Genomic DNA, 57,671 nt, shown 5'->3' on the forward strand with positions numbered 1-57,671 from the left:
GGCGCTCTGCCATTGTTTTAGCGTCTCCAATTCCATGAATAACCATACTAGAATTTTTAATGAGGGAAATTACTTCTTTTATAGAAGGTTCCTCAATCATCGATTGGTAGGATTCATGACTCAGCGAATCAGGAATATGCAAGAGCCTGTAGTCGCCTGATGCCTTTTCTGCCATGGTGGCACAAATGGTGTTCGACTGGTTTTGCACCTTCTCGCCAAGACCGCCTCGAGCAGGGACAAACAACAGATTACGGTTTTTAGTGTCGGGTGTCATCATTTCTGCTACGGAAGAAACAGTTGTTCCACCAGCTACAGCAATGACATTTTCGTGATGGAATCGTTCTCGCATTGCGGATACACATGCACGACCGAGTTCTTTTTTCACCCAAGGGGATTGGTCACTGTCACCCGGAACCACGACAACTTTTGTAATCCCTAACTTTTCTTCTATTCCCGCTTCTAGTTGCTTTAAACCGGAAACTTCTTTCATAACCTCTTCCAGATCTTTAATGAGGTATTCCCCTTCTTTTGTCAATGTCATGCCGGCAACACTAACATGAATCAGGTTCTGCGCTTTTAGGAAATCAACTTCCCCTCTCAGCACCCGCTCACTTAAACCTAGACTGCCTGACAAACTTCTTCTTCCAATCGGCTGCATCAACCTTATGTATCTCAAGATCTCGTATCGTTTCTGCATAATAGAAAGAAGATCAGGCAACAATTTCTTTTGTACTTCAATGATTTGATTCATTATAGCTTCCCCTTCAGAGTGTGTATTTTACCTGATGGACAATCGCCTGTCTTTTGCTGGACCTTAAATGTCCCACTGTGACATATTATGTCCCAGTAGCGGTAAAAAAAATCACCCTTGCTACAAGTTGATTGTAACAAAGGTGAAACCCTTATGCAACTAGGGTTTAGCGGATTTTTTCAAGTAAACGCTTTCTTACTTCTTCTTTGTTCACTTGACCATAAGCAAGCATTTCTCCCTCATGCTCCACTACCGGAATCATTAACTGATATTTTTCTAGCAAGGTGTCATCTTTATAAATATCGAATTCTTCTATTGTAAAATCAAGATCGGATTGCAGTTCTTTTAGTTTTGTTTTTGCCTTATCACAAAGCGGGCAATCCACTTTTGTGTAAAATTGTACATTCATTTTGCATCTGCCTTTCTAATCATACCTTTTTCTCATGGAAGATCCCGGGATGCTCAATAAATCTCGATATTTTGCAACGGTTCTTCTGGAGATGGTTATATGATACTGCTTTTGCAGGATGTTTGTCAGCTGTTGATCTGACAAAGGCTTCTGTTTGTCTTCATTCTTAATGAGTTCTTCGACCAATTGTTGCACCTGCTTGGTTGACTTCTCTTCATCATGTCTGCCAGAGAGACTTTGACTGAAGAAGTATTTTAATTCAAACAAGCCATATGGTGTCTGAACATATTTTTCCTTTGTCGCCCGGCTAACCGTAGACTCATGGATTTCAAGCCTGGTGGCGATATCCTTCAATGTTAACGGTTTCAAAGAGGATGGTCCGTTAAGAAAGAAAGATTGTTGGACACGGAGTATCTCTTCCATCACTTTGACAAGTGTGTGTTTGCGATGCTCCATTGATTTAACAATCCACTGACATTGCTGGAGCTTTTCCTGCAAGTAGGATTCAAGTTCATTTTTACTTTTAAGCGCCGACTCATACTGCTTATCTATCTTAATTTGCGGGATGATCTCTTCGTTTAATGACACGACAAAATGATTTTGGTGTCTTTGAACGATTAAGTCCGGGGTGATATATTTTGGTTTTTCAACTGTTTCATATCTGTTTCCCGGTCGCGGGTTGAGTTTGACGATTTCGTCGTGGATCGTCTGAATCTCTTTTATGTTAATCTCATACTTCTTTGCGAGTGTCTTCCACGCTTTTTCTGCAAAGAGGGTGAAATCATTTTCTAATATAGCTTCTGCAAGTTCGTTTCTGGGTGATATTCTTTTTAGTTGAAGCAAGAGGCACTCCTGGAGGTTTTGTGCTCCTATCCCTGCCGGTTCCAACTGTTTTATGGTATTTAAGGCTTTTATGATGATTTCTGGTTTGGTTTTAAGCTGTTCAGCAATCGCAACTGGCTCCTCTTTTATATAGCCATTCTCGTCCATGTGTTGGATAATGCGCTTTGCAAGTTTTTTTTCTTCCGTTGTCATGTCCGTGTCGAGCAATTGTTGTTCAATATATTGATGTAGCGTTTCTCCATGTTTACTGAAATTTTCAATGGAAAAGGTCTGTGTGGTGGTCGTTCCGATCTTCTTAGGTTTCAAGCGTTGCACACGAGAAGAAGATAGTTCCCTATGGATGGACGGTTCCTTCAAATCCATAAGCGGGTTCTCGAGCGATTGCTCCTTCAGGAAATCTACAAGCTCCAATGTCGAATACTGCAACAACGTAATCGCCTGCTTCAACTCCTGCGTCATCGCAAGCCTCAACGACTGCTCCTGATACAAACCAACTGACTGCTTCATACATCCAACCCTCCTCCGGCTACTTTAATATCCGGTCTCTACCTATATTCTACATGACTTTTAGGGACTTGTAAGCTTTTAAAATCTTCCTGAAATTCTTTGCTTAAGGGGGTCAGACCCCGGCAGGATTTTCTCCCCTCATGTCGAAGGTACCGCTTTCTGCTGACGGTGCTAGTTGTTTATTCTATTTTATTATGGGGTTTGGTTGGTCATACTTAGTTTCGGGTGAAGTTTTGTTGTGAGGATTTATTTGTACAGAGGGTTGGAGGAGGTTTATTTTCCGTTAACCCAAATATATTTTCCGTTCGCCTTAACTTCAAAATAAAAAGAATAAAAGGCATCCCATCATTACGCTGAGATACCTTTTTGACAAAATAAAAACCCAGTGTGCCGACACTGGGTGAGTAGATAATATGAGATAACGGCGCTTGTCCGTTACAAGTAATACTATAGCATGGTTGCTGACTATGTATCAAACGTAAGTTTTTCCAATTGATAATGGCGCGCTCGGAGGGATTCGAACCCCCGCATGACGCGGTACCGGAAACCACCGCTCTATCCCCTGAGCTACGAGCGCACGCTGCAAATGGAACTTTACTAATATACCAAATTATACACTAATTGTCGAGAGTCCGGCAATAACAAGTCGTGCCGGTAGAGAAATTAACTCCCCTTAAATTTGTTCTATAAGCCGCCCGGTACCCCCTTTCGAAGTTTAATCCCACCCCATACTGGATATGATTATTACATGGGGAAAAATGGGGGTATTTGCGATGGTTTTTATTTGACCATTCTTGACCTTGTATGTATGATAAAAGTACATAAAGATTTAGTAATACTTACTAATTGGTATAGGTTCGCTGAAGGTTTTCCCATTTTTACATAGGAGCCTATATCGATTGAAATTTAAATTTTAAGGAGGAAAAGTGAGATGAACTTAATTCCTACAGTTATTGAACAAACAAGCCGTGGGGAGCGCGCGTACGATATATACTCCCGTCTATTAAAAGACCGTATCATCATGCTTGGAAGTGCAATTGATGACAATGTGGCTAACTCCATTGTTTCTCAGCTTTTATTCTTGGCAGCGGAAGATCCTGATAAGGATATCTCCCTTTATATCAACAGCCCGGGTGGATCCATTACAGCTGGTATGGCCATCTACGATACAATGAACTTCATTAAACCAAATGTCAGCACAATATGTGTGGGTATGGCCGCTTCCATGGGAGCATTCTTACTTGCAGCTGGTGAAAAAGGCAAGCGTTTCGCGCTTCCAAATAGTGAAGTCATGATTCACCAACCACTTGGTGGAGCACAAGGTCAAGCAACGGAAATCGAGATCGCTGCAAAACGCATCTTGTTCCTACGCGAAAAGCTTAACACCATCCTATCCGAGCAAACTGGCCAACCAATCGAAGTGATTTCCCGCGACACAGACCGCGACAACTTCATGACTGCCGAACGTGCATTGGAATATGGATTGATTGATAAAGTTATGAATAAAAACAACCTATAACAAAAAACCGGGCTTCCCATCAAGGGGAGACCCGGTTTTTTAGTTCTCTTGTTGTACATATGCCGTTAAGGCAGCGATCGCCTCTTGTTCATCGTGACCATCAGCAATTAATGTAATCGTCGCACCAGTGCTAATAGCTAAGCTCATCAAGCCCATAATACTTTTCGCATTTACCTTTTTCCCGTCCTTTTCTAAGAAAACCTCGCTTGAGAAGCGGTTAGCTTCCTGTACGAAAAGTGCTGCCGGGCGAGCTTGCAAGCCAGTTTTTAAACGAACATCCACTTGTTTTTGTACCATTTCTATTCCTCCTCTATTTCATGTATGTTTGCTGGCTGAGTCAGCTCAAATTAAGGTGACTTTCTCCAGTTTTATTTAACAGATTCCCCTGCACGTAGTTTATCGGCAATTTCATCTATTTTTCGTAGTCGGTGATTGATACCGGATTTGCTGATCGTCCCGCTCGACACCATTTCACCAAGTTCTTTTAACGTGACATCTTGATAGGTGACGCGCAGTTCCGCGATTTCACGAAGCTTGTCAGGCAATATACCAAGGCCGACCGTGCTATCGATAAAGCGAATGTTTTCCACCTGGCGAATCGCAGCACCAATCGTTTTATTGAGGTTGGCAGTTTCACAGTTCACGAGGCGATTAACCGAGTTCCGCATATCACGAACAATCCGGATGTCCTCGAACTTCAGCAATGCCTGATGGGCACCGATGATGCTTAAGAATTCCGCGATCTTTTCGGCCTCTTTCAGGTATGTGATATAGCCCTTTTTCCGCTCCAATGTTTTACTGTTTAAGTGAAACCTATTCATCAGTTCACATAATGATTCGTTGTGTTCGTGGTAGAGCGAAAATATTTCAAGATGATAGGAAGACGTTTCTGGGTTATTAACCGAACCTCCAGCCAAGAATGCTCCTCGCAAATATGATCGTTTGCAGCATTTTTTGTTAATCAGGTCCTCGGAAATGTCACGAACGAACGTGAATCCATCCTTTAAAATCTTCAATTCATCCAAAATATAATGCGCCTGCTCGGCATAACGAACGATATAGACATTATTCTTTTTTAGTCTCATCTTCTTTCGTACAAGCAATTCGACGCGCACATCATAAATCCTTTTTGTTAACGTGTAAATTCTGCGGGCAATCGCGGCGTTTTCGGTTTGTATATCCAAGATCAATTTGCGATTGGAAAAGGATAGAGAACCGTTCATTCGGATCAGCGCCGCAAGTTCCGCCTTAACGCAACAGTCTTTTGTTTCGATGGTGGTTAATTCTTTTTTTGTTTCAGAAGCGTAGGACATTGTTTTCACCTCCATTGTGAAAGTACTTGGTGTCTGCGAGGTGTTCAAACAGTAGATTATCCTCTTACCACCAGCAATGCATCCGTTTGCATCCTATTTTTCGTCCGATTTTATCATGGAGTACAAGAGTGCCGCTACTTTTTGAGTATCATGACGAATCACTCCATCTTCGTATCGGATGATTTTATCATGTACAATTTCAAGCCCCAAATTAGACAAGGCGGCAATATCATATATTACTGGTGTTGCAGATTCTTTTTTATAGCGAAGGGCTATTTCATCTGGAATTCCCTCATCATTCACAAGAATGGTATCCATGAAACGGCAGCCCAAATGGTCATAGAGTGCTTTAACATGATCGCTTGCCGTGTATTCAAGCGTTTCACCGGCTTGCGTCATGACATTACATATATACACTTTTTTGGCGTGTGCGTTACACACAGCCTCTCCTATTTTCGGAACAAGAAGATTTGGCAGTATGCTAGTATAGAGACTTCCAGGTCCGACGATAATTAAATCTGCCTTTTCTATCTCATCGACTGATTCCTGTAGTGGCTCCACTTTATCAGGGGTAAGGAACACTCGCTTTATTTTCTGACCGTTGTCAGGGATCTTGGATTCACCAGTAACAATCGAGCCGTCTTCCATTTCCGCATGTAAAATAACACTTTGGTTTGCTGCAGGCAGAACCTTTCCACGAACGTTCAACACCTTGCTCATTTCACGGATGGCATGGACAAAGTCACCTGTAATGGTAGTCATCGCCGCTAACAGCAAGTTACCGAGTGAATGTCCTGAAAGTCCATTGCCTGTTGCAAAACGGTGCTGGAAAAGATCCTCGATTAACGGCTCCACATCTGATAAGGCGGCAAGCACGTTCCGGACATCTCCAGGAGGCGGGATATGCAGTTCATCGCGCAATCTGCCTGAGCTCCCACCGTCGTCGGCAACTGTCACCACCGCGGTTATATCCACATCATAATGCTTGAGACCCCGGAGTAAAACTGGCAGCCCGGTTCCCCCTCCTATGATGACGATTTTAGGTACTTTTTGACGTCTCATCAGTGTTTACCCTTTCGTTTCTCAATATCTCGGTGTGTTAGGAGTGTATCATATTCATCCTTGAAATGCTTGGCAAAATACTCTGCCAAGGTTACAGAACGGTGCTGCCCTCCTGTACATCCGATCGCAAGGACCAGCTGGCTCTTTCCTTCTCGCTTGTAGTACGGAAGCATGAAAGTCAGCAGGTCCGTAAGCTTTTCTATAAATTTCTGCGTTTCCGTCCACTTCAACACATAGGAAGAAACCTCTTCATCAAGCCCCGTCATCGGTCTCATATGGTCAATATAATGGGGATTTGGTAAGAAGCGTACATCAAACACAAGATCTGCATCTATAGGAAGTCCATATTTAAAACCGAAGGAAACGACATTCAATTTAAAAGTCTGTTTGGAGTGTGTGGCAAATTGTTTGAGGATTTTCTCTCTAAGTTCACGTGGCTTTAGGTTGGAAGTGTCCAAAATCAGTTGGGCACGTCCCTTTAACTCTTCTAACAACTCGCGCTCATGTTCAATTCCTTCAAGCGGAAGTCCTGATTTTGCCAATGGATGCGATCTTCTTGTTTCCTTATATCGCGTCACCAAAACGGAATCTTTAGCATCAAGGAATAAAATTTGCGGTGTCACCCATGACAATTCCGAAATATCATCCAGCGCTTCAAACAGGCTGTCAAAAAACTCACGGCCGCGTAAATCCATTACCAAAGCCACTTTATTCATTTTACTGCCTGACTCCTCCATCAGCTCCAAAAACTTTGGAAGCAAAGTCGGCGGCAGATTATCGACACAGAAAAATCCGAGATCCTCTAAACTCTGAATGGCCACTGTTTTCCCAGCTCCACTCATCCCAGTGATAATGACTAATTTGACATCACTGCTCGTACCTGTACTCATGTATCTTCCACTCCCTTTTTTGTCTAATCAATTCGGATCAAGACGGTAGGACAACAGTTCAAAGTCCGGCGTATAAGTAAATGTCCCAAAAATCATGCCAGATCCTTTAATGAGGTAATCAAGAATATGAAAATCACCAGGTGCCATTGGAAGCTTTGCAATCTCTTCCTGCTTATGCCACTCAATTTTTCCTTCCTCTGATTCCTTCACATTCTGTCCGTCATACTCCGTTGCAAGGAAGGTGAACATCATCCATTCGGATACGATATCCTTGCCTTCTTTTATTACAAATGTAAAAACACCCTTTAGGGCAGGATTTTTTAAGTAAATGCCAGTTTCTTCACGATATTCGCGCACAACCGTATCTTTTACGGATTCTCCGTGCTCCATTTTTCCACCAGGTGCAACCCACCATCCACGACGTGGCTTTTGCAATAGTAGCACTTGGTCATCTTTTACTAGCACACAATTTGTTACTCTTTGCATGGTTACAACCCCTTTTGAGCTTGGCTGACTGAATTTTATATCTATAATGCTGTTTGCAGAAAGCAACAGCGGCATAAAAATTAAAACTAGCCAAGTGTATCATTTTTTATTTTACAGCAAAAGTATTGATTAAGACACAGTAAAGTTCTACAAATTAGCAAACTGTGTGTCAGGATTTCTTACAGGTATCGATTCCAGATCGGGAGTAGTTTCGTGTAAACGCTTTACTTTTTAAGTATATCATAGCTTTGTGGGATAGAGTAAACAAGGAGGTATGAGGTAAGGTTTGGTTGAACGGTTTTATTTTACCGTTCTGCTTGAAAACCACTTGCTTCGGGCTTATAGAACGCTTCTATTTGACCGATCTGCTTAAAAACCGCTTGCTTCGGGCTTATCGAACGCTTCTATTTGACCAATCTGCTTAAAAAACGCTTGCTTCGGGCGTATAGAACGCTCCTATTTGACCCGTCTGCTTAAAAACCGCTTGCTTCGGGCTTATAGAGGGCTTCTATTTGACCGATCTGCTTAAAAACCACTTGCTTCGGGCGTATAGAGGGCTCCTATTTAACCGTTCTGCTTGTAAACCGCCGGCTTCGGGCGTATAGACAAAAACGCACGGCATGCCACACAAAAAAAGACATAAAAAAAGGACACGGGAAAAAGGGAACCCGTGTCATCCACTATATTTATAAAAGGGGGTCAATTACTATTTATATAATAACCGATTATTGTTTCAAAGCTGTTACAGATGCGTTAAGGCGCAGTTACGTTTTGGTTAAAGGGATATTTCGACAAAGCCTTTTATAGTTCGACATACCTAGCGTCCCTATCCTTTAGCCTATTATTTTGCTGCGTTTGCTTTTAACTCCTCAGCTAGCTCTTCTACAAAATGCTGGGCACTTTGAGCTGCGATACTTCCGTCACCAGTTGCCGTAACAATTTGGCGTAGAGTTTTCTCACGGATATCACCCGCTGCAAAGATTCCAGGGACTTTTGTTTCCATGCGCTCATTTGTTTCAATATAACCCATGTCATTTGTGATACCAAGATTCAAGAACGGTTTTGTCAGAGGAAGCATTCCCACATAGATGAAGACACCGTCTGTCTGGAATTCTTGTTCTTCGCCATCTTTTGTGCTGACAAGTGTCACACTTCCAACTTTGCCATCTTTTTCGTTGATTTCTTTAATCGTGTTGCTCCAAATAAAGTCAATTTTGTCATTGTCGAAAGCACGTTGCTGAAGGATTTTTTGCGCTCTAAGCTCGTCGCGGCGGTGAACAATCGTCACTTTGGAAGCAAAGCGAGTCAGGTATACTCCTTCTTCAACAGCAGAATCTCCTCCACCAACAACTACTAATTCTTTATTTTTGAAAAACGCGCCGTCACATACCGCACAGTAGGAAACCCCACGTCCGCCAAGCTCCTTTTCACCAGGCACGCCGATTTTTTTGTATTCAGCTCCACTTGAAATGATAACAGTACGGCCTTTGTAAGACTTGCTTCCAGCGTTTACTGTTTTATATTCTTTTCCATCGATAACCTCTTTGACGTCACCATAAGCATACTCCGCACCAAATTTCTTCGCATGCTCGAACATTTTAGTGGAAAGCTCAGGTCCTAAAATATGGTCAAATCCAGGGTAGTTTTCTACTTCCTCTGTGTTCGCCATCTGTCCGCCAGGCATTCCGCGCTCAATCATTAATGTGCTAAGATTCGCACGAGATGTGTAAACGGCAGATGTCATTCCCGCGGGTCCAGCCCCAATAATAATCACGTCATAAATTTTTTCTTCTGTCATGTTGCCCACTCCTTTAACTCTTTACTGCATATTATGAAAACCCTATTTTCATCCAATTTTATATTTATATTTACAGAATACCTTTAAAAGTATTCCCAGTTACTATCCTATATAACAGGTGTGTTGTCCGTCCAATTTTTTGCTCATGGAAAGTTTGGTAAGGCTTTACTGTCTCTTCGCATGGTATGAAGACAATGTTTCCTCTTTTTCATCGGCTCAGGGCTTCATTGACATCCTACGAGGACAATGTTTACTCTTTTTCACCACTTCAGGGTTTCATTGACACCCTACGAGGACAATGTTTGCTCTTTTTCATCGGCTCAGGGTTTCATTGACACCCTATGAGGACAATGTTTACTCTTTTCAACCGGCTCAGGGCTTTATTGCGTGCCATTTTTCCCCTTATTATCCTTTACGAACATCATTATGCTCAGAGCTAAAAAAGCGATACCACTTAAAACCATCGAAATAACCAAAAACCAAGGAGTTGGGACAGGACCATTTCCGATTGGACCAACTCGTGGTTTATTTTCAAGATATATTGCGTAAAACGAAGAGCAATCATGATTAATGAAAGCACCACTAATATGTATTTTCTCATTGCTATCACCTCAACACCATTTTACCATTTCTTCCATAATTAAGGTCACCAACCACGCAAAAAAACCGAGCATCATCGCAGCTCGGTTTTTAAGTAAGTAGATCTTCTACTTTTTTAATATATTTTCTTAAAGTGCTTGCGGAAATTTCATATGTTTCCACCAGCTCTTTCTGCGTTACAGCATAGCCGTTTCCTTTGCTCCAGACGTAGGAAAATGCGGCTGCCCATGCTGGTGCGTTCGTGAAAGTGACAGCTTGTTTTAATGCTCGAGCATATAAATCAAACCATTCTTTTACAATCATATCAGCTTGTTTTGTATTTAATAATGACGCAATCTCATACCCATTCACGACATTTACTGGCACATCTTTACGATTCAATAAGGCAAACATGGCAAATTCACGGACAGTCGAGGTGACAAAGGATTGTTCCAGTACGTTTTTGACTGTTGTTTTGTTAGAAGTACTTGATTGGAAAATATGAAAAAGCTGTTCTGCTTCTTCTTCCTCAACCGTCTTATCCTCCATATGATTCCATGGCTCCGTTCCGGACTTTTCAGGATTCATCTCAACAACTTTGGACCACGCCTGTTCTGCAACGGTAAAACGCTCTGTTTGGTAGGCTGCATTTGCCAACCAAAAATAAAACGTACCGTCCCCTTGGAAACCGTTTTTCTGCAAGGAACGTAACCATTTGAAAGACAATTCATGTCTGCCAATCAACCCGAAAGTCGCTCCGAGCTTATAACGGTGTTCCACCAAAATAGGTGTAACCTTCTCAAGGCGGTTTGCCAGTTTGTTCATTTCCTTCACATTATTTTCATAATGGAAGAAAACGAGCAAGTTACAAAGCGCATGCAGGTTTCCTGGATTCTTTTCCAGAACTTCCTCCAGGACTTCTCTAGCCTCCGTTAAATTCCCTTTGTAGAAATAGGCTAGTGCCAGATTATTATATGCCGACCAGAATTGTGGATACTCCTCGATAATCTGTTCGAGCAGCGCCAATGCTTCTTCTAGTTCCCCCTTTTCAAGCAGACCTCTTGCATTTTCCTGCATGACAATAAGGTGGTCCTGGCCATCCACATAATCTTCCGCTTCATCTGCCTCAATTTCCAAAAGATCAATCAAATCCTCTGTGTCCTCGACAAATTCTCCGTCCGGCTCCATCGTCAAATATTCCTCAGCATGCTTTCTTGCCTCTTGAAATAATCCCAAATAGGCATAGTTGTTCGCCAAGAAATAGTGACAATCATGCATGTCCGGTGCCAAATCTTCTATAATATCTTCTAAAAGTTCATTAGAACGCTGATAGTCACCAAGCTCGGTGAGGACAATCGCCAGCTGACACATAATCGATGCATCGCTAGGTTTCATCGCCTCCGCTCGTTGGAGCCATTTTCTTGCCTTATATAAATCCCGCTTCCGATAAGCGCGGATCCCTTTTTGAAAAAAATAATCGCCATTCTGCGCAAATGGGATGATCTTCGCAACTTGTTTCACATTCGGATTTTTTCCCATTATAGCCTCCATACAAACTTACTTACCGTTCGTAGTATAACATAAGAGAGGTTGGAAAGAATAGGTGGGAAATTTTGAGGTGTGCTTTATTTGCAAATAAAAAACACTTTCCCAGTTTTTAACCAGAAAAGTGCTAAAACTAAGTTATCCACCTTATTTATCAGATGGCTTTTTGGCATGCCGTTCTTCAAGCACCGATAACACTTCATCCAAGCTCACGTCCTGCTCACGCAACAACACCATCACATGGAAAAGGAGATCGGCAACCTCCCAAGTAAGCTCTCCGCGGTCACGGTTTTTCGCCGCAATGATTACTTCTGCCGCTTCCTCGCCAACCTTCTTCAGAATCTTATCCACACCTTCTTCAAAAAGATAAGTAATATAAGAGCCTGCTGGTTTATCCACAGCACGGGATGCAATGACAGATTCTAAGCGTGATAAAATAGCAGTTGTCCCTGAAGCCGAAGCACCGAATTCCCCCGCCACATCAGAATCGGCACCAAGCACCACCTCATGAAAACAAGTTTCCGCACCGGTATGACACGCCGGTCCATTCGGTTCCACCAGCACAAGCACCGCGTCCTGATCACAGTCATATCGCATTTCTACCACACGCTGCGTGTTACCGGAAGTTGCGCCTTTATGCCAAAGTTCCCCACGAGAGCGACTCCAAAACCATGTCTCCCGAGTCTCGACCGTTTTTACCAATGACTCCCCGTTCATATATGCTAACGTCAACACCTCTTTAGTAGAAGCATCTTGCACAATTGCCGGGACAAGCCCTTTTTCATCAAACCTTACCGCTTCTAAGTTGATCATCGAACCTGCACCCCTTTCTCCTTAAGATAGCTTTTTACTTCTTTAACACTCGTTTCTTTATAGTGGAAAATAGAAGCTGCAAGTGCTGCATCTGCTGCTCCTTCTTCAAACGCCGAAAGAAAATGAGACGCTTCACCTGCCCCACCAGAGGCAATTACCGGTACAGAAACAGCCGAACTTACCGCTTTGGTCAAAGCTAGGTTAAAGCCTTTTTTCTCCCCGTCACTGTCCATGCTAGTTAATAAAATCTCCCCTGCGCCTAACTTAACCGATTCTTGTGCCCATTTCACCACTTCCCAGTCCGTTTCCCTGCGCCCGCCATGCGTATACACTCTCCACGAACCGAGGCTCTCGTCATACTTAGCGTCAATCGCTACAACAATGCATTGCGAGCCAAAGTAATCCGCTCCGGCTTGGATCAAATAAGGATTCAACAAGGCAGCCGTGTTTAGAGAAACCTTATCCGCACCTGCACGCAACAACCGCTTCATGTCATCAATAGAGTTGATGCCGCCCCCGACTGTGAACGGAATCGCCAATTTTGCAGCCACCTGCTCGACCACATCCACCATCGTTTCACGCCCTTCATGGGAGGCAGAAATATCAAGGAACACCAGTTCATCTGCACCTTCTTCATCATAAAAGGCAGCAAGCTCAACCGGATCACCCGCATCTCGGAGCTCGACAAACTGAACTCCCTTTACCACCCGTCCTTCTTTTACATCCAGACAAGGGATAATCCGTTTCGTAAGCATCTATTTCACCTCTTCCAATGCACAAGCAAGGTTGATTTTCTCTGTGTAGATTGCTTTACCAACTATGGAACCTGAGACGCCATCGTCGGCAAACTTTCGAAGCGCCAACAGATCATCAACTGAACTTACTCCCCCTGAAGCAATGACAGAAGCACCTGTCACACGAGCAAGTTCCACCGTCGCATCTACATTCGGTCCAGATAACATGCCGTCTGTTGCAATATCTGTGAAAATGAATGTCTCCGCTCCAGCATCTGCTAGCTCTTTTCCAAGGACAGTGGCTTTCACAGTCGACGTTTCCACCCAGCCTTCTGTTGCCACATAGCCATCCTTTGCATCAAGCCCAATCGCAATCTTAGCACCATATTTGGCAAGCATCGACTTCACAAATTCAGGGTCATTTATTGCCGCACTTCCTAAAATGACTCTATCAACACCATTGTCCAAATAACGCTCCACATCCTCCGCCGTGCGGATTCCCCCGCCAATCTGCACTTTCGCAGGTAGCTCTTGTGCCACCTGAAGCACAAAACGGTCATTGACTGGCGAGCCAGCCTTTGCACCGTCAAGATCCACCATATGAATCCACTCTGCACCCTGCTCCACAAATGTTTTTGCCATATCAAACGGCGAATCCCCGTATACTGTTTCCTTATTATAATCTCCCTGCAGCAGACGTACACATTTTCCACCGCGCATATCAATAGCCGGATAAATGGTAAAACTCATATTATCGCTCCTCTTCCTTCACAAGGTTCACAAAGTTTTTCAAAATTCCCAAGCCGACATTGCTGCTTTTTTCCGGGTGAAACTGTGTGCCGAACACATTTCCGCGTCCCACCACAGCCGGCACCTGCACATCATATGTACTGCTTGCCAATAGTTCCGCCTCAGCAAAATCTTTTACATAATAGGAATGAACAAAATAAACAAAGTCCTCTGGCACACCCTCTAAAAGCGGGGATGCCTGTTGGAATTCAAGCTTGTTCCATCCCATATGTGGAACCTTGTATGATGCACCTACCTCTGTAACTCCTGGAAAGCGTTCCACCTTGCCTTTTAAAAGAGACAGTCCCTCTGTAACGCCGTTCTCTTCACTTTCCTCAAACAACAGCTGCATGCCAAGGCAGATCCCAAGCATTTTTTTACCCCGCGCCACTTCCTCTTTTATAAAAGAATCAAGGCCTGTTTCCTGTAAAATGGACATGGCGTCACGGAACGAGCCGACACCTGGGAGGATAAGTCCTTCTGCCTCAAACAGCACATCCCGATCATTAGAGATGACACACTCGACATTCATCCGCTCCAATGCCTTGCTGACGCTATATAAATTCCCCATTCCATAATCAATGATGCCTATCATCCTCTATAACATTCCCTTCGTAGATGGTACCCCTTTAACTCGCGGATCAATCGTGGTTGCTTCGTCCAGTGCACGACCAAGCGCCTTGAATATTGCCTCAATGATGTGATGGGTGTTCGTCCCGTAATGCACAATCACGTGTAGGTTCATTCGGGCCTCTAATGCAAGCTTCCACAAAAATTCGTGTACAAGTTCAGTGTCAAACGTGCCGACCTTTTGGCTTGGGAATTCCGCTCTTATTTCAAGATGTGGACGGTTGCTCAGATCTACGACCACTTGTGCAAGAGCCTCATCCATGGGTACGAACGCGTTTCCGTATCGTTTTATCCCCACTTTATCCCCAAGTGCATCTTTTAACGCCTGACCAAGGCAAATTCCAATATCCTCTGTTGTGTGGTGATCATCGATATCCACATCCCCATTTGCCTGCAAGTCCAAGTTAAACTGGCCATGCTTTGTAAAAAGGTCGAGCATATGTGTCATAAACGGGACAGGCGTCTCAAGCTTTGCCGCTCCTTCTCCATCTATTGTAAAAGCAAGCTGTATTTGCGTTTCTTTCGTATTTCTCTCCAAACTAGCTGTTCGTGTCATCAGAATGTCTCCTCACTTTTCCTTGTTAGTAAATCGGGATTCGACCGCACGGGCATGCGCTTCTAGACCCTCTAGGCGAGCAAAAGCCGCAATTTTATCCACATTCTCTTTTAAAGCCTGTTCACTGTACATAATCACACTGGACTTTTTCACAAATTCGTCCACAGACAATCCACTGGAAAAGCGGGCAGTCCCATTAGTAGGTAACACATGATTCGGCCCGGCAAAATAATCCCCAACAGGTTCTGAACTGTATCTTCCCAGGAAAATAGCTCCAGCATGCTTGATATACGGCAGAAGGTTCATTGCCTCAGCTGTCATGACTTCCAAGTGCTCCGGCGCCAGTTCATTGACCACACGGAGTGCCTCTTTCATCGTGTCTGTTACAAAAATAGTGCCATATGCTTCAATGGAAGCCCGAGCTATTGCTTCACGCGGCAGGCTTGAAAGCTGTTCTTCTACTTCCTTTGCGACCTGTTCCGCAAGTGATGCCGAAGTGGTCACAAGAACACTTGAAGCAAGTTCATCATGTTCTGCTTGGGATAATAAGTCCGCGGCAATCTCGTCAGCGTGTGCCGTTTCATCAGCCAATACGACAATTTCACTAGGTCCGGCAATGCTATCGATATCCACAAGTCCATAGACTTCTTTTTTCGCAAGTGCCACAAAAATGTTACCTGGTCCCACAATTTTATCCACAGCCTGAATGGTTTCCGTTCCATAAGCAAGAGCCGCAACAGCCTGTGCTCCACCAACTTTATAGATCTCATCCACACCTAGAATATCCGCTGCCACGAGCACCCCTGCAGGCAATGTCCCATCTGCAGAAGGAGGACTCACCATCGCAATGCGCTCCACCCCCGCCACTTGTGCCGGAATAACATTCATCAATACAGAAGATGGATAAGCCGCTTTTCCACCGGGTACATAGACACCTACCGCATCAAGTGCTGTCACCTGTTGACCGAGAATGGTCCCGTCTGGTTTTGTGGATAACCACGACTGCTTGACCTGTTTTTGATGAAAATCGCGGATGTTTTCTGCTGCATTGTGGATAATGTTGATAACTTGTGGAGAAAGTTGTTGATAAGCTGCTTGGATTTCTTCTTTTGTTACTTTTAATGTGGATAGCTTCGCACCATCCCATTTTTCAGTGTAGGAAAACAAGGCTTGATCTCCTTGTACCTTGACCGTTTGCAGAATCTGAAGGACAGCAACGCGTTGTTCTTCTGTTCCTTGGTCGATCGAACGACGGAGGGATACCGATTCACTCACTTTTTTTATCTTCATCATTTTTTACACCTCTCCAACTACCTCTGCTAATCTATCCACAAGTTCATCTATCTGCTTGTCTTTTAACCGGTAACTCACAGGATTAACAATCAATCGGGATGTGATATCCACAATTCGCTCAAACTCTACTAATCCGTTCTCTTTAAGCGTTCGTCCTGTGGATACGATATCCACAATCCGGTCGGACAACCCGATCAACGGGGCTAATTCGATCGACCCGTTCAGTTTGACGATTTCTACCTGCTCCCCTTGCTCGCGGTAGTAGCTTGAAGCAATACCCGGATACTTGGTCGCAATTTTTGGTGCCACATCTTTCATTTCCGTTCCGGGTAAGCCCGCCACCGCCAAGTAGCAGTCACTTATCTTGAGATCAAGCACTTCATAGACATCCCGCTCTTCTTCAAGCATCACGTCCTTGCCGGCAATTCCGACATCGGCCACACCATGCTCCACATATGTAGTCACATCCATCGGTTTAGCTAAAATAAAGCGCATGTTTTCATCCGGTACATCAATAATCAGCTTTCTGGAATTCTCCAAATCGGGAGGAATGTTATATCCCGCTTGAACAAGCAATTGAGCCGCCTCTTCAAAAATCCTCCCTTTTGGCATCGCAATTGTCAGTACGCTCATGCTTCGCTCTCCTTTCTAGCTTTTCCAAGAAAAAAGGTTACTTCGCTGAAGGACGCGGTGCATGCATCCACATTTTCCACCCCTGCAATGTCTTGGACGATTACTTTTTCTCCTGCTTCTCTCTTAGAAGTGGCAAATGCAATCGCCTCTTCTCTTCTTTCTTGGCTGAACAGAACTCCATGTATCTTCACTTCTGCCTTTTTCACGCCTTTTGCTTCTAAAAGACGGTCTAAATGAATTCCGAAACCTGTTGCCGACTTCTCACGGTTGAATTTTTGGAACAACTTATCATATCTCCCGCCATTTCCGATTGGAAAGCCGATGTTGCCTGCATACGCTTCAAACACAATCCCTGTGTAATAACTCATATGACTGACAATATTCAAATCAAGTTTCACAAACTCTGCTACACCATATGCTTCAAGCATCGTCCACAGTTGCTCAAGCTCTTTGACCGCTTTTTTTCCTGCATCTCCATCCAGCACTTCTTTTGCAAGCTCAATGTTGGAGGAATCTCCTCTTAGCGTTAATAAGCTTAAAAGGCGTTTTTTATCGATGGAAGATAAGGGCAAATTTTTCACATGCTCCCGGTACCCTACATAATTTTTTTCATATAAGTATCTTCTTAACGTTGCCGCGCGTTCTTCATTACCTACTATGTCGAGGAAAATCTCCTGTAAAAATCCGATATGACCGATCGCGACCGTGAACGTTGATAATCCTGTGTTTTTGAGTAGTGCTACAAGCAAGGCAATCATCTCGGCATCGGCACTGATGGAACGGTCACCAATGCACTCAACACCTATTTGCTCAAACTCTGCCGGTCGACCCGCTTCATTCTGTTGGGCACGGAAAACATTAGCTGAGTAAGCAAGTCGCTGCGGATAGCCTTCATTTAAAAGTCTGGAAGCTGCCACCCTAGCAATCGGTGCTGTCATGTCCGGTCTTAACACTAGCGTATGCCCCTGCTGATCGAGCAGCTTGAACAGTTGCTGGTCCAGAATGGCCGATGCTTCGCCTACGGTTTCGTAGTATTCAAGTGTCGGGGTTTCCATAAACTGATAGCCCCATTGACTGATCTCTGCTGTCATCGTGTTTTTGACGTTCTGTTTTGCTTCATATAAGGAAGGAAGCGTGTCCCGCATTCCTAGTGGTTTTTCGAACATGAATAGTTTTGAGTTTGACATGTGGATACCCACCTTTTAAAATAATCTGAAATCCTTTAGTTCACTAATATGGTAACATACTAACAAAATGAAGCTTTTTGGTCAAGTGTTAACGGTCCGGGTTGTGCCTTACTCTATTTTGGGTAAAAAAAGGCACTTTATCCTTGGAGACAAAGTGCTTGTTATGTAGAAGATTGTGATTGAATTATTGGTGAAGACCTCGCTGGATCAATATTGACGCTTGCCAGGTCTTCATAACGGCTATGAGGACTTCTCTCGCTCAATATTCATGCTAGACATGTCTTCATAATGCCCATGAAGACTTCTCTCGCTCAAAATTTATGCTAGACATGTCTTCATAACGGCTATGAAGACTCCTCTGGCTCAATATTCATGCTAGACATGTCTTCATAACGGCTATGAAGACTTCTCTCGCTCAAAATTTATGCTAGACATGTCTTCATAACGGCTATGAAGACTCCTCTGGCTCAAAATTCATGCTAGACATGTCTTCATAACGGCTATGAAGACTTCCCTCGCTCAATATTCATGCTAGACACGTCTTCATAACGGCTATGAAGACTCCTCTGGCTCAAAAATTGCGCCTGACATGTCTTCATACGCTAGCTGAGCTTCTTCCCAACTCGCCAGCCAACTAAAACCTCATCCGCTCCTGCATTTCCTCTTTGGTATAGATGACGCGCATGGGGTTGCCCCCGACGAAGGCACCTTCTGGGACGTCTTTATGTACGAGTGTTCCGGCGGAGATGATGGCGCCGTCGCCGATCACCACGCCGGGAAGGATGGTGGTGTTGGCGCCAATCATAACTTCGCTGCCGATTTCCACATCGCCAAGGCGGTATTCCTTGACTAGGTATTCGTGGGCAAGGATGGTGGTATTATAGCCAATTACTGTGTTGCGGCCGACGCTTATTTTTTCCGGAAACATGACATCAAGCATGACCATTAAGGCGAAAGAGGTCTGCTCGCCTACTTTCATGCGTAAGAAGGTACGGTAAAGCCAGTTTTTCATTCCGAGAAACGGTGTGTACCTGGCAATCTGAATGACGGCGAAATTTTTCACCACTTTTAAAAAAGGGACGGTTTTGTAGACGTGCCATAGAGAATTTGCGCCCTCCACCGGGTAACGGGTCGTCCGTCTACTCACCCTCTGTCACTCCCACTATTGGCAGCAGGTCTTGCATACGTATCAGGGTGTAATCCGGTTCGAAGGATTGAAGGTATTCCACTCCTTTGATTGTCCAGCTCACTGCAGCCGTTTTCGTTCCGGCATTTTTTCCGGCTAAAATATCATGAAAGTTGTCGCCGACCATGATTGCCTCATCAGGCGTTGAACCAAGCTGTTGCAGGGCAAGATGGATTGGTTCTGGATCTGGTTTGGCATTGGTAACATCATCAAGGCAGACTACCACATCAAAGAACTGGTCAAGACCTGTTAACTTAAGGCCCATCACCACTGTTTGACGCATTTTTGTCGTCACGATGCCAAGCTTTAGACCTTTTTCATGAAGAAGCTTCACTGTTTCTACTACTCCTTCGAACTCTGTTACGTAATCGTCATGTTTGGCCATATTGAAGGCACGGTAATGTGCAACCATTTCGTCCACTTTCGATTCATCCATTTTCACGAACGTATCGTATAAAGGCGGACCGAGGAAAGTCAGTACGTCTTCACGTCCATATTGCTCCGGATAATAATGATCTAAAGTGTGAAGGAACGACTCGATAATCAGGTCGTTCGTATCTATTAACGTTCCATCTAAATCAAAAAGCACGGTATTAATGGTCATAAGAGGCTTCCTTTCTTTTTGCAAGTTCTAGCCGTTTCCAAATGAAAGCGACGGCTATCGTAAGGAGAATGGCTGTTGTAACACGGATGGCAAGCAGCGGCCATACAGGGATGCCGAGCGGAATGAAAATCAATGTATCCTCCACCACCGCATGACAGGCAACGAGAAAAATAAAGGCAAGAGTCAAATCTTTCTTACTTACATTATCCTCTTTTACGGCCTGAATCATAACTCCTGCTCCATAGGCAAGGCCGATCACTAGACCTGCCGCCATTGTTGTCGACGTATTCTCTTTCATTCCGAGCACACGAGTGAATGGCCCCATCCATTTAGAAAATACAGCCAACCAGCCAAGCTCTTTCATGTATTGCACGAGGATCATAAGTGGAATGACGATAATCGCAAGCTGTAAAATTCCCATCAAACCTCGCTGGGTGGCATCGAGAATAATAGGAAAAAAGCCAGTTACAACCTCTTCGGATTTAGCGACCATCCCATACTGGGCAAGCTCGCCTCCACCCTTCCAAACCAGGTTGATGATAATTCCTGCTGAAAAAGCAAGGCCTAGTCGCACCGCTAAAATCACCCATATTTTCAACCCTACTTTTGCCGCGACGGTTGATTCTACTAAAAGATTATGGGAGAAAGAGAGCATCACCGCTAAAATAAAGACCTCTTTTACAGTTAGGTCCAAGGTGAGGATGGCACCGATTCCAGCATAAAGATTTAGGAAATTCCCAATCACAAGCGGAATTGCTGCTTCACCTGACAGGCCGAAAATCCCCATGATCGGCGCAATAGCGTTGATCAGGTACTGCAAGACTGGTGTATGTTGAAGGATGCCGACAAGGAGGGTAACTGGGAAAATGACTTTCCCCAGTGTCCACGTCGTCCCGAGCCCCACCATCAGCCCGCGTTTAAATGTTTGCATCATGAAGCTCCTCCCCCTTTGAAGTAGCCGCTCCATTTTTTATCTGTTGGAGGCTTTGCTTATTTAGTCGCTTCAGGCGTATTTTTCTTTGAATCCATATAACGTTCTTTATTTTCCGGATCTAAATATCGTCTATTGGCCATGCCAAGTACACGACGCACAATGATAAGTGCGATGGCAAGGACAATCAGACCAATGGAGATAACTTGTGCAATTCTTAAAGATTCGGTCAGCATCAAGCTGTCCGTACGCATTCCTTCAATGAAGTAGCGTCCGATGGAATACCAAATCACGTAACTTAAGAAGAGTTCCCCACGTCTTAGGTTTACTTTTCTCAGTAGTAGAAGCAATCCGACTCCAACAAAATTCCAGATGGACTCATAAAGGAACGTTGGGTGATAATAGGTACCGTTAATGTACATTTGGTTGATGATGAAATCCGGCAGGTTAAGTCCTTCCAAGAACGCTCTCGTTACTTCTCCACCATGCGCTTCTTGGTTCATGAAATTTCCCCAGCGTCCAATTGCCTGACCAAGAAGGATACTTGGTGCACCGATATCGGCAAGCTTCCAGAATGAAATGCCTCGTATTCTTGCAAAAATAACCCCAGTGGTAATGGCTCCAATCAGTCCCCCATGGATTGCCAGTCCACCTTCCCATATTTTTAAAATATCACCTGGATTTTGTGAATAATGATCCCACTGAAACGCTACATAATATAGCCTTGCACATAAAATTGCGATCGGAATGGCAAACAAGACAAGATCTACAAATACATCTTTGTTTAGCCCCCGTCTTTCGGACTCCCTTGTGGCCAGCCATAAACCAAGCAGGGCTCCTGTTCCAATGATTGCCCCATACCAGTAAACCGTTATCGGCCAACTGATCATGACTGGATTTAACGGCTCAATGTTTCCTAACAACATATTCCCCACACTCCATTATTTTTTAAATGTCTTCATGCTCGCTTTCATTATTAATGACACCTGACAGACGGTTGGAGAACTGTTCGGCAGCATTCATGCCCATTCTCTTCAAGCGGAAATTCATCGCGGCCACTTCAATGATAACAGCCAAGTTTCGCCCAGGACGAACAGGAACCGTCAAGCGTGTGACTTCAGAATCAATAATTTTCATCTTTTCTTCATCCAACCCAACGCGGTCGTACTGCTTGTTTTTATCCCAGAGCTCAAGGTTAATGACAAGCGTGATACGTTTGTAGCTACGTACAGCTCCTGCTCCGAAAAGGGTCATGACGTTGATGATACCTAGTCCCCTGATTTCAAGCAGATGTTCAATCAGTTCAGGAGAGTTCCCGATAAGTGTATCCGTATCTTCCTGTCTGATTTCAACACAATCATCCGCCACAAGACGGTGTCCTCTTTTTACAAGCTCAAGCGCCGTCTCACTTTTACCAACGCCGCTTTTCCCAGTGATCAGCACGCCAACTCCATAGATGTCGACAAGCACACCATGTACAGCTGTTGTCGGTGCAAGCTTTCCTTCTAAATAGTTGGTCAAATGGGAGGACAATCTCGTCGTTTTCATCGGGGAGCGCATTAGTGGCACACTTTCGTACTCTGCGGCTTCCACAAGCTCAGGCGGAACCTCCATGTCCCTTGAAACAATGATTCCCGGAGTGATGTCCGTACAGAGCTGACTCATACGCTCTCTTTTCTCCTTTGGCGTAAGCCTTTCAAAAAAAGACAGCTCCGTTTTTCCAAGCAACTGGATTCGCTCTGCCGGATAGTAGGTAAAATAACCTGCCATCTCTATACCAGGTCGGGAAATATCACTTGTCGCGATCGGACGGTTCACGCCCTCTTCCCCACCAATCAATTCAAAATTAAACTTCTCAATCAGATCCTTTGTCCGAACCTTTGGCACAGCCAAAACCTCCTTAAGTATGGAAACACCCTGATGCTGTATTTCAAAATGAGTGTCATGCTTCCTATGTAAAAACAACCTTTTCTCATTTTAGCACTATTTGACTTTTTTATTAAGTGTGAGGTTTGGGGGAGGATGATTTACTAGGAGTTTGTACTATCATAGCTGTTGATTGGAGCAAAAGGCGAAGACTCCAGCGGGGGAAGAAGCGACATTGTTGAGACCGCGCAACGAAGTGAGGAGGCTCAAGGTCGCCCCGCGGAAAGCGAAGCCGTTTGCGGAAATCAACAGCGGTTTCAAACGGAATCAAAAAACGCGAACCTTTGAGAAATCAGGTTCGCGTTTCTTGTTAATTCTTTTTTTGCAAAGGCTCGACAATCGCCTTCTGGATTAGCAAATTTAATATAGATATAACAATCGCTGCCAATATGGCCGTTCCAAACCCATCAATATTGAAGGCATCTCCCATCAAGAAAGCAGTCAACATTAGCGTGATGGCATTGATGACAAACAAGAACAACCCAAGACTAAGCAACGTGACAGGCAATGTCAAAATAACCAAAATCGGTTTTACTATCGTATTCAACACTGCCAAAATTAAACTTGCAATGATCGCCGCTCCGACACCACTCAGCTGGAACGAGTCAAAATAGCCTGCGACCACGATTAATATCAATGCATTAACGAGAATACTGATTGCCCATCTCATCAGCGTATCTCTGTTTCTTCATTAGGGAGTAGAAATGTTAAAACAAAGTACGTCACAATCAAAGGCATTACTCCTGTCGGGAATAAAAGGATGACAAAAATAACACGCAACAGATTGGAGTCTACTCCTAAATATTTCCCTAAGCCTCCAAGCACACCCGCAAGCTTGCGGTCGTTCTTGGAACGGATAAGACGTTTCATATTACTTCACCTCATATGGTTTAATTAAAATGGAACCTGTATTAGTTTCCGCAAAGATGTATGTGAGCGGAGCATCTTCTTTTTTCGCCTTAAAATGAAGCGACTTTTGTACCACTTCATTTTTCTCCTCCACAATATCCATCCCCGGAACCTCGCATGTAAAGCTTCCAAGATTCGTTTTTAACTCTGCCTCAACTGCATTAACAGTTGGAATGAACAGGTCCACACTGCCTGTTTTTGTTTTTGCCATAATGGAACGTGCAGCAGATCCAGTCAATTCACCAACCACATTTCCATTAAAGCTTTGAACATCCAGTTTTTCGATATCTCCGCGAACTTTCAACATGCCGTTGATTGTTTCTGCTTCGATTTCTTTCGCGTCGCAATCTGTCAATTGTATATGACCATTTGCCGTTTCCGCTTCAATGTAGTCGCTTTTTAGGTTCTCCCAAGTCAACGAGCCATTCGCCGACTTCATTTTCATCGACTTTACATGTAAACCTTCCCCTGATATCGGTCCATTAAACATGCGGATATTCAAGCTGTCGTATTTTTCTTCTGGAACATAAACCGTAGCATTCACTTTTATATGCTTCTTTTGGACAGAAAAACGTAGTTTCCCAGCTTCAATGGAAAATAGTACTTCACTCAAGAAAGCCTTGCGCGCGTCATCTTGTGAGTTCTCTTCATAAACCTTCGCCTCACACTCTATCTTCACATCATTCTCTTTCCAAGGAACCACCTTAACTGCGCCATTCGCCACATCAAGGTCGATATGCTGCAAATGCACATCTGATTGCTGGAAAATATGTTGAATGGAGATAGAAGGTCCAAAGTTGAAATCCAAATCCAAGTCTTTAATCTTCTGCAGCGCACTACCAACAAAATCTAAGATGTTATTTTTGAAGGAGGACGCCTGTTTGCTGTAAGAATCAAATTTGGATTTATCAAAAGAGCTTGATCCGCTCGACGATGAACCTGCCGAGCCGGAACCATGTATAAAATTGGCATTGGAAAATACCTTTGAAGACAGTGCCTTAAAGATATTGTCTTCTGCTTCCTGAGAACCTTTCGCGTCCTTCGTAAGCTCAGAAACAATTTCATCCTGCCGCAAATTCTTCTCTTCACTATTCTTCTCCAAACTCTCCAATAAAATAATCGCCTCTTCCGCCGTCAGCTTCCCTTCCTCCACCAACTTCAAAATACGCTTACGCTCTTCCATACATAACATCCTCCCTTTATAGCCTATGAATTCATCTATACTACCTCTACGACCGAACACACCCAAAAGTTTCACTTTCCACTTATACTTTTATTGTTGCATAAAAATTTCGAAAAGGGGTCAGACCCCGGCAGGATTTTTTTAAACCATGTCGTACGCCTCAAGTCTTATTTGTTTGTTGTGTTTTGGGATTCAATTTGGTTTCTTTGAGTCTCCTTCTCTCCTAATGGTATAATGGTGCTAGTTTCTGGGTATAGATTGTGTGGAAGGAGTGAAATGAATATGGATTTTATTATGGATCATTTGTTGACTATCATTATTGTGCTGGTCGTTTTATTTGTGGTTATTCCTTTCTTGAAAAGCATTTTATCTAAACTGGTTTTGATTGGACTGATACTTGCCGGTTTGATTTTCTTTGGCGTACTGGGTCCCGATTTCACTGAGTCTTCTTCTAATTATGTGGAAAACACCATTCGTCCTGTTGTAACGAATGAAATAGATAAAGCAGACTTTCACTATGATGAAGCGTCAAAAGAGTACAAGATTCAAAGTGCCTCTTTTCACCTGATAGGAAAACTAAACGAAAACACTGGCGAAATTCGTTTCAAGGATAAAACCTATGAGATGGATGTTCGATTCTTACAAGATATTATTAAAAAGAAAGTTCAAGAACAAGAGACAAACCAATAGAAACACAAAAAAGAAGGATGGTTGCCGAATTGGCGTAACCGTCCTTCTTTTTACTCTATACCTCAAAACTATCCTTTGCTGACCGCTTCAACCTTCTTTACTTTCTGATTCATTCGATCACGGTCACGGAGTAAAACTGGTCGAAGATATTGCCCCGTATAAGAAGCTTCTATTTCAATAACTTCTTCAGGTGTACCAGTCGCAATGATGCTGCCGCCTTTGTCTCCACCTTCAGGACCAAGGTCGACCATGTAATCCACTGCTTTAATAACATCTAAGTTATGTTCAATAACCAGTACGGTATCCCCATTCTCTACTAATCGTTGTAGAACTTTCAACAATCTCGAGATGTCATCCACATGTAAGCCAGTTGTCGGTTCATCCAAGATATAAAGGGAACGACCTGTAGATCTACGATGCAATTCTGATGCAAGTTTGACACGTTGCGCTTCTCCACCAGATAAAGTGGTCGCAGGCTGACCAAGCGTAATATAACCTAAGCCCACATCATATATAGTCTGCAGCTTCCGCTTGATTTTTGGAATGTTTTCAAAGAAGCTCACCGCATCCTCAACGGTCATCTTCAAAATATCATCTATATTCTTTCCTTTATACTGTACTTCAAGCGTTTCACGGTTATAACGTTTCCCATGACACACTTCACATGGCACATACACATCAGGAAGGAAATGCATTTCGATTTTAATAATTCCGTCCCCTCGACACGCCTCACAGCGTCCGCCTTTCACATTGAACGAAAAACGACCTTTCTTATAACCACGAACTTTTGCTTCATTGGTAGATGCAAATACGTCACGGATATCATCAAATACTCCGGTATATGTCGCAGGGTTCGAACGTGGCGTTCTTCCAATCGGGGACTGATCGATATCAATTACTTTATCAAGATGGTCAATCCCTCGGATCTCTTTATGCAGTCCAGGTTTGGTTTTCGCATTATGCAAACGTTGGGCAAGAGCCTTATGCAAAATTTCGTTGATCAACGTACTTTTCCCTGATCCTGACACCCCTGTAACAGCCACAAAACAGCCAAGCGGAATTTTTACATCCACATTACTCAAGTTATTTTCGTTCGCACCGATGACTTCAATGAAACGGTCCTTGACGACTTTTCTTTCTGTCGGGAGTGGAATGAATTTCTTACCTGAGAGATATTGACCTGTCAAGGAGCTCTCATCGTTCATCACTTCCTCAGGTGTACCAGCTGAAATGACCTGACCTCCATGCACACCCGCTCCAGGTCCGATATCAAGCAAGTAGTCCGCTGCCATCATGGTATCTTCATCATGCTCCACGACAATTAACGTGTTGCCGATATCGCGCATGTTTTTGAGCGTCTGAATGAGTCGGTCATTATCGCGCTGATGAAGTCCGATAGATGGCTCATCGAGAATATACAGAACTCCTGTCAATCTGGAGCCGATTTGGGTGGCAAGACGAATCCGTTGCGCCTCTCCACCTGAAAGCGTCCCGGCAGAACGACTCATCGTCAAATAATCAAGCCCGACATTATTCAAGAAACCTAGACGTTCCTCAATCTCACGAAGAATCATATGGGCAATCTTTTTTTCTTTCTCCGTCAGCTCAAGGCTATCAAAGAAGTCCAATGCTTCGACAATGGAAAAGTTAGTCACATTTCCGATATGCCTATTGTTGATAAGCACCGATAAGCTTTCTAACTTCAAACGGTTCCCCTTACAAGCAGGACATGGTTGCTGCGCCATATACTTTTCCATCTGTTCACGGATGTAATCCGAGCTTGTCTCCTTGTAGCGTCTTTCCACATTGGGGATAACTCCTTCAAAGATGATGTAGCTTTCCCGCACTTGTCCAAAGTCGTTTTCATAGCGGAAGTAAATTTCTTCTTTCCCACTGCCATAAAGGACTTTATCCAAAAGATTCTTGGGGATATCTTTCACAGGTACATCCATGTCAATGCCAAAGTGATTACAAACCGCTTGCAGCATTTGTGGATAATATTGTGAACTTGTCGGCTCCCAAGGTGCAAGGGCGTGCTCTTTGAGGCTGAGGTTCTTGTTCGGCATCACCAAATCAATGTCCACTTCCAGTTTCGTACCCAGCCCATCACACTTTTGACAAGCCCCATAAGGACTGTTGAAAGAGAACATTCTTGGTTCTAGTTCACCTATGGAGAATCCACATTGTGGACAAGCATGATGCTCGCTGAAGAGAAGTTCCTCTTCTCCAATTACGTCCACAATTACTTTCCCTTCCCCAAGTCTAAGAGCAGATTCCAATGAATCGGACAGACGGGTTTCCACGCCTTCTTTTACCACAATGCGGTCTATCACTACTTCGATGGAATGCTTTTTGTTCTTTTCTAACTCAATATCGTCGGAGATTTCCATCATTTCACCGTTCACACGCACACGCACATATCCTTGCTTTTTTATATCCTCAAGTGTTTTCACATGCGTTCCTTTGCGGCCTTGGATCACCGGCGCAAGAATTTGAAGTTTGGTCCGTTCCGGGTACTCCATGATCCGGTCTACCATTTGTTCAATGGTTTGAGAGGAAATCTCAATACCATGCTTCGGACATGTCGGTCTGCCTACCCGTGCGAAAAGAAGACGTAGATAATCGTAGATTTCTGTTACCGTTCCAACAGTAGAACGAGGATTTCGGCTTGTCGTCTTCTGGTCGATGGAGATGGCAGGTGAGAGTCCTTCAATCGCATCCACATCCGGTTTGTCCATCTGCCCAAGGAATTGGCGCGCATAGGCAGAAAGGGACTCCACATATCGGCGCTGACCTTCCGCATAGATGGTGTCAAAGGCAAGAGAGGATTTCCCCGATCCTGACAGCCCTGTTAACACCACTAATTTATCGCGGGGAATTGTTACATCTATGTTTTTTAAGTTATGGGCTCTGGCCCCTTTTACCACTATTTTATCCATTGCCATCCTTATGTCATCCTTCCGCTTTGAGCTCCAAGATGAGGTCACGAAGCTCGGCTGCACGTTCGAAATCGAGCGCTTTTGCAGCATCTTTCATTTCCTGCTCCATGCTTTCTATGAGCTTTTCTCTTTCTTTCTTGTTTTTCGGTCTTAGTGACGGTGCTTTGCCATCGTAATTGCCATCTTCCTCAGCTACAAATGTCGCGCGGATAAGTTCCGGAACTTTTTTCTTGATGGTTGTCGGCGTTATGCCATGCTCCAAGTTATATGCCTCTTGTATTTCTCGGCGACGCTTTGTTTCAGATATTGCAATATCCATAGACTTCGTTATTTTATCTGCGTACATAATGACTTTACCATTTGAGTTACGCGCTGCTCGTCCGATGGTCTGAATCAAGGATCGTTCGGAACGGAGAAAACCTTCTTTGTCCGCATCTAAAATGGTGACAAGCGACACTTCCGGAATATCGAGACCTTCCCTCAATAGGTTGATCCCGATCAGAACATCATGTTTTCCCATTCTTAATTCTCTAATGATTTCAATCCGATCAAGCGTCTTGATTTCAGAATGCAAGTACGCAACTTTAATACCTAGCTCTTTTAAGTATGCTGTAAGATCTTCAGACATCTTCTTCGTCAAGGTGGTGACAAGGACCCTTTCATCCTTTTCCACACGTTTATGAATTTCACCAATAAGATCATCAATCTGGCCTTTTATCGGACGAACTTCAATAATCGGATCAAGCAGTCCGGTCGGTCGGATGATTTGTTCGACCATTTTTGGTGTATGCTCAAGCTCGTATGGTCCTGGTGTGGCCGAAACATAGACAAGCTGGGCTGTTTTCTTTTCAAACTCCTCAAACCTTAATGGACGGTTATCCTTTGCTGACGGCAGGCGGAAACCATGGTCTACTAGAACTTGTTTTCGCGCCTGGTCCCCATTGAACATCCCTCTGATTTGCGGAAGCGTAACGTGGGACTCGTCAATGACCAATAGAAAATCTTCCGGAAAGAAGTCCATCAGTGTGTATGGCGTTGAGCCCGCAGGACGAAGTGTCAAGTGACGGGAGTAGTTCTCGATTCCAGAACAAAAGCCCATCTCCGCCATCATTTCCAGGTCATATCGGGTTCGCTGCTCCAGTCGCTGAGCTTCTAGAAGTTTTCCTGCTTCGCGAAGTTCTTCCAGTCTCTCCTCTAGTTCTGCCTGAATATTGACGATGGCCTTTTTCATCTTCTCTTCGCGGGTTACGAAGTGGGATGCAGGGAATATGGAAACATGGTTACGATCTCCAAGAATCTCCCCTGTTAGTGCATCCACTTCTCGTATGCGGTCGATTTCGTCTCCGAAAAATTCCACACGAATACAATGTTCGTCACGGGATGCTGGGAAAATCTCCACTACATCACCACGAACCCGGAATGTTCCGCGCTTGAAGTCAATATCATTCCTGCTGTATTGGATGTCTACTAAGTCGCGTAGCAAGACATTCCGTTCTTTTTCCATTCCCGTTCTTAAGCTGACGACAAGATCACGGTATTCTTCCGGTGACCCCAATCCATAAATACATGACACACTGGCAATGATGATTACGTCGTTCCGCTCGAAAAGCGAAGCCGTTGCCGAGTGGCGAAGCTTATCAATTTCGTCATTAATGCTTGCGTCTTTTTCTATGAAAGTATCGGTGGAAGGTACATACGCTTCCGGTTGATAGTAGTCATAATAACTAACAAAATATTCAACTGCATTGTTAGGGAAGAACTCCTTAAACTCACTATATAATTGCCCTGCCAACGTTTTGTTGTGGGCGATGATTAATGTTGGTTTATTTACTGCCTGAATCACATTGGAGACAGTAAACGTTTTACCGGTACCAGTAGCACCAAGGAGTGTCTGATGCTTTTTCCCGTTTTTAAGGCCTTCCACAATCTCCGCGATCGCGGTCGGCTGATCTCCATCCGGCTTATATCCAGAAACTAACTCAAATTGTTCCATCCACAAAAAGCCTCCATTTCCGTTCATCTAACCTATACCAATATTCTACCACATTACATGCCCAAAACAACAAAAATACGAACTGATATTCGCTTTTTTATATAAATAGCCTTTTTTCTCTATACCCGAGTCTGTTGCGTTTTAAGAGTGTTTTCTATATTCTTATCATTATCATGTATTAGGAATCGGAAACTGGTTTTGAGGAGATTTATGATGAAAAAGTTTTTTATCAGGAAGAATTATAGAAAATTGTTCTGCATAGGTTGGATTATTGTGTTAATAACAGGCTGTTCATTCAACGATATTCCCGAAGAAACGCTAGACTTTCCTTATCTAGATGAACGTGCATTGGAAAATCCCGGGGTAGAACTAACCTACAGTGAAGTGGATGGCGAGTATGTGCATGATTTTATAAAAGATAATAAAGATAAAGCCATTAGGTGGACTGCAACGGTGACACGTGTAGAAAACAACTCAACGTACGAGCTGCAGGAACCGCTTCTACCAGCAATCCTCGTTACTTTTGCAGACGAATTAAATCATACACCAGAAGTTGGGGACGTACTGACATTCGAAGGCGTTCTTACCGGATACGGAGAGACATTTGGCAAAGACCCGCTTTGGGTAGTAAGGCCCGCCAGCCTCAAGTCGACGACCACTGAAGAGCAAGAAGAATTGGCCAACTATCAACAATCCGCACAAAAGGCAAAAGAGGGAGCAGACATTCCGTAATTCGGAAATGCCGCTCCCTCTTTTTCTATTTGAATTTCCCTACCATGCGCTTTGAATACAAAAATCCGAACACTAGAGAAAGGACGTCCACTAAAATAACATACCATTCATTCCCATGTCCTTTAAAAATGGAAACTAAAATGAGGGCTGCCGCCAAACCTGTACCCACGTAAAGGTTATAGGTCACTCTTGTGAAAAGGACTACGAGCAGCGCAGGGATAATCAACGCTAAAACCAGCTTTACTAACAATCTGAAAACCTCTTTTCTATCTCATCCGAAAATCTTCTATTGTTAGTATAACATTCATTCCACTTCCACAGCTATCTCTGTCACGCTTCTCAATTTCTTCTGTTTATTAGCCAACTGAATTTTATTTACAAATGTAACGAGGGACTGCGTGTCTTTATCATTTTCTATTAAAAACTCTACCAAGTATGTATATCTTCTCTTTTTTACATTTGCCTGCACACCAAGGATCTTGGCTTTAAACTCAAGCAATTGGTTAGCCACCTTGAACTTCAAGCCTAATAGCACTTTACTATTTTCCGGAATCTCCACACGACTAATAAAACGCAATTTTTCCATATTAAGCTCTTCCATGTATACTTTCGTACTGCCTGTCGTCACTTCACGGCCATTCACCTGTAAAATCGTCATCCCACCAACTACGTAATGTCTTGTTCTATATAAACCTAGCCACAGTAACTTATCGTCTTGATCCCCCACAAAATTGCCCCCTAATCCCGTGCTTTTGGTTATTATATCGGCAATTTCTATAGAGTTTTTAATCTTTTATCCAATGATTAAAGCTACATGCAAAAAAAACTCAACACCCTATAAGGAATGTTGAGCTGTCTTTTACTTAGTCCTCTTCCGCCATAATATCAATCAGGCCGATTTTCGGATTTTTATCTTGGAACCAGCGTAACGAGAAGTCGTTATCAAACAAGGCAACATACTGGTCGTTGCGGTCTTTCACCAAAATGTTACGCGAATCAAACAACGAAGTATCCACGTCTTGGCTTTCCAACCAACGAGGAATTTTCGAGCCGATCATGTTGTAGACAACTTCCACGTTGTACTCGCCTTTCATGCGGTACTCAAATACGTCCAATTGAAGCTGACCAACCGCTCCAAGAATGTAGGCTTCTGTACCGTATTGACGGAACAACTGGATGGCACCTTCCTGCACAAGCTGGGTGATACCTTTTCCAAACTGCTTCCCTTTCATGACGTTTTTCGCTTCTACTTTTACGAAAAGTTCAGGAGCAAACGTCGGGATCTCATCGAATTCAACTTTTTGATTGCCACCGCTGAACAGAGAGTCACCAATCTGATACACACCCGGATCATAAATACCGATGATGTCACCAGGGTACGCATGATCTACCGTTTCACGGTCAGATGCCAGGAACTGTTGAGACTGCGTCAATTTAATGGATTTACCTGTTCTGCTTACCGTAACCGTCATTCCACGCTCGAATACACCCGAGCAGATACGCAAGAAGGCAAGACGGTCGCGGTGAGCAGGATTCATGTTCGCCTGGATTTTGAAGATAAACCCGGAGAACTCTCCAGATTTAGGCTCAACCGTACCCTCTTCTGTCTGACGCGGCTGCGGCTCACTAGCTAAATCCAAGAACGTACGGAAAAACATTTCCACTCCGAAGTTGGAGATCGCACTTCCGAAGAATACCGGCGTCTGCAATCCATTTTTCACTTTGTTGATGTCAAAGTCATTTCCGGCCTCTTCCAACAGTTCAAAGTCTTCTTTTGCTTGGATAAAAGTTGGGTGAGTAGAGATTTCCTCCACTGCATCCAGTTCCTTGAACGGAATGCGATCTTCTTCGTCTTTTCCTTGATATCGGATGAACACTTCATTGTAACGGTCGTAAACACCCAAGAAGCGTTTTCCCATTCCAACCGGCCAGTTCATCGCATAAGATTCGATTCCAAGCACTTCTTCAATCTCTTCCAAAAGCGCCAATGGCTCTTTACCTTCACGGTCCAATTTGTTGATGAACGTGAAAATCGGAATACCACGCATACGACAAACTTTGAAAAGCTTGATAGTCTGCGGCTCGACCCCTTTTGTACAGTCGATGATCATCACGGCACTGTCCACGGCAGTCAATGTACGATACGTATCTTCACTGAAATCTTCGTGTCCTGGCGTATCCAAAATATTGATATGCCTATCCATGTATTCAAAACTCATAACACTCGACGTTACGGAGATTCCACGTTTCTTTTCAATCTCCATCCAGTCAGATGTTGCAAATTTTCCAGACTTCTTCCCTTTTACCGTACCTGCAGAACGAATAACGTTACCGAATAAAAGCAGTTTCTCCGTCAAGGTCGTTTTCCCGGCATCCGGGTGGGATATAATCGCAAAGGTTCTGCGGCGATCTATCTCTTTATTTAAAAGTTCATTTTTCACAGTTTCCGTACCTACCTCTCAAAAATTACACAATAGTGCTATTATAACAGAAATCAGCGCGAGAAAAATATAGCAATCCAACGAAAACCTATTTCCATTATTCCTATTCTCGGTTATACTCTTTGTAAATATATGTTAGGAGTGATCATTTTGGCAAAAAGTAAGGCAAAAAAGCTTCGTGACAAGCAAGTCCGCGAAGGCAAGCGCAACCCAGAGAATGGACGCGGCATCTATGCCCTTGCAAATCTTACAACCAAAACAACCAAGACGAAAAAAGAAAAACTGAATCAGCTGTACAAAAAAGAACGACAATCTCGCTATGGTGGTGACCGGGAGAATGTCGTTCTTTATTTATTTTCTGAAAAAAAGTGGATGAAGGAATTTCATTCAATGTTGTTTCCAGTTGATTGCAGTGGAAGGTGCGCAGACGCCCGCGGGAGGAAGGGACAGGTGAGACCCCGCAACGAAGGAGGCCACTGAAAAACTATAATTATTTTTGAATGAAAAACATTCAGAAATGAGATTCACAAAAAAAGGGGCAACTTTTTCTCCGAAAAGGATAAAAAGTTGCCCTATAAACGTTGTACTTTACTATTTTTCATTTATTAGTTTTAGTATTCTCTTTAGGTTGACAGCGAATATCGCTGTGGCACCTTGTACCTCCATACCTAATAGACCCGCGGAGGAGGCTGTATCATACCCGTGTCTATGCTTTAGTTCACTGTTTTTCGCTTCAATCTTATATCTGGATTTCGCCTTTTCTTTAAAACCTTCGGTATTTTGAAATTCCTCCTGCTCTTTATGTTCTGTTGATTTTATAGTAATAGAGTATGTTCTACTTTTTGCACCTTCTGTATAACAACCTTCTTTGAAAGGACAGACCTTACACTTTTCGATATCAAAGTAATAGGTTTCACGTCGGTTTTTCGCCACATTTTTCTTGCCTTGTCGTCTTAACTTAAATGCCAGGTGTCCCGCCCTACATACATACATGCCTGCATCCTTATTAAACTCAAATTCATCCTCTTTTGTACGAGTCCCTTGAATAACAGGATTTAATTTAGAGATGAGTGCTATATTATTCTCTTTTGTGTAGGAGATATTATTTTTTTCTGAGTAAGCGGTATCTCCAATGGCTGTATCAACTTCCATCCCAGCTTTTACGGTTTTCTCAATTAATTCAGGAAGGTATTTCCCATCACTTTTTTCACCTGTTGTAATAACTGCAGCTGTAATAATACGTTCTTCACTTATTGCGATATGAGTTTTAAATCCGAAAAAAGAGGAGTCAGCAGTTTTATGTCCCTTGCGAGCATCTGGATCATTGGAATAACTTATTTGTTCTGTGTAATCTTCCACAACTTCTTTCAGTATATTTAACTTCTCCCTAACTGCTGGTATAGAAGCAACTTGCGGGATTTCATCTACCGTATCAATCACTTTACGGCAATAAGCTAATTCCTCTTCGACATCATTAGATGTCGTCTTCTGTGGTAACTTTGATTTTAACGATTCGTCTATCTGGTAAATAGCTCTTCTCACATTTTTTGATTTTTCTTGTAGAAATTCAGTCGCGGACTTTTGATTGTATCGAGCTTTTGAATGGGTGGCATCTATTATTATGGTATTGGTTTTTATGATTCCTTTTTCTAATGCAATCTCAACTGTCTTCTCTATAAGCATATCTAATAATCCCACGTCTTTAAGACGGAGCTTTCGAAATTTCGTTAATGAACTTGAATCAATGACACGATCTTCTGGAGCCATCTCGAGAAAATACTTAAATGACATATCGTATTGGGATCGATCAACAACATCAACATCTGACAAATCATAAATAGATTTTAACAACAAGTATTTGAACATACGAATAGGCGGGATAGCGTTACGACCATTATCCAAACAGTATTTTGTTTTTAGTTCATCAAGAATAAAAGAGAAATCTACTAGTTCATTTATTTGACGAAGCATATTATTTTTGGGGACTACGATATCATATATCGCTGAGAATGGGCTAAGGTTAAAGGACTCTTGATTAGAAATCATTTGGATACCACCTAAAACTTTTTATAAAAATATTATAAAACAAAAAAGCAGAAGAAAGTTGTAATTTAAACATTCTTCTGCTTAATTAAGTACGAATTGTACATTCAATTTTTATCTTTTGAATGGAGCAAATGGCGTAGACTCCAGCGGGGGAAGAAGCGACATTGTTGAGACCCCGCAACGAAGTGAGAAGGCTCAAGGTCGCCCCGCGGAAAGCGAAGCCATTTGCGGAAATCAAAAGCGGTGTCTTAACAATATCTAAAATTAAGAACTTTTTCAGTGGCCTCCAACGAAGTGTGGAGGCTCACGGACCGCCCGCAGGCAAGCGAAGCGCCTGGAACGGAAATCAACCGTTCATCAGCCAATCTTCCTTATTTCCTCTGCTGAAACGCCACCACCGCATCAAACTCTTGCTCGTACAAACGGCTTAATCGAATGAACAATGGCGTCAGTTCTTTATACACTTCCACTTCCGCCTGGTCAGGTTCATACCCATTCGTCGTCCCAACCATCTCATTCATCACATCAAACGAATCAATTTCACCGAGTGCATACAATCCGAGCACCGCAGCACCGAGGCAAGAACTTTCCACGCTTTCCGGTATGCTTACTTCCTGATTGAAAATGTTCGAAAGCATCTGGCACCATACTTTTGAACGGGCAAATCCGCCTGTAGCATGAATCTTTTCAGGAATTCCGATAATCTCTTCTAATGCCAACAAGACTGTATAAAGGTTAAGATTGATTCCTTCTAATACCGCGCGCATCATATGCTCTCTTTTATGGTGGATGCCAAGTCCATAAAAGGATCCACGTGCGTTTCCATTCCATAACGGTGCACGTTCACCTGTCAGGTAAGGATGGAAAAGAACGCCCTCTGAACCCGCCTTCACTTGAGCAATTTTTGCTGTCATGACATCATAAGGATCAACGCCCAGTGCTTTCGCCTCTTCCACTTCCGCTTGGCAAAATTCATCACGAAGCCAGCGCATAATCATGCCGCCATTGTTGACAGGACCACCAATTACCCAATGATTTTCTGTCAGAGCATAGCAGAATGTTCTACCCTTTGGATCTGTTACCGGCTTGTCCGCAACGGTACGGATCGCCCCGCTTGTTCCAATGGTTAACGCGACCACGCCTGGTTGAACTGCGTTTACCCCAAGGTTGGAAAGCACGCCGTCATTTGCACCAACTACAAATTTTACATCAGCATGTAAGCCAAGTTTTACTGCCCACTCTGGTTGCAATCCTGTGATGATTTCTGTTGTTGGGACAAGTCGGGAAAGCTTGCCAGGTGTCACACCGGCAACTCCAAGTGCGCCCGCGTCCCAATTCAAATTTTTTAAGTTCAGCATTCCTGTTGCCGACGCAATGGAATGATCCACTACATACTCTCCAAAAAACTTGTGAAACACATATTCTTTGATGGAGATGAATTTAGATGCTTTTTCAAACGTTTCTGGATGTTCGTTTCGCAACCAAACAAGTTTTGCCAAAGGAGACATCGGATGAATCGGTGTCCCGGTTCTCATGTATATCTCATGGCCATTCCATTCGTTTTTAATTTTCTTCGCCCATTTTTCACTGCGCTGGTCGGCCCACGTGATGCTTTTCGTCAACGGAATTCCTGCTTCATTTACGGCAATCAGACTGTGCATCGCTGCACTGAAGCTCACATGGGAAAGCTCTGTGGTATCGATGCCACTTTTGAGAATAGTTTCTCTAATCGAAACAGCCACCGCTTCGAGAATTTCGTCGGGATCCTGTTCTGCTGCACCCATTTCTGGAGTGTACAAAGGATATTCCACGGCATGTTGGCTTTTTACTTTACCATTCTTCGTAAAAAGAACCGCCTTTGTGCTTGTTGTTCCTATATCAACGCCTAGCATGTATGTTGTCATGGTGATGTCCTCCTTGATTCAAAATCACAACGGGCCAAGGAAATAGCTCCTTGACCCTACTTTAACTTATCCTATAAATATACCAATAATTACCGCTACTGCAAAACCTACGAGTCCGATGATGGTTTCCATGACCGTCCAAGATTTTAATGTATCTTTTACATCAAGGCCGAAGTATCTGTTTACCAACCAGAAACCGGAGTCGTTTACGTGGGATAGAACCGTTGCTCCAGAAGCAATCGAGATAACGATTAGACCAAGTACAGGCCCTTCCAGACCCATGATTCCGATTAATGGTGTGATTAGTCCTGCTGCCGTTACCATTGAAACGGTTGCGGATCCTTGCGCCACGCGGACTGCCGCTGCGATCAAGAACGCTAGGACAATTGGAGGCAATGCAGATCCTGCCATCATTTCACCAAGAACATCACCAACACCAGAGTCGATTAGAACCTGCTTGAACACTCCACCGGCACCTGTTACAAGGATGATGATACCAGCTGGCTCAAGCGCTTTTGTTGCGATATCTTGTACATCTTGTTTTGTATAACCGCGCTTCGTTCCAAGGAAGTAGAACGTCAATAATGTTGCAATAGTCAATGCTACGAACGGATGACCGACAAATGTCGTAATCTCTCGAACGATGTGACCCTCTTCAAACATAACCGTTGAAAACGTATTCACTAAAATCAACACTAATGGTACTAAAATAATAGAAGCAATAAGTCCGAATCCTGGTAGATCCTTTTCATATACCTTATCTTCATCAATCTCCATATATTTTGGTACAACAACGTGAATTTTCTTCCCGATATATTTACCAAACACTGGACCAGCTAAAATCATCGCCGGAATACCTGCGATAACACCAAACAGGATAACCCATCCAAGATCTGCACCGATTAAATCAGCTACTGCGATCGGTCCCGGAGTTGGCGGGATGAAGCTGTGCGTTACAGCAAGACCAGCTAGCAACGGAATACCGTAGTGTAAAAGGGACTTTCCTGTTTTTTTCGCCAAGCCATACACGATTGGCACTAAAATGATGAAACCTACATCAAAGAATACTGGGATTGCCACTAAGAAACCTGTGATACCAAGTGCCCACTGGGACTTTTCTTCACCGAATTTCTTCATTAGTGTTTGAGCAAGTCTTTCTGCCCCACCTGAAACTTCTAGCATTTTACCGAACATGGCACCTAGTCCGACTACGACTGCAACGAACCCGAGGGTGCCTCCCATTCCGTTTTGGACGGATGCGGTGACTTCATTTAGCGGCATGCCTGATGCGATACCTACTAGTAAGCTGACTAACAGCAGGGCTACGAATGCGTGTAGTTTGGTGCGGATGACTAGGAATAGTAGGACGAATATTGCTGCTGCTGCGATTAGGATTAGCATGGATCCTGACATGATTTGTTCCTCCTTGTTAATTAGCTCTATTTAGAAAAAGTAATGTTTTTACGTATACTTCCTGATGACTTCCGTTCCAGATGTTCGCTTTCCGCGGGACGTGTGCTTGAGCCTCCTCGCTTCGCTGTGGGGTCTCAAGCTACCGTTATCCCCCGCTGGAGTCTCACATCTTGCACTCCAGTCATCAGGAGGAATTTTCATTAACTATGACGTCTCTCGTAATCTACTTAAAATAATTTAGTTCTTCTCTACTGAGTGTCCGCCGAATTCGTTTCGTAGTGCTGCGACTACTTTTCCGGAGAAGGTATCGGGCTCAAGGGAGCGGTAGCGCATCATTAGGGATAGGGCGATGACTGGTGCTGCGGCTTGGAGGTCAAGAGCAGTCTCTACTGTCCATTTACCCTCACCCGATGAATGCATAACGCCTTTGATGCCTTCTAATCTCGCATCTTTGCTGAAAGCATTTTCTGTTAGTTCCATGAGCCATGAGCGAACGACGGATCCGTTGTTCCAAACTCTCGCAACCTTCTCATAGTCAAAATCGAAATCACTTTTTTCAAGGATGTCGAAGCCTTCTGCGATTGCTTGCATCATGCCGTACTCCACACCGTTGTGAACCATTTTCAAGAAATGACCACTACCGGATTTTCCTGCATATAAGTATCCGTTTTCTACACAAATATCTTGGAAAAGTGCCTCCACGTGTTTAAACGCTTCTTCATTTCCGCCGACCATGGTGCAAGCTCCGTTGCGAGCGCCTTCCATCCCGCCGCTTGTCCCTACATCCAAGTAGTGGACTCCTTTTGCAGCAAGCTCTTCGGCACGCTTTAATGTGTCTTTGTAGTTGGAATTTCCTCCATCGATGATGATGTCTCCCTCTGTTACTAATCTACTAATCTCTGAAAGCACATTTTCTGTGATCTCACCAGCTGGCACCATCATCCATACCACTTTTGGTGATTCCAGTTTGCTTAATGCTTCCTCGATGGAGTAAGCACCAGTTGCACCAGCCTGTTCGCTTTTGACAACGTTTTCATTATCGACATCAAACGCAACTACTTCATGCTTGTTATCTATTAAGTTTAATGTAAGGTTGTATCCCATCTTGCCTAAACCAATCATTGCTAGTTTCATAAAATTGAAACTCCCTTCTTCATTCAAAGCTAAGTATCGAAAAATATTTTTTGTCTTGTCCCTATTATGAAAAAAAATTCCCCGAAATGCAAGCGTTATCAAAAAATAGTTTCTTTTTTTTTGAAACCTCTTTATGATAGATAGTAGATTACTATTTCTGGAGGGTCGCACCATGAACAGACAAGAATCGCAATACTGCATGATGCGCATACGTTCCCACTATCCACAATTCAGGGGGAAGGAGCAAGTCATCGCGGACTATATCCTCAATAATCCACAAAGAATTGTCCACAGCACCATCAATCAGGTTGCGGATGATCTCGGTGTAGCGGACTCCACCGTATTCCGTTTTTGCCAGCGGATCGGCTTTAAGGGCTATCAGGCAATGAAAATTGCACTCGCAACGGAAATTGTCGAACCTATTCAAGATATTCATGAAAATATTATGGAACATGACAGCGAAAAAACGATTGCGGAAAAAGTGTTCCGTTCCAATATTAAAACGCTTGAAGATACGTTGAAGATCCTTGATGACGAAGCGTTTCACCAGGTTATCAACGCCATTCTCGGAGCACGAAAAGTGGAGTTGTTCGGAAGCGGCGGTTCTAATGTCATCGCGATGGACGCCTATCATAAACTTATTCGGACAGGGGTTTCGGTGAACGTTCAGTCTGATACCCACATGCAGCTTATGTCTGCCAGCCAACTGACAGATGAAGACGTGGCCATCATCATTTCTCATACTGGGGCATCCAAGGATATGATGCACATTCTTGAAGTGGTGAAAGCAAGTGGAGTGAAGACAATCGGCATCACCAATTTTGCCAAATCTCCGTTAAGCCAAGGAGTGGACATCGCACTGTACACAATGTCAGAAGAAACGGATTACAGGTCAGAGGCACTGTCTTCTCGTATCGCCCAGCTTGCCATGATTGATGCCATTTATGTAAATGTGCTTATGGCGAAAAAGGATGAGGGAAAAGAGGCTTTGCAGAAGGTGCGTGCTGCGATATCGGTGAAGCGCGTATAGGCTTCACACAAAAAACACGAAAGTCATCAAAGTGACTTCCGTGTTTTTTTAGTTCTATAAGACAATAAAATAATAAATGACCATCGCTCCAAGTCCAACTGGAACCCCATGTCTTGCCCACTCTTTACTTGTAATCCCAAGTTTTCCAGCTGCAATGATATTCGGAATATTTCCAGGCACCAACATTCCTCCACTTATCATGAGGCCAAGTAAAATCACCCGAATGACTGCCGGATCCAGCTCGGCACTAATCTCAGCGGCCGCCAATGTCGCATTATCCAAAATGGCCGAGGACATATTGAACCAGTACAAAACAGAAGGATCCATTCCTAAAAAATAGGTGGAGACAAATGGCTCAAATCCTGCACCAAGAAAAGTCAGACCCATGACAAAGAAGTAAATCTTCAAGCCTCGAACAAAGATTTCCTCATAACTTTCCCTGTCCTTCGCACTGCGCACCATCTCGTTAGCTCCTGGTGCTTTCACCATGAAGGCAGCAAGCAAGCCGAACAAGAATAAAGATAATAGGACATCCTTGCCAATCAGCCTTAATAGGTAAAAGAAATCCCCGTTCAATTTACTGATTGTCACAATGGATAAAGGCTCTCCGATTGGCGTAAGTGCTGCACCAAGTCCTATGGAAAAACAAGAAAGGACGGTCAGCCTGATTTGTTCTTTCTTTTCCAGATCAAGTCCTACCACGATGAATACTAATAGGAGCGCAGCAATAATTGCGGTAATGACACTTGAGATTAGTCCAAGAAACACAACAAGTAAAAAGATAAATAACTTAAATGGGACTCTATTTTTCAAAAAGTGGAGAATTCGACTAAACGGCATCTGCAACCATCTGAAAACCAGGCCCGCCATTAAGACGGCGAGTGAAATGAAGATGGGATCAGTTGCAGCAATGAAGAAAAGGTGTTCATTGTAGACCCCGCTAACCATACTGGCAAGGATCCCCATGCTCAACAAGAATACTTCCATATTTTCTTCTATTTTTTTAATAAGTAAAGGTCCCAGTAACACGACCAGAAAAATCGATATCAGTCCGAAATCCATTTTTCACACTCCCGCTGTCTGAAGAATTCTTTAGATAACGGTTCATGTATATGCAGTTATTGGACAAACATGCCTGGAGTTTACTGGGGTTCTAAGGAAACGCCCTTTAACTTTTGGGCATCAACTGTACTTTTCACGGGTCTTATTCACCTTTTGGTTTTTTCTATATCTAAAAATTAGTATAACAAGCAGCACTAGCAATATCCCGATTCCTAAAGGTTTTAGGTAGACGGAAATGACAGATGCCGCGTCTGCCCACTGAGGACCAAAACGGAATCCCACGTATACATAGGCTGCCGTTATTGGGAGCATCGCAAGATAAGTGTAAGCGATAAATAACACTATGTTCATTTTTGCCATCCCGCACGGAACCGAGATAACGGTCCGCACCCCAGGAATAAATCTGCCAAGAAAGGCAATGACGGCACCATATTTTACGAAAAAACCCTCCGCTGTTGCCATATCCTTTTCACGAATAAAAAAATACTTTCCATACTTATCGAGTAGAGGCCTGCCTCCAAACCTACCAAGGGCATATAGTGTCAAGGGACCAGTAACCCCGCCTATACTTCCTGCTAAAATTGCAAGAATAAGGTTCATATCCCCTTGATAAGCCCAATAACCGACAAGAGGTAGAACAAGCTCTGCCGGAATGAATTCAAACGTCAAGGCTAAGACCACACCAAAATAAGATAGGCCTTTAAATGATTCTATGAAAGTTAAAATGATTTCTTCGAACAAGTTTTTTCCTCCAAGTTATCAATGTATGAAATTGTGGGTTTTGGTAAAATGCTTTTGCATTATGATGAGAGGTAATTCGATTGGTATTTTCTTGGGAAGAGATTAAGGAAGACAGCACAAATAAAATCCGTGTTTACGTAAAAAAATGATGAAACAGGGAGGGACATATTCATACCCGTGGAAGGAGGTAAGCCTGAGAGTATATCTTTCTTATTTTTCAATTTTGTAGATAAAGTAGCGTATATGCCTGATCTTGAAAGGGAGGCAGTAATCTTAACTTCTTTACCTACCTGTTCAATAGAATCAAAATGCTCAGCACCATTCCAATCGCTAGTTTCGAAAGAAAACATTTGCATACATCCTAAAACCAGTACAATAACAAATACACTCAAACTTCTCATGTTTTCCCTCCTTCCTATCTGCGCATACTTCCATTATATCATTTCATTTCGTCACCTTTTAAAGTTGACTGACAAAAATATCGGAAGTAAAAGACATATTGTAATAGACTTGGGAAATCAGCCGGCCAGGCATTAGGGGAGTTCCGGGCAGATCCGAGGGATATTGGTAAAATTTAAGAAAAAGGAAACACCCTCCAATAAAGATAAAGAAATCAGTAAGGTTTCCATGTAACAACCAGGTGAAATGAAAGAAAAAAGGCATGCGCTTCTTTCTGCACATGCCTTTTCTTATTGGAAATTATTTATCCATAAATGATAACCCTTCTTCTTCTAATGAAGCTCTCATAATAGGTAAGGAGGCTGGTCCAATACCATGAAAATTTAAGATTTCTTTTTCAGTGTACTTTGATAGTTTCTGTACAGTGTCGACCTCTTTTTGAATTAATGCATTTCTTGCCGGTGAACTAAGTTTTGAAAGGAAACTAGCTTTAGGTTTATTCTCTTTATTACAAGTAGGGCAACTTGGGCAATCACTACTTTTATAATATTTATGTCCATGTTCGCAAACCATTTCACGTTTTCCTACCGTCAATATTATCCCTCCGCCTTTAAAATAATGATCGGCATGCTTTAAAACAATAACTCCTCAACAACAGAGCCTGCACTAAGTATGAAGTATTATCCGATATTTTAAACACAATCAACTTAATTATACAGCTTCCGTCTGCTTCCACTTCTTCCCGACCTGAACGAATAGTACCCCCAGTTCATGGTGGTCTCCTTCGTACAAAGCAGTTTGAGCAAAACGTGCTTCACCGTTTGCATCCACAACTTGCAGTTTGCAAAATGCCCTGTTTTGCTGAAGTGCTTCATAAAAATTCGAAACGGAATTTACCGGGATATTGTTTACTTTTGTAATGATTTCTCCAATTTGGAGGTTCATTTTTTCAGCCGGACTATCTGGAATTACCCCTAGAATGACAAGTCCTTTGTCACGTTGAACAAAGATCGGCTGGTGCTTTTCGTCCTCTGTTTTGGCCCTGTAATTCAGCCATTCCCTACCAATTACAGCAACAACTGCTGCAAGGATGGCGGCATTTTCCCACCATATGCTGCCAACTCCAGTCAACAAGACCACGACTGCAAGCAGAACCAATTGTCTGCCAACGATCGGGATTGCATCTAACGGTAAGCTTGCTTTTAGTCGTTGATAATACCCCATGCTGAATGGAACAAGCCACAAGGAAAGGGTGTGTTCCCCCATTTGCAGGACAGGCCACCACTGAAAGCTTGTCTCGATTTCTCCAGAACCGACGGGCACAAATAAGAATAGCGGAAGAATCCATACTCTTTGGACAACATGTGTACCAACCGGCAACCCACGCTTACTTTTTTGAAGCTGCGGAGAGGTTTGCACAGGTGCCTGTTTCCAGACGAACAGTCCTTCAGCAACCATAAGTATCCCCATCAGAATGGCCAGTGTCGGTAAATGCGTTGCTTCTACAGATTCAAACAAGCGCTGAAAGGTGGTGACACCCGTCTCCAATTTTGGTAAAAGTACTACTGCCAAGATAGTGAACCCGAATATATAGGCAGTCGAAAGCCATCTCGGCTTAATGAAAAGGGTAAAAATAATGCTAAAGAAGCTGAGGAGCACAATTGTTCCAAAAGGAATAATCACTCCCAAACCAATTGTAAGCACAGATAAAGCTAGTCCAACCAAAAGACTCTTACAAGCCTTTTGAAACTCCGTCAGGCCGTATTCCACTCGTATATGAAAGTCATGGCGTTCTCTTTTGACGCGAAAATATCCCAATATTACTGCAACAGCTAAGGTCACATAAAGGACAGGGTGGATGAAAAGGCGACCCACTCCTATCAGCAATTCCCAAAACCATGATTCCATCACCCGATCACCGCCTAAACATACAAACTTTTCTTTTATTTTACCACAAAAAAGTCAGCTCCCACCATAAGGGAAGCTGACTGTATTAATTTATTTCATCAGTGTTTTGATTGCCTCTTTTAGTTGTACATCGTTTTCTTTTGCGCGTACCGCTTCAAGCAATTGTGCTTGCAACTGTTCTGCCGTTTGGCTGTCAACTTTTCCAGATGCGGATAAGTCATTTTCAGCTTGGAAAGACTTCACAGCATCTTCCGTTTCCTTGCTGAAATACCCATCCTCACGTCCTGGGTCAAAGCCAAGGCCTTTCAACATCACTTGTACATTCTTTACTTTTTCACTATTTGCATCAAGCGCCAGCTCTTCCTCTTCTTCCATATTTATTGGATTTGCATAGAAGTAATCCGGCTGTTTGACAGGTATTGTAGGCTCCACTCCATCGTTGTGAATCCAGTTCCCATCAGGTGTCAACCACTTATAAAGTGTAAGCTTCAAGTTACTGCCATCACCAAGCTCTAGTGCTTGCTGAACAGTCCCTTTACCGAAAGAAGCGTCCCCAACGACCTCATAGTTGCCTGCTTCTTTTAATGCACCTGCTAAAATTTCAGACGCAGACGCACTTCCTTTATCGATTAGGGTCACAATTTCATAAGGCTTTTTCTCTGTTAAGGAGGAGAAGAAACGCTGCTTTTCCCCATTACGCTGTTCAATTTGAACATATGGTTTTTCCTTTGTCACAAGCTCTGCAGCAATAATCTGAACTTGATCTAAAAGTCCACCTGGGTTACCGCGGACATCGACCACTAATCCTTCAATGTTCTGCTCTTCCAGTGCTGCTAACTGCTCTTGAAAGTCTTTCCCGGTATCTTGTGAGAAGGAGGTAATCTGGATGTATCCCACTTTTTTGCCATCTTGTTCAATCGTTTCAGAATACACCGTTTCAATTGGAATCGTATCACGTGTCACGTCTACATTGAACGGTTCCTGAACACCAGGACGCTGGATTTCTAATGTCACAACCGTCCCTTTTTCACCGCGGATCTTAAGTACTGCTTCATATAAATCCAAGCCTTCTATATCTTGGTCATCTACTTTAAGAATTTGGTCATTTGGTTGCAGTCCAGCCTTTTCAGCAGGGGAACCGCGGAATGGAGACACAATGGTCACCTTCCCGTTCTGCATGCCCACTTCTGCCCCAATCCCTTCAAAAGAAGATTCGAGCGACTGTGTAAATTGCTCTGCCGTATCCTTATCCATATACACGGAATATGGATCCTCCAGTGTATCGACCATCCCTTGTATGGCGCCTTGTATCAGTTTTTCTGATTCAGTTTCCTCCACATATCGAGAAGAAATAAGTTCATATGCCTGTTGAATCTTTTCCATCTGTGCCGCCGTTTCTTTCGGCGATTCCTGCGGTGCAGCTTGCTCTGTGTTATCAGTAAGAGGATTTTGCACGGAAGGTACAGCTGCTGCTGGTCCATGACCAAACCATTGTAATCCTGCATACATTCCTGCCGCTCCAACTAGAACTGATACAACCATTAATACTGTAACAATTTTGCGATTCATGAAAGCTCCTCCTCATCCTATACCCCGTACCGAACGATAGATATGACGCAATTGTACCATAGCCGGCGTTGGTTGAAAATTATTAAAACTTATGTAAGTGGCTGCGGAATGTGGGACCGTCCATAGATATGCCTGTCCCACTCGCCAATTCCCTCGTTCCTGAAGCAAAAGGCATCACACAGGAAGTGTAATGCCTTTTATAGTGTAAGTATATGTGGTGGGTGCACATATTATGTGATGAAATCAGGAAAAGTAATACAAGGCGTAAAAAAACACAACCCCGCCGCCTAGACTGAACAGCGAGATTGTGTTGGTTAAAATTAAAAGTTAATATAAGATGCAGGGTTCACTGCATTGGATTTAGATCCGTTCCAAGAACCTTTGTGCAATTCAAAGTGCAAGTGAGGTCCTGTTGAAAATCCAGTGTTCCCCATGTTACCGATGAATTGACCTTTAGATACGGATTGTCCTGCACTTACTCCCAAGCTTTCTAAATGAGCATAAACCGTTGTCCAAGTTTGACCATCAATGTAGTGAGTGATGAAAACTACATTACCGTACGAGCTGGAGTAGTAAGCTTGGAATACTGTACCACTTCCTGCTGCTACGACAGGTACGTTACCGCTTCTTCCGTTTTTCCCAACATCGATACCATAGTGCTGGGAGCCCCAACGAGTACCAAAGCCAGATGTTACACTACCAGTTGTCGGTCTTGTCCAAGATCCGGATGAAACTGGTGGTGGCGGTGATGAAACATGTTCAGGAGCTGGTTCAGGTTCTCCTTTAGCCTTTGCTGCCGCAACCGCTGCTTCGTGTTCTCTTTTACGTTGCTCTTCAAGACGCTTTCTTTCCGCCTCTTGTCTCGCGCGTTCTTGTGCTTCACGTTTAGCACGCTCTTCCGCAGCTTTAATTTCAGCGCGTATTGCTTTTTCTTGAGAAGCTAATACTTCTGCTTCATTTTCCAGTTCATGGATTTCGTGCATCGTTTCTTTTTCTTTTTTCTTCAATTCAGCAAGTAGCTTATCTTTTTCTGCTATCTGACCTTTTAATTGAACTTCCATATTTTCCAAATCAACTAGTTGTTGTTCCAATGAAGCCAACTGCTCACGCATTTCCAGCTCCTTAGCTTCCAGTTCTTGCATATCATTTTGATGAGCTTGTAGAATATCACGATCTGCTTGAACAATTGTTGCTACCGCGCCAACGCGGTCCAGAAAATCTCCAAAGCTTTGTGCACCTAACAATACATCTAAGTAATTCACGGCTCCTCCACCTTGTTGGAAGGAACGAGCGCGATCTTCTAGAAGCTCATTTCTTTTGGCAATACGCTCTTTTAGTACTTCTATTTCTTCTTTAAGTTTTTCAATATCTTTACGAGTTGTATCGATTTCTTCTTTTTTACCACTGATTTTATTTTTTGTTTCTGCAACAGCTTTATCAAGGCGTTCTACTTCTGCTCTAATTTCTTGTTGCTCCGCTTGCAGTTGATTTACTTCAGTTTGTTTTTCAGTTCTGGTAGATTCATTTGATGATTGTTGATCCTTTACTTCGTTAAGCTTTTGTTGCATCTCGTTCGCAAAAGCCTTTTCGGATAATCCCGAAGCGAAAAATCCGGAAAAGCCAATGACTGCAGCAATAGCGATTGTACCAATCTTTCTTCTCATCCCTTACTTCCCCCTAAACTCTTATGTATCCTCAAAGGAACAAATTGGATGTTCCTTTCAGGTTTTCTGTATTTTCTAAGTGGGTAATAAAACTATAGTAATCTCTTAAACTCGTAGGAATTTTCGAACAGACATCATGCTTCCCCACATACCGATAAACGCACCAATTGCAATTAAGATTCCAATGACTTGAAATGCGAATGGATAAAATGGAAGCATTTGAATAAATGTACCTTGAATTCTTGGTTGAACAAGATCTATTAAATAATAGTAGGACGTTAGGATAATTCCAATCGGAACGAATGAACCGAGAATTCCCAACCACAACCCTTCTAAGAAGAATGGCCAACGAATGAACCCGTTTGTTGCTCCAACCAATTTCATGATTTCAATTTCTTTTCTTCGTGCAAATATGGTGATCTTAATTGTGTTAGATATTAGGAACATTGCTGTAAATACTAGTCCGAGGATTAGAGCAAGGCCAACGTTTCTCGCAATCTCAAACACTTTGAATAATCTTTCCACTGTTTCTGCACCATAGATAACTTTATGTGTAAATTCCAGCTCGTCAATTTTCTTGGCTGCTGTAATGGTTTCTTGTGGTGTTGCTGTCTTAATGATGAAAACATCATACAGTGGATTATTTTGTTCGAACAGCTCAAAAGCTCCGCCGTCCTCACCAAAACTATCTACCAACCCTTTTAACTCTTCTTCTTTCGAGGAAAAGTCGACTGTTTCCACTTCGGGTAAGTTCTGTATCTGTTGTTTTAAGACTTCTTGATCTTCCTTATTGGCTGTAAGGTCTATATGAACTCGAATTTCTACATCACTTTCAATTTCCGATGCGACATTGTTCAAATTCATCATTAGTACAAGAAATACACCCACTAATAGGAGGGTAACTGTCACGGCACTGACAGATGCAAAAGTCATCCATCCGTTACGCGCTAAACTTTTAAAGCTCTCTTTAAAATGTCGCAGTAGAGTTCTAGGCTTCATAACCGTAGTCCCCCTCTGCTTGGTCACGCGCAATCTTCCCATTTTCAATGGCAATTACACGCTTCTTGATAGTATTTACAATCTCACGGTTGTGCGTTGCCATTACTATCGTCGTACCTTTTTCGTTAATTTCTTCAAAAATATTCATGATCTCCCATGAGGTGTCAGGATCAAGGTTACCTGTTGGCTCATCGGCTATCATTACTTTCGGTTTATTGACTATGGAACGCGCAATCGAAATACGTTGCTGCTCTCCACCTGAAAGTTCGTTTGGAAGATGACGTGCCTTGTGCTTTAGTTTTACAAGATCAAGAACTTCCATCACACGTTTTTTTATATTTTTTGGACTTTCTTCTATTACTTCTAAGGCAAAGGCTACATTTTCATAGACTGTCAACTGAGGTAAAAGTTTGAAGTCCTGGAATACTACTCCAATGTTTCTACGAAGTAAGGGAACCTTGCTTTCCTTCAACTTTGAAAGGTTTACTCCGTCAATGACAATGCTTCCGCTTGTGGGCTTTTCTTCCCTGTACATCATTTTGATGAACGTGGATTTACCAGCTCCACTTGGACCTACTACATAGACAAACTCGCCCGCTTTTATTCTTATATTAATACCATCCACAGCTTGTACGCCGTTTGGGTATTTTTTATAGACGTCTTGCATTTCAATCATTTAATCACCTGTTGGGTCAAAGATTTGAATCATTGCATTCCTTCTCACTTCTAAAAATGAGTCAGGAGTATTCATTAAGCAATTGCGGAAGGTCGATAAGACTAGTACATTAAATTTGCAATATGTATATTTATCTAAAATTTCCGCATAAATTCACTTTATTATTATATCATCTATTTCGACAAAATAAGAGTTTTTATTATTACAGTTTCTTTTCAAATGTAAGTCATCGTTGGTAACGTAGGGATTTTTTTCCTAAAAGCAGAAAGATGTCGAACAATATTTGTCGATTTTTATGGGGAAAGAAAAAAAACACCTTTGGGGGTCAGACCCCCATAGGTGTTTTTGAAGTTTTGTAGAATACTATAAGGTTACTCGATTGTTAAGACGTCTCCAGCTGCTACTGCGTAATCCAGGTTACCTTTTTTAGCGTATGCTGCTAGGATGTAGTCGCCTGCTGGCAGCTGTGTGCCGTCTACTAGTGTGCCGTCCCAGTCGTGGTAGTTATAGCCTTTACCTAGGTCTGCGTCGTAAAGAACATCACCTACGTAATCACCTAAGCCACCATCTGGAGTGGCTTTGAATACCCAGATTTCAAATTCGTCTGCGCCACCTGGTAAGTAGGAGTAGATTTCGAATTCGTTATTTCCAAGTGCAGTTGCTCCGACCATTGTAACACGTGGATAGTCCGGCTGCCCTACAAATAGAATCGTAGGCACTTGAATTTCTGTGTCGCCTTCTGTTACTACAAGATGTCCTTCATAGTAACCAGGCTCAAGTTTTGAAGCATTTACTTGAACATTCACATTTACTTTTTGCGTCTTGCCAGGGTTCACACGAAGGTTTTTGCTTGTACTTACCTTCACGTGCTTCCCTACTTCTCCTTTGAAAGAGAATTCCATGTTATATTTTTTTGCTTTGTTTGAAAGGTTTTGGATTTCGAATTGCTGACGTTCTACTTGCTTACCTTTCTTCTTGTCGAATACTCCGAAAGAATAACTTCCTGGGTTCACAAGTGTTTCCGCTTGAAGCGCATCTACCACACGGATGCTTCCCGCACCTTGAGAATTGTGTGCATATTCTTCACCTGTTGCCGGATCAATCAATTTTTCTGCTGTGTTCATTAATGCAGATTTCACTTCATATACGCCCCACTCAGGGTTCGCTTCTAAAATTACTGCTGCAGCACCAGCTACGTGTGGAGCCGCCATACTTGTCCCTTGTTTTGCACCGTAGCCATGTGGGTTTGCAGGGTCAAAAGTCGGTACTGTACTTACAATGTTTACACCAGGAGCAGAAACGTCAGGCTTGATCATCCAAGTGTCCACTACTGGACCACGGGAAGAGAATCCTGCCATTGTTTCTCCAACTGTTTGGTTAAACTCAATGTCAAAGCTAACTGTGTTATTACCTGCAGCCAACTCTTCTTGTAATTTAAGCCCATCTTCATTCGTTAACATGATAGTAGGAACAGCCATGCCTGGAACTTCAGGCATTTCACCTGCTACATTATTGTAGATGATTGCACCTACTGCACCAGCATTTTTCGCTGCAGTTGCTTTATCTACGAATGGGTATTCTCCACGAATAATCAAGGCGATTTTGCCTTCTAAATCTTTCCCCTCAAAGTCTTGTGAAGCTCCCAATCCTACATATACAAATTCATATTCATTTTCGTCTAAATCTGTCAATGCTTCATCAGATGGGAAGCCTTGAACTTTTGATGAAGGATATTCTACTCCTTCACTTGTAAAAATAGAAGCATCATACACGTTGTAAGGAAGCTGAGTCGCTCCTACAGAAATAGCTTCACGGGAAGTTCCCGGAGAACCTACTGTCCAGTTGTTTGGACCTGAGTTTCCATTTGAAGTTACTGCTACTACTCCTTCAGCCATCGCTTGATCTAGTGCAATGGAAGTTGCCCAGTCAGGAGAGTTTAAAGAGTTTCCTAATGAAAGGTTCATAACATCTGCTCCATCTTGAACTGCGCGCTCGATAGCTGCGACTACGTTTTCAGTAGATCCACTTCCACCAGGGCCAAGAACACGGTATGCAAGTAATGTAGCGTCAGGCGCCACACCTTTGATTTGTCCATTCGCTGCAACTGTTCCTGCAACGTGAGTCCCGTGAGTTGTTTCAGCTCCACGAGGGTCACCCTTTGGAGTTTCTTGTGGATCTGCATCGTTATCTACAAAGTCCCAACCTAGATAATCATCAAAGTTTTGATCTAAATCTGGATGTGTGTAATCTACACCAGTATCAATGATTGCAACTTTTACACCTTCACCTGTAAAACCAAGATCCCAAGCTTCGTTAGAACCAATAAATGGCGCGGAATCAACCATTTCCGGGCTGAATTCCTCTTCCATTACAACCTCAGTAGTTGTATACTCCACATTCGGATATACCGCTTTTACACCAGGAGCCGCTAGTAAACTAGGAATCTCATTGGCTGGAATCTCAAGAGAGAAACCGGAGAATACATAGTCATACTCACGTTCTACTTTACTTTTAGAAGTGCGGTCTGCTACTTCTTTTTTCACTTTATCACGAGCACTTTTCAGATTCTGCTTAGACTGCTTCTTCCCTTTGTGCTTTGCTCCAACAATTGATTCTTCTTGTAATTCAACCATAACCTTAACTGCTTTGGAGGATGATAAATCAAAATCTCCTTGTAATGTTGCTAACTCAAGGTTTTCATTCCCTGTGTTAGCAGAGACACCGTTTGTAGCAAAAGTACTGAAAACAAGTACCAAAACCAACAAAGGCATGAATGCTGCGATTAATTTCTGTTTCAAATCATCCCACTCCCCTTTTGTTGTATCTTACGACTTATGTAAAAAATTCTAGACAAATACTTAAGTACCAATTACTTACGTTTGTCCAAAATCTTTACAAACCAAATTATATTTTAAAAATATAAATTTTCAATATCCTTTAATGCATTAAACAAACAATTCAGACAATTCAGTTATAAAGAACCGACAAAATTCCACAAATGCCCAACAAAAACACGCTGAATAGCCTACTTTACATTCCAAATAAATAGGTAAAAAAGAACATAAAAAAGAACCCTCCATTATTTAGGAGAGTTCGATCATTCTTATTTATGCTGTGCCAACCATTCGGCTAAAACAGTAGCATCTTCTTCTGGTACTAGACCAGCAGGCATGTTTCCTTGACCGTTATTGATGATGCTTTCAATTTCTTCTTGACTGTATTTGCTTCCCACTTTTTGAAGGTTTGGACCACTTGCACCCTCCATGTTGTTGCCATGACAGCCAATACAGCTTTGGTAAAGTTGTTGCGCTTCTTCATTTTCCACCATAGTGAATTCGCCACCGCCGGATGTTTCCTGCTCTTCGTCACCGCCGCCACATGCTGCAAGTGTTAATAAAGAAGATCCGAGAACAAAAGCCATAAAATACTTTTTCATAGGTAGGTCCCCCAATTTTGAGATGTAATAATTACCAAGATTGTTTTTATTATATCCTATTTACTCTCTTTTAAAACCCTCACCTAACACTTCAGAAGCGTTGGTTACGACCACAAATGCAGCAGGGTCAATGGTCCGGACCACTTGTTTCAATTTTGTGAATTCCGTTTGATCCACCACACACATCAGAACAGGCAATTCGTTTTCCGTATAGCCCCCGTAAGCAGCAAGCTTCGTCACGCCACGATCGATTTTTGTGAGAATGGCGTCCTTAACTTCCTCTTCCTTTTTGGTGATGATAATGGCCATCTTGGAATATCCTAGACCTACTTGTACGAAGTCAATGGTTTTGGATGTGACGAAAAGCCCAATGAGTGCGTACATTCCAAGTTCTAGGTCAAAAACTACTGCTGCAGAAATAACAATAAGGCCGTCTATCATCGCGACACATGCCCCAAGCGTCAGCCCCGTATATTTGTGAATGATTTGTGCGGCAAGGTCCGTTCCGCCTGTTGAGGCGCGACCACGGAAAACCAGTCCAAGCCCAAGTCCGACACCTATTCCTCCAAACAATGAACCAAGCAATGGGTCCTCAGTGGCAGGTGCAACATTACTCGTCCAAAGCACAATTAAAGGCAATGTAATGGTACCGACTAATGTCTTGAGCCCAAACTGCTTTCCAAGAAGAATCACCCCTGCTAAAAAGAGCGGTATGTTAAAGCACAACTGCACGATACCTGGCTCCCAATCAAGCAGCGCTTTTAATATGGTACTGATTCCACTTACTCCACCAGAAGCAACCTGATTCGGCAGTAAGAACAAATTGAATGCCAGCGCAACAATCGCAGACCCTAACACCACGTATGTATATTCTTTCACCCGCTGATACACGGGATTCACTTGATACCCATTTCTATTTTTACGACTCAACTTTAAGCCCCCCAGAATCTTTCTAAAATACACACAACGAGCAAGAGTATAGCACGCGATTATAAGGGTGTAAATGGCATTGGTATAACGTGGTAAAGCGTTAATGCAAAATGTATATCAGTGGTAAAAATAACGCATTCATTCCTTGTAGGATTTCCATTTGTTTGGGCACTATTCAAATTGGCAAGAAACCCTGATCTGATTGTGGCTGATTGCTTACCCCTAGCTCCATTTTCTTCTGATTCTGGGCACCATTGCGGCTCTTTGATTACCCCTAGCTTTATTTTCCGCTTCTCCAGGGCACCATAGACACTCTTTGGTTACCCCTAACTTCATATTCCGCTTCCCCCGGGCACCATAAACACTCTTTGGTTACCCCTAACTTCATATTCCGCTTCCCCCGGGCACCATAGACACTCTTTAGTTACCCCTAAGTCCATTTCCCCTTGATTCCGGGCAACATACATTGCGGCTCTTTGCTTCCTTTTCCCCTTAACATAAAACACCCCCAGCCAACAAGGGCCAAGGGTGTCTAAAAATCATCTCTTACAGTTTCGACCTCAAATAAGCATCAATAAACGGATCTAAATCCCCGTCCATAACCGCTTGCGTATTCCCGACCTCCGTGTTTGTACGGTGGTCTTTTACCATGGAGTATGGATGGAACACATAGGAACGAATCTGGGAACCCCAGCCGATTTCCTTCTGCTCGCCGCGGATTTCATCCAGTTCCGCCTGCTGCTCATCCAACTTCTTCTGGTAAAGCTTTGCTTGCAACATTTTCATCGCGCGCTCACGGTTTTTAATCTGGGAACGCTCTGTTTGACACGTCACGACCACATTTGTCGGTAAGTGAGTAATACGGACCGCGGAATCGGTCGTATTAATATGCTGTCCACCCGCTCCACTTGCACGGTACGTATCAATTTTTAAATCTTCGGTACGAATATCGATCTCGATATTATCATCAAACTCCGGCATAACTTCACAAGAAACAAAGCTTGTGTGGCGGCGGCCGGAAGAATCAAACGGAGATATACGTACAAGACGGTGTACCCCTTTTTCCGCTTTCAAATAGCCATAAGCATTGTGACCTTTAATCAACAATGTCACACTCTTAATTCCCGCCTCATCTCCTGGCAGGTAATCAAGCGTCTCCACCTTGAAACCTTTACGCTCTGCCCAACGAGTGTACATACGCAACAACAGGGAACCCCAGTCCTGTGACTCCGTACCACCAGCGCCAGGATGCAACTCAAGAATCGCATTGTTCTTATCATGCTCACCGCTTAACAATAACTGAAGTTCAAACTTGTTGAAATCCTCTGCTACTGTTTTCACTTCGCTGCCTAGCTCTGCTTGCAGCTCCGCATCCGGCTCTTCTTTTACCAATTCATATGTGAGCTGCAGGTTTTCATAGTTCTCACTCAACTCATGAAACTGTCCTACTGGCTCTTTCAATGCGTTCGCTTCGTTGATGACAACCTGCGCAGCACTCTGATTGTTCCAAAATTCCGGATTGGACATCTCATTATCAAGCTCGGCAATACGTCGTTCTTTGGCCTCTAAGTCAAAGAGACCCCCTAAACTCGACTAATCGCTTAGCCATTTTTTCTAACTCGTGACGAATCTCTACTAATTCCATTTATTTCACCTCATAAAATTTTCACTAACACGGATTTTAACCCTCAATAAACGAACAGGGCAACTAATAGTCTATATTATCGTATTTCACCAAAATAAAAAAGTACCTGAGTGATTGTGTTCAAAAGATGGAGCAAGAATTACAGGGTAACGCAAATATTTCCTTTGCTAAAATAGCTTTTTCAAAAGTTGATCTGAAATACAACAGCTAGACCTATTGGGAGTACTAATTTTCTATTTTCGGTTATTCAAACGTTGGTTTAAAAAGAACTATCTTAAAGTAGTAAAAACTCCGGAAAACAGTCATTCAGCACTTTATCCTGCAATAGCTATTTCAAAAGCTAATCACAAACAGAACGGCTGGGTCCATTGGGATTCCTACATTTCCATTTTCACTTATTCAAACGTTGGTTTAAAAATCGCTATTTCAGAAAATGTCTAAGCGCTCTATTAACATGGAAAAAGTGAGGCCGGTTAAGCCCCACTCTCCCCAAAACTGCCTTTAGTTCCCGCAGCAGTTTTTATATTTCTTTCCGCTTCCGCAGATGCAAGCATCATTACGGCCAACGTCCATTACTTTTTTCACTGGTTTTTTCTTTGGAGGCTCTCCGCCACTCTCTTTTGGAACAACCGCTTGGCCTTTTGCCACTTCTTCACGTTGCAGGTTATTGCGGATTTGAGCCTTCATGACATACTTTGCCACATCTTCTTCAATGGAAGCAATCATGGTTTCAAACATCGCAAACCCTTCAAACTGATACTCACGAAGCGGATCAATTTGACCGTAAGCACGAAGGTGGATTCCTTGACGCAGCTGATCCATCGCATCGATGTGATCCATCCACTTGCTGTCCACCGCACGAAGAACGATAACTTTCTCGAACTCGCGCATTTGGTCTGGAGTAAGCTCCTGTTCCTTCTCGTCATAGCGAGCTTTTACTTTCTCGACGATAAGCTCAGACATTTCTTCCGGTTCTTTCCCGCGAAGGTCATTAAGCGTAACTGCGCCTTCTTCTAAAAGGTTCGCATCTACATAATCAACGATTCCTTGCAGGTTCCAATCCTCTGGCACTTCCTCTTTGGGAGTATATAGTCCAACTTGACGTTCAATTGCGGAAACAAGCATTCTTTCCACCACTTCACGCAAGTTCTCGGAATCCAACACTTCAAAACGCTGCTTGTAAATAACTTCACGCTGTTGACGAAGAACATCATCATACTGCAATAGCTGTTTACGCGCATCAA

General features: G+C 43.1%; 56 protein-coding genes and 1 tRNA gene (2 of these 57 cut by a window edge). 6 read left to right on the top strand and 51 right to left on the bottom strand.

Features of this window, described 5'->3' with window-relative positions; genetic code table 11:
* From B4U37_RS18910 to B4U37_RS18925, 4 genes are all read right to left on the bottom strand, one after another.
* Positions 1-751 carry the 5' portion of a sugar-binding transcriptional regulator gene (locus B4U37_RS18910; protein WP_088019480.1) on the bottom strand. Its footprint begins 269 nt before the window's first position, so only the first 751 of its 1,020 coding nucleotides appear in the window; its start codon is at positions 749-751; its stop codon lies off the left edge, out of view.
* Between the two features lie 166 nt (positions 752-917).
* Entirely contained in the window at positions 918-1,160 is a 243-nt protein-coding gene (locus B4U37_RS18915; protein WP_088019481.1) for a glutaredoxin family protein, read from the bottom strand.
* Positions 1,161-1,175: 15 nt separating this feature from the next.
* Entirely contained in the window at positions 1,176-2,510 is a 1,335-nt protein-coding gene (gene rpoN / locus B4U37_RS18920) for an RNA polymerase factor sigma-54 (protein WP_088019482.1), read from the bottom strand.
* Between the two features lie 499 nt (positions 2,511-3,009).
* Positions 3,010-3,087: transfer RNA gene (locus B4U37_RS18925), tRNA-Arg, on the bottom strand.
* Positions 3,088-3,441: 354 nt separating this feature from the next.
* Between B4U37_RS18925 and clpP the strand changes: the two genes are divergently transcribed.
* Positions 3,442-4,029 carry an ATP-dependent Clp endopeptidase proteolytic subunit ClpP gene (clpP, locus tag B4U37_RS18930; protein ID WP_010196841.1) on the top strand — a complete coding sequence of 196 codons (588 nt, stop codon included), beginning with the start codon at positions 3,442-3,444 and terminating at the stop codon, positions 4,027-4,029.
* 39 nt (positions 4,030-4,068) lie between these two features.
* On the opposite strand, the gene B4U37_RS18935 is transcribed toward clpP, so the two are convergent.
* The 24 genes from B4U37_RS18935 to B4U37_RS19045 form a co-directional block, all read right to left on the bottom strand.
* Entirely contained in the window at positions 4,069-4,326 is a 258-nt protein-coding gene (locus tag B4U37_RS18935; protein WP_010196842.1) for an HPr family phosphocarrier protein, read from the bottom strand.
* 71 nt (positions 4,327-4,397) lie between these two features.
* Positions 4,398-5,342, bottom strand: coding sequence for a DNA-binding protein WhiA (whiA, locus tag B4U37_RS18940; RefSeq protein WP_088019483.1), 945 nt, complete (start codon positions 5,340-5,342; stop codon positions 4,398-4,400).
* A 93-nt stretch (positions 5,343-5,435) separates the two neighbouring features.
* Entirely contained in the window at positions 5,436-6,404 is a 969-nt protein-coding gene (locus B4U37_RS18945; RefSeq protein ID WP_088019484.1) for a gluconeogenesis factor YvcK family protein, read from the bottom strand.
* Complete coding sequence (rapZ, locus tag B4U37_RS18950; RefSeq protein WP_088019485.1) at positions 6,404-7,294, bottom strand: RNase adapter RapZ; 891 nt, start codon at positions 7,292-7,294, stop codon at positions 6,404-6,406. Before rapZ ends, B4U37_RS18945 begins: the two co-directional genes overlap by 1 nt.
* Positions 7,295-7,321: 27 nt before the next feature.
* Positions 7,322-7,780 carry an 8-oxo-dGTP diphosphatase gene (locus tag B4U37_RS18955; protein ID WP_010196852.1) on the bottom strand — a complete coding sequence of 153 codons (459 nt, stop codon included), beginning with the start codon at positions 7,778-7,780 and terminating at the stop codon, positions 7,322-7,324.
* Between the two features lie 841 nt (positions 7,781-8,621).
* Positions 8,622-9,578 carry a thioredoxin-disulfide reductase gene (trxB, locus tag B4U37_RS18960; RefSeq protein WP_088019486.1) on the bottom strand — a complete coding sequence of 319 codons (957 nt, stop codon included), beginning with the start codon at positions 9,576-9,578 and terminating at the stop codon, positions 8,622-8,624.
* Between the two features lie 454 nt (positions 9,579-10,032).
* Entirely contained in the window at positions 10,033-10,179 is a 147-nt protein-coding gene (locus B4U37_RS22100; protein ID WP_157663836.1) for a hypothetical protein, read from the bottom strand.
* Between the two features lie 89 nt (positions 10,180-10,268).
* A complete protein-coding gene (locus B4U37_RS18965) occupies positions 10,269-11,696 on the bottom strand; it encodes a tetratricopeptide repeat protein (RefSeq protein ID WP_198317049.1) in 1,428 nt (475 codons plus the stop codon).
* A gap of 153 nt (positions 11,697-11,849) precedes the next feature.
* The gene (gene hisIE, locus B4U37_RS18970; RefSeq protein ID WP_425444093.1) at positions 11,850-12,515 is read right to left on the bottom strand and encodes a bifunctional phosphoribosyl-AMP cyclohydrolase/phosphoribosyl-ATP diphosphatase HisIE; all 666 of its coding nucleotides are present in this window, start codon (positions 12,513-12,515) and stop codon (positions 11,850-11,852) included.
* Complete coding sequence (gene hisF / locus B4U37_RS18975; RefSeq protein ID WP_088019488.1) at positions 12,512-13,270, bottom strand: imidazole glycerol phosphate synthase subunit HisF; 759 nt, start codon at positions 13,268-13,270, stop codon at positions 12,512-12,514. Before hisF ends, hisIE begins: the two co-directional genes overlap by 4 nt.
* A complete protein-coding gene (gene hisA, locus B4U37_RS18980) occupies positions 13,271-13,999 on the bottom strand; it encodes a 1-(5-phosphoribosyl)-5-[(5-phosphoribosylamino)methylideneamino]imidazole-4-carboxamide isomerase (RefSeq protein ID WP_088019489.1) in 729 nt (242 codons plus the stop codon). It lies immediately after the preceding gene.
* 1 nt (position 14,000) lies between these two features.
* Positions 14,001-14,633 (bottom strand): imidazole glycerol phosphate synthase subunit HisH, encoded by a 633-nt coding sequence (hisH, locus tag B4U37_RS18985; RefSeq protein WP_088019490.1) that lies wholly within the window; start codon positions 14,631-14,633, stop codon positions 14,001-14,003.
* Positions 14,634-14,636: 3 nt separating this feature from the next.
* Entirely contained in the window at positions 14,637-15,224 is a 588-nt protein-coding gene (gene hisB, locus B4U37_RS18990; RefSeq protein ID WP_010196875.1) for an imidazoleglycerol-phosphate dehydratase HisB, read from the bottom strand.
* A 12-nt stretch (positions 15,225-15,236) separates the two neighbouring features.
* Positions 15,237-16,514 carry a histidinol dehydrogenase gene (gene hisD / locus B4U37_RS18995; protein WP_198317122.1) on the bottom strand — a complete coding sequence of 426 codons (1,278 nt, stop codon included), beginning with the start codon at positions 16,512-16,514 and terminating at the stop codon, positions 15,237-15,239.
* A 6-nt stretch (positions 16,515-16,520) separates the two neighbouring features.
* Complete coding sequence (hisG, locus tag B4U37_RS22290) at positions 16,521-17,150, bottom strand: ATP phosphoribosyltransferase (protein WP_010196879.1); 630 nt, start codon at positions 17,148-17,150, stop codon at positions 16,521-16,523.
* Positions 17,147-18,337 (bottom strand): ATP phosphoribosyltransferase regulatory subunit, encoded by a 1,191-nt coding sequence (locus B4U37_RS19000; RefSeq protein WP_088019491.1) that lies wholly within the window; start codon positions 18,335-18,337, stop codon positions 17,147-17,149. The genes hisG and B4U37_RS19000 overlap by 4 nt, the downstream gene beginning before the upstream one ends.
* Before the next feature lie 634 nt (positions 18,338-18,971).
* Positions 18,972-19,484 carry an acyltransferase gene (locus tag B4U37_RS19005; protein ID WP_088019492.1) on the bottom strand — a complete coding sequence of 171 codons (513 nt, stop codon included), beginning with the start codon at positions 19,482-19,484 and terminating at the stop codon, positions 18,972-18,974.
* Entirely contained in the window at positions 19,477-20,127 is a 651-nt protein-coding gene (gene ppaX, locus B4U37_RS19010; RefSeq protein ID WP_088019493.1) for a pyrophosphatase PpaX, read from the bottom strand. The genes B4U37_RS19005 and ppaX overlap by 8 nt, the downstream gene beginning before the upstream one ends.
* Positions 20,117-21,061 carry a nucleoside recognition domain-containing protein gene (locus B4U37_RS19015; RefSeq protein WP_088019494.1) on the bottom strand — a complete coding sequence of 315 codons (945 nt, stop codon included), beginning with the start codon at positions 21,059-21,061 and terminating at the stop codon, positions 20,117-20,119. The genes ppaX and B4U37_RS19015 overlap by 11 nt, the downstream gene beginning before the upstream one ends.
* 56 nt (positions 21,062-21,117) lie before the next feature.
* Positions 21,118-21,984, bottom strand: a complete 867-nt coding sequence (gene lgt, locus B4U37_RS19020; RefSeq protein WP_157663837.1) for a prolipoprotein diacylglyceryl transferase — start codon at positions 21,982-21,984, stop codon at positions 21,118-21,120.
* A 22-nt stretch (positions 21,985-22,006) separates the two neighbouring features.
* Positions 22,007-22,945, bottom strand: coding sequence for an HPr(Ser) kinase/phosphatase (hprK, locus tag B4U37_RS19025; RefSeq protein WP_088019495.1), 939 nt, complete (start codon positions 22,943-22,945; stop codon positions 22,007-22,009).
* Positions 22,946-23,294: 349 nt separating this feature from the next.
* A complete protein-coding gene (locus B4U37_RS19035) occupies positions 23,295-23,657 on the bottom strand; it encodes a phage holin family protein (RefSeq protein WP_187441979.1) in 363 nt (120 codons plus the stop codon).
* A complete protein-coding gene (locus tag B4U37_RS19040; RefSeq protein ID WP_088019498.1) occupies positions 23,654-23,854 on the bottom strand; it encodes a PspC domain-containing protein in 201 nt (66 codons plus the stop codon). The genes B4U37_RS19035 and B4U37_RS19040 overlap by 4 nt, the downstream gene beginning before the upstream one ends.
* 1 nt (position 23,855) lies before the next feature.
* Positions 23,856-25,076, bottom strand: a complete 1,221-nt coding sequence (locus B4U37_RS19045) for a DUF4097 family beta strand repeat-containing protein (protein ID WP_088019499.1) — start codon at positions 25,074-25,076, stop codon at positions 23,856-23,858.
* A 282-nt stretch (positions 25,077-25,358) separates the two neighbouring features.
* Between B4U37_RS19045 and B4U37_RS19050 the strand changes: the two genes are divergently transcribed.
* The gene (locus tag B4U37_RS19050) at positions 25,359-25,766 is read left to right on the top strand and encodes a hypothetical protein (RefSeq protein WP_088019500.1); all 408 of its coding nucleotides are present in this window, start codon (positions 25,359-25,361) and stop codon (positions 25,764-25,766) included.
* A gap of 68 nt (positions 25,767-25,834) precedes the next feature.
* Here the strand turns inward: B4U37_RS19050 and uvrA are convergent, their stop codons facing one another.
* Both uvrA and uvrB read right to left on the bottom strand, forming a co-directional pair.
* Positions 25,835-28,711 (bottom strand): excinuclease ABC subunit UvrA, encoded by a 2,877-nt coding sequence (gene uvrA / locus B4U37_RS19055; RefSeq protein ID WP_088019501.1) that lies wholly within the window; start codon positions 28,709-28,711, stop codon positions 25,835-25,837.
* Between the two features lie 7 nt (positions 28,712-28,718).
* Positions 28,719-30,698: an excinuclease ABC subunit UvrB gene (gene uvrB / locus B4U37_RS19060; RefSeq protein ID WP_088019502.1), complete on the bottom strand. Its 1,980-nt coding sequence runs from the start codon at positions 30,696-30,698 to the stop codon at positions 28,719-28,721.
* A 210-nt stretch (positions 30,699-30,908) separates the two neighbouring features.
* Here uvrB and B4U37_RS19065 point away from each other — a divergent pair, with 210 nt between their 5' ends.
* The gene (locus B4U37_RS19065; protein WP_157663838.1) at positions 30,909-31,430 is read left to right on the top strand and encodes a hypothetical protein; all 522 of its coding nucleotides are present in this window, start codon (positions 30,909-30,911) and stop codon (positions 31,428-31,430) included.
* 25 nt (positions 31,431-31,455) lie between these two features.
* On the opposite strand, the gene B4U37_RS19070 is transcribed toward B4U37_RS19065, so the two are convergent.
* The 3 genes from B4U37_RS19070 to B4U37_RS19080 form a co-directional block, all read right to left on the bottom strand.
* Positions 31,456-31,680: a DUF2198 family protein gene (locus B4U37_RS19070; RefSeq protein ID WP_088019504.1), complete on the bottom strand. Its 225-nt coding sequence runs from the start codon at positions 31,678-31,680 to the stop codon at positions 31,456-31,458.
* Between the two features lie 54 nt (positions 31,681-31,734).
* Positions 31,735-32,157, bottom strand: a complete 423-nt coding sequence (locus B4U37_RS19075; protein ID WP_088019505.1) for a hypothetical protein — start codon at positions 32,155-32,157, stop codon at positions 31,735-31,737.
* Between the two features lie 136 nt (positions 32,158-32,293).
* On the bottom strand, positions 32,294-33,871 hold the full coding sequence (locus tag B4U37_RS19080) for a peptide chain release factor 3 (protein WP_088019506.1): 1,578 nt from the start codon (positions 33,869-33,871) through the stop codon (positions 32,294-32,296).
* Between the two features lie 150 nt (positions 33,872-34,021).
* Between B4U37_RS19080 and B4U37_RS22480 the strand changes: the two genes are divergently transcribed.
* Complete coding sequence (locus B4U37_RS22480) at positions 34,022-34,351, top strand: hypothetical protein (RefSeq protein WP_245840109.1); 330 nt, start codon at positions 34,022-34,024, stop codon at positions 34,349-34,351.
* 111 nt (positions 34,352-34,462) lie between these two features.
* Here B4U37_RS22480 and B4U37_RS19090 read toward each other — a convergent pair whose 3' ends face one another.
* The 4 genes from B4U37_RS19090 to gnd all read right to left on the bottom strand — a co-directional run bounded on the left by B4U37_RS19090 (position 34,463) and on the right by gnd (position 40,368).
* Positions 34,463-35,917 (bottom strand): IS1182 family transposase, encoded by a 1,455-nt coding sequence (locus tag B4U37_RS19090; protein ID WP_088018488.1) that lies wholly within the window; start codon positions 35,915-35,917, stop codon positions 34,463-34,465.
* A gap of 371 nt (positions 35,918-36,288) precedes the next feature.
* The gene (gene gntK / locus B4U37_RS19100) at positions 36,289-37,827 is read right to left on the bottom strand and encodes a gluconokinase (RefSeq protein WP_157663885.1); all 1,539 of its coding nucleotides are present in this window, start codon (positions 37,825-37,827) and stop codon (positions 36,289-36,291) included.
* 60 nt (positions 37,828-37,887) lie between these two features.
* Entirely contained in the window at positions 37,888-39,234 is a 1,347-nt protein-coding gene (locus tag B4U37_RS19105) for a GntP family permease (protein ID WP_088019509.1), read from the bottom strand.
* Positions 39,235-39,471: 237 nt separating this feature from the next.
* Positions 39,472-40,368, bottom strand: coding sequence for a phosphogluconate dehydrogenase (NAD(+)-dependent, decarboxylating) (gene gnd, locus B4U37_RS19110; RefSeq protein WP_088019510.1), 897 nt, complete (start codon positions 40,366-40,368; stop codon positions 39,472-39,474).
* Positions 40,369-40,540: 172 nt separating this feature from the next.
* Between gnd and B4U37_RS19115 the strand changes: the two genes are divergently transcribed.
* Positions 40,541-41,398: a MurR/RpiR family transcriptional regulator gene (locus B4U37_RS19115; protein ID WP_088019511.1), complete on the top strand. Its 858-nt coding sequence runs from the start codon at positions 40,541-40,543 to the stop codon at positions 41,396-41,398.
* A gap of 54 nt (positions 41,399-41,452) precedes the next feature.
* Here the strand turns inward: B4U37_RS19115 and B4U37_RS19120 are convergent, their stop codons facing one another.
* The 13 genes from B4U37_RS19120 to prfB form a co-directional block, all read right to left on the bottom strand.
* Positions 41,453-42,460, bottom strand: a complete 1,008-nt coding sequence (locus tag B4U37_RS19120; protein ID WP_088019512.1) for a DUF1646 family protein — start codon at positions 42,458-42,460, stop codon at positions 41,453-41,455.
* A 120-nt stretch (positions 42,461-42,580) separates the two neighbouring features.
* Positions 42,581-43,201, bottom strand: coding sequence for a DedA family protein (locus tag B4U37_RS19125; RefSeq protein ID WP_088019513.1), 621 nt, complete (start codon positions 43,199-43,201; stop codon positions 42,581-42,583).
* A 59-nt stretch (positions 43,202-43,260) separates the two neighbouring features.
* The gene (locus B4U37_RS19130; RefSeq protein ID WP_088019514.1) at positions 43,261-43,602 is read right to left on the bottom strand and encodes a hypothetical protein; all 342 of its coding nucleotides are present in this window, start codon (positions 43,600-43,602) and stop codon (positions 43,261-43,263) included.
* Positions 43,603-43,900: 298 nt separating this feature from the next.
* On the bottom strand, positions 43,901-44,173 hold the full coding sequence (locus B4U37_RS19135) for an RNA polymerase alpha subunit C-terminal domain-containing protein (RefSeq protein WP_088020376.1): 273 nt from the start codon (positions 44,171-44,173) through the stop codon (positions 43,901-43,903).
* Positions 44,174-44,311: 138 nt separating this feature from the next.
* Positions 44,312-45,508 (bottom strand): PDZ domain-containing protein, encoded by a 1,197-nt coding sequence (locus B4U37_RS19140; protein ID WP_088019515.1) that lies wholly within the window; start codon positions 45,506-45,508, stop codon positions 44,312-44,314.
* Positions 45,509-45,598: 90 nt separating this feature from the next.
* Positions 45,599-47,077: a S41 family peptidase gene (locus B4U37_RS19145; protein WP_088019516.1), complete on the bottom strand. Its 1,479-nt coding sequence runs from the start codon at positions 47,075-47,077 to the stop codon at positions 45,599-45,601.
* Positions 47,078-47,397: 320 nt separating this feature from the next.
* Complete coding sequence (locus tag B4U37_RS19150) at positions 47,398-48,741, bottom strand: murein hydrolase activator EnvC family protein (RefSeq protein WP_088019517.1); 1,344 nt, start codon at positions 48,739-48,741, stop codon at positions 47,398-47,400.
* Between the two features lie 105 nt (positions 48,742-48,846).
* The gene (gene ftsX / locus B4U37_RS19155; protein ID WP_088019518.1) at positions 48,847-49,740 is read right to left on the bottom strand and encodes a permease-like cell division protein FtsX; all 894 of its coding nucleotides are present in this window, start codon (positions 49,738-49,740) and stop codon (positions 48,847-48,849) included.
* Positions 49,730-50,416: a cell division ATP-binding protein FtsE gene (ftsE, locus tag B4U37_RS19160; RefSeq protein WP_088019519.1), complete on the bottom strand. Its 687-nt coding sequence runs from the start codon at positions 50,414-50,416 to the stop codon at positions 49,730-49,732. The genes ftsX and ftsE overlap by 11 nt, the downstream gene beginning before the upstream one ends.
* Positions 50,417-50,787: 371 nt before the next feature.
* Positions 50,788-53,214, bottom strand: coding sequence for a S8 family serine peptidase (locus B4U37_RS19165; protein ID WP_425444094.1), 2,427 nt, complete (start codon positions 53,212-53,214; stop codon positions 50,788-50,790).
* Between the two features lie 305 nt (positions 53,215-53,519).
* A complete protein-coding gene (gene cccB, locus B4U37_RS19170; protein WP_010196951.1) occupies positions 53,520-53,852 on the bottom strand; it encodes a cytochrome c551 in 333 nt (110 codons plus the stop codon).
* Positions 53,853-53,912: 60 nt separating this feature from the next.
* The gene (locus B4U37_RS19175) at positions 53,913-54,782 is read right to left on the bottom strand and encodes a YitT family protein (protein WP_088019520.1); all 870 of its coding nucleotides are present in this window, start codon (positions 54,780-54,782) and stop codon (positions 53,913-53,915) included.
* Between the two features lie 546 nt (positions 54,783-55,328).
* Positions 55,329-56,427 (bottom strand): peptide chain release factor 2 gene (gene prfB / locus B4U37_RS19180; RefSeq protein ID WP_157663840.1). Its coding sequence is split into 2 segments (ribosomal slippage): positions 55,329-56,354 and positions 56,356-56,427, totalling 1,098 coding nucleotides; the frame shifts between segments, so codons are not numbered across the junction.
* A gap of 216 nt (positions 56,428-56,643) precedes the next feature.
* Between prfB and B4U37_RS22105 the strand changes: the two genes are divergently transcribed.
* A complete protein-coding gene (locus B4U37_RS22105) occupies positions 56,644-56,868 on the top strand; it encodes a hypothetical protein (protein WP_157663841.1) in 225 nt (74 codons plus the stop codon).
* Positions 56,869-56,928: 60 nt separating this feature from the next.
* On the opposite strand, the gene secA is transcribed toward B4U37_RS22105, so the two are convergent.
* Positions 56,929-57,671 carry the 3' end of a preprotein translocase subunit SecA gene (secA, locus tag B4U37_RS19185; RefSeq protein ID WP_088019521.1) on the bottom strand. It continues 1,768 nt past the right edge of the window, so the window shows 743 of its 2,511 coding nt (coding positions 1,769-2,511); its start codon lies beyond the right edge, outside the window; its stop codon occupies positions 56,929-56,931.

The organism is Sutcliffiella horikoshii, assembly GCF_002157855.1.
Classification (GTDB): domain Bacteria; phylum Bacillota; class Bacilli; order Bacillales; family Bacillaceae_I; genus Sutcliffiella_A; species Sutcliffiella_A horikoshii_C.

What these genes read in the sequence shown, in the direction of transcription:
- B4U37_RS18915 (WP_088019481.1), bottom strand. Translation starts at nt 1,160, where the DNA reads ATGAATGTACAATTTTACACAAAAGTGGATTGCCCGCTTTGTGATAAG.
- rpoN (WP_088019482.1), bottom strand. Translation starts at nt 2,510, where the DNA reads ATGAAGCAGTCAGTTGGTTTGTATCAGGAGCAGTCGTTGAGGCTTGCG.
- clpP (WP_010196841.1), top strand. Translation starts at nt 3,442, where the DNA reads ATGAACTTAATTCCTACAGTTATTGAACAAACAAGCCGTGGGGAGCGC.
- B4U37_RS18935 (WP_010196842.1), bottom strand. Translation starts at nt 4,326, where the DNA reads ATGGTACAAAAACAAGTGGATGTTCGTTTAAAAACTGGCTTGCAAGCT.
- whiA (WP_088019483.1), bottom strand. Translation starts at nt 5,342, where the DNA reads ATGTCCTACGCTTCTGAAACAAAAAAAGAATTAACCACCATCGAAACA.
- B4U37_RS18945 (WP_088019484.1), bottom strand. Translation starts at nt 6,404, where the DNA reads ATGAGACGTCAAAAAGTACCTAAAATCGTCATCATAGGAGGGGGAACC.
- rapZ (WP_088019485.1), bottom strand. Translation starts at nt 7,294, where the DNA reads ATGAGTACAGGTACGAGCAGTGATGTCAAATTAGTCATTATCACTGGG.
- B4U37_RS18955 (WP_010196852.1), bottom strand. Translation starts at nt 7,780, where the DNA reads ATGCAAAGAGTAACAAATTGTGTGCTAGTAAAAGATGACCAAGTGCTA.
- trxB (WP_088019486.1), bottom strand. Translation starts at nt 9,578, where the DNA reads ATGACAGAAGAAAAAATTTATGACGTGATTATTATTGGGGCTGGACCC.
- B4U37_RS22100 (WP_157663836.1), bottom strand. Translation starts at nt 10,179, where the DNA reads ATGAGAAAATACATATTAGTGGTGCTTTCATTAATCATGATTGCTCTT.
- B4U37_RS18965 (WP_198317049.1), bottom strand. Translation starts at nt 11,696, where the DNA reads ATGGGAAAAAATCCGAATGTGAAACAAGTTGCGAAGATCATCCCATTT.
- hisIE (WP_425444093.1), bottom strand. Translation starts at nt 12,515, where the DNA reads ATGATCAACTTAGAAGCGGTAAGGTTTGATGAAAAAGGGCTTGTCCCG.
- hisF (WP_088019488.1), bottom strand. Translation starts at nt 13,270, where the DNA reads ATGCTTACGAAACGGATTATCCCTTGTCTGGATGTAAAAGAAGGACGG.
- hisA (WP_088019489.1), bottom strand. Translation starts at nt 13,999, where the DNA reads ATGAGTTTTACCATTTATCCGGCTATTGATATGCGCGGTGGAAAATGT.
- hisH (WP_088019490.1), bottom strand. Translation starts at nt 14,633, where the DNA reads ATGATAGGCATCATTGATTATGGAATGGGGAATTTATATAGCGTCAGC.
- hisB (WP_010196875.1), bottom strand. Translation starts at nt 15,224, where the DNA reads ATGACACGAACAGCTAGTTTGGAGAGAAATACGAAAGAAACGCAAATA.
- hisD (WP_198317122.1), bottom strand. Translation starts at nt 16,514, where the DNA reads ATGAAGATAAAAAAAGTGAGTGAATCGGTATCCCTCCGTCGTTCGATC.
- hisG (WP_010196879.1), bottom strand. Translation starts at nt 17,150, where the DNA reads ATGAGCGTACTGACAATTGCGATGCCAAAAGGGAGGATTTTTGAAGAG.
- B4U37_RS19000 (WP_088019491.1), bottom strand. Translation starts at nt 18,337, where the DNA reads ATGTCAAACTCAAAACTATTCATGTTCGAAAAACCACTAGGAATGCGG.
- ppaX (WP_088019493.1), bottom strand. Translation starts at nt 20,127, where the DNA reads ATGACCATTAATACCGTGCTTTTTGATTTAGATGGAACGTTAATAGAT.
- B4U37_RS19015 (WP_088019494.1), bottom strand. Translation starts at nt 21,061, where the DNA reads ATGATGCAAACATTTAAACGCGGGCTGATGGTGGGGCTCGGGACGACG.
- lgt (WP_157663837.1), bottom strand. Translation starts at nt 21,984, where the DNA reads ATGTTGTTAGGAAACATTGAGCCGTTAAATCCAGTCATGATCAGTTGG.
- B4U37_RS19040 (WP_088019498.1), bottom strand. Translation starts at nt 23,854, where the DNA reads ATGAAACGTCTTATCCGTTCCAAGAACGACCGCAAGCTTGCGGGTGTG.
- B4U37_RS19045 (WP_088019499.1), bottom strand. Translation starts at nt 25,076, where the DNA reads ATGGAAGAGCGTAAGCGTATTTTGAAGTTGGTGGAGGAAGGGAAGCTG.
- B4U37_RS19050 (WP_088019500.1), top strand. Translation starts at nt 25,359, where the DNA reads ATGGATTTTATTATGGATCATTTGTTGACTATCATTATTGTGCTGGTC.
- uvrA (WP_088019501.1), bottom strand. Translation starts at nt 28,711, where the DNA reads ATGGCAATGGATAAAATAGTGGTAAAAGGGGCCAGAGCCCATAACTTA.
- uvrB (WP_088019502.1), bottom strand. Translation starts at nt 30,698, where the DNA reads ATGGAACAATTTGAGTTAGTTTCTGGATATAAGCCGGATGGAGATCAG.
- B4U37_RS19065 (WP_157663838.1), top strand. Translation starts at nt 30,909, where the DNA reads ATGATGAAAAAGTTTTTTATCAGGAAGAATTATAGAAAATTGTTCTGC.
- B4U37_RS19090 (WP_088018488.1), bottom strand. Translation starts at nt 35,917, where the DNA reads ATGATTTCTAATCAAGAGTCCTTTAACCTTAGCCCATTCTCAGCGATA.
- B4U37_RS19105 (WP_088019509.1), bottom strand. Translation starts at nt 39,234, where the DNA reads ATGTCAGGATCCATGCTAATCCTAATCGCAGCAGCAGCAATATTCGTC.
- gnd (WP_088019510.1), bottom strand. Translation starts at nt 40,368, where the DNA reads ATGAAACTAGCAATGATTGGTTTAGGCAAGATGGGATACAACCTTACA.
- B4U37_RS19115 (WP_088019511.1), top strand. Translation starts at nt 40,541, where the DNA reads ATGAACAGACAAGAATCGCAATACTGCATGATGCGCATACGTTCCCAC.
- B4U37_RS19120 (WP_088019512.1), bottom strand. Translation starts at nt 42,460, where the DNA reads ATGGATTTCGGACTGATATCGATTTTTCTGGTCGTGTTACTGGGACCT.
- B4U37_RS19130 (WP_088019514.1), bottom strand. Translation starts at nt 43,602, where the DNA reads ATGAGAAGTTTGAGTGTATTTGTTATTGTACTGGTTTTAGGATGTATG.
- B4U37_RS19135 (WP_088020376.1), bottom strand. Translation starts at nt 44,173, where the DNA reads ATGGTTTGCGAACATGGACATAAATATTATAAAAGTAGTGATTGCCCA.
- B4U37_RS19140 (WP_088019515.1), bottom strand. Translation starts at nt 45,508, where the DNA reads ATGGAATCATGGTTTTGGGAATTGCTGATAGGAGTGGGTCGCCTTTTC.
- B4U37_RS19145 (WP_088019516.1), bottom strand. Translation starts at nt 47,077, where the DNA reads ATGAATCGCAAAATTGTTACAGTATTAATGGTTGTATCAGTTCTAGTT.
- B4U37_RS19150 (WP_088019517.1), bottom strand. Translation starts at nt 48,741, where the DNA reads ATGAGAAGAAAGATTGGTACAATCGCTATTGCTGCAGTCATTGGCTTT.
- ftsX (WP_088019518.1), bottom strand. Translation starts at nt 49,740, where the DNA reads ATGAAGCCTAGAACTCTACTGCGACATTTTAAAGAGAGCTTTAAAAGT.
- ftsE (WP_088019519.1), bottom strand. Translation starts at nt 50,416, where the DNA reads ATGATTGAAATGCAAGACGTCTATAAAAAATACCCAAACGGCGTACAA.
- cccB (WP_010196951.1), bottom strand. Translation starts at nt 53,852, where the DNA reads ATGAAAAAGTATTTTATGGCTTTTGTTCTCGGATCTTCTTTATTAACA.